Consider the following 55,000-nt stretch of genomic DNA (forward strand, 5'->3'; position numbering starts at 1 on the left):
GCCGCGTGCCGCGTGCCGCGTGCCGCGTGCCGCGTGCCGCGTGCCGCGTGCCGCGTGCCGCGTGCCGCGTGCCGCGTGCCGCGTACGACTGCGGCCGGCTCGCGCTCACTTGCCCACTGCCTCCGCTGCCCCCACTGCCTCTCCACCGCCCCCGGCGCTCACTTGCCCGCCGCCGATCCCCCTCCCGCACGGCCGGCCGCCCCCGGCCCTGCGCGCCCGCGAGGGGGACGGCGTCGAACAGCTCGGCGTGCTCGGGCTCGGCCCCGCGCGCGCCCGCGAGGTACGGGGGTGCCTGCGGGGAAGGCAATGAACGCCCTCGGCCCCCCGCGCGCCCGCGAGGGTGGGGTGCAGGCAGGCGAAGCCGGCGCCCATCGACCTCGGCCCCGCGCCCGCGAGGGCGTCGAGGAACGGGAGTCGCCTCTCGCCACGCCCCTCGCCGAGCCCCCCGGCTGCCCGCCCCCGCACTTCACCGCCGCGGGCGCGCACGCCCGTCCACCTGCCGCCCGCCTCCCGCCGCCTGCCCCCCCACCCGGGCCCTCCGCCTCGCCTCCCGCCGCCTGCCCCCACCCGGGCCCTCCGCCTCGCCCCGCGCCCCCAACACCCCACCCGCCCCACCCGCCCCACCCCTTTCACCCCTCGCGCACGTTTTCGATCCCCTTCCCCAAGCCGGGTGATACCTACGCCTCCTCGCGCCATTCACGCTCGGCAGCAGTGTGCTTACGCTGTGATGGGTGACAGGGTGGCCACGGCCGGCGCGAGCACGGGGGACAGATGGGATTCGGCTTCGGACAGCGGCGGGGCGGTCAACTGCCGGTGGAACTCACGAGCTTCGTCGGCAGGTCGGAGGAACTGGCGCTGCTGCGCGACGCGTTGAGCCGCGCCCGGCTGGTCACCCTGGTCGGCCCCGGCGGCGTCGGCAAGAGCCGTACGGCGCTGCGCGCGGCCGGCGCCGGTGCCGCGCGGTTCGCCGACGGCGTCCGCCTGGTCGAGCTGTCGGCCCTGCGTGACCCGGAGTTGGTGCCCGCCACCCTCGCGGGCGTCCTCGAACTGCCCGAGCAGCCCGGCATGAGCCCGCTGGACGCGGTGGTCGAACACCTCCGCGACCGGCGCGTCCTGCTCGTCCTCGACACGTGTGAACACCTCGTCGACGCCTGCGCGATGCTCTGCGACATCCTCCTGCGCGAGGCCCCCGGCCTCAGCGTGCTGGCGACCAGCCGTCAGCCTCTGGACGTACCCGGTGAGCACTGCGTCCCCATCACCCCGCTGAGCAGGCAGGACGCGGTCGACCTGTTCGTGCAGCGGGCGGCGGCCGTGACCGGCGGCGTGCTCCTCGACGAGGGCGACCGCGAGCGCACCCTCGCCCTCGTGGACCGCCTCGACGGCATGCCGCTGGCCCTCGAACTCGCCGCGGTACGCCTGCGCGCGGTCCCGCTCGCCGAGCTGGTCGCCCGCCTCGACCAGCGCTTCGAGGTGCTGACCGGCGGCCGCCGCACCTCTCTGACGCGCCATCAGACACTGCGTACGGCCATCGACTGGTCGTACGACCTGTGCACCCCGCACGAACGCCTGCTGTGGGCCCGACTCTCCGTGTTCGCCGGGTCATTCGAGCTGTCGTCGGCCGAACAGGTGTGCGGCGTCGGGGAGTTGCCGCCCGGCGAGGTCGTGGAGGCGCTGATCGGGCTGGTGGACAAGTCGGTCGTGCAGCGCATCGGCGAGGACGGCGGGCGCTACCGGCTCCTCGACACGATCCGCGAGTACGGTGCGGGACGCCTCGCGCTGTCCGACCAAGAGGCCGTGAAACAGCGGCACTTCGCGTACTACGAACGTCTGGTGGGCCGGTTCTGGGACGAGTTCCTCAGCCCCGCGCAGGTCGCCCTGCACCGTGCCGTCCGTGAGAACGTCGCCGACGTCCGGGCCGCCCTGGAGTACGGCTGCGCGACGGACGGCCGGGGCGCCCAGGTGCTGTGGCTGGCGGCTCGGCTCGGCCCGTACTGGCGGGCGGCCGGCACCCTCTCCGAGGGACACCACTGGATCGACAAGGGCCTCGGCCTCACCCCGCAGGACTGCCCCGAGCGGGCCTGGGGCCTGCTGATGACCGGCATCTTCGGTGTCTGGGCGGGCGATCTGGAGACCGCCCTCGACCGCTTCCCGCAGGCGTACGACGTCGCGCGCAGGTGCGGCGAGCAGCGCGTGGTCCTCTCGGCCGAGGGATACCTCGGAGCCATGACGGCGTTCGGCGGCGCCGTCGAGCAGGGGCTCGCCGAGGTCGAGGTCGCCCGGCGGCGCATCCTCGACTCCGGGGACGGCCTCGCGATCGGCGTCATCCACTACGAAGCCGCCCTGCTGCGGGCCGTGTTCGGGGACACGAAGGGCGCGCTGGAGCTGTGCGAGACGGGCATGTCGTACCTCGCCGGGCGCGGGGAACGGCAGTTGTACGCCTCGACCGTCGCGACGAAGGGGCTCATCCTCCACCTCACCGGGGAGCACGCCGAGGCCGTCGACTGCTTCCGGCTCGGCCTGGAGGCCGCCGCCGAGATAGGGGAGATCCTGGTCGCCGCGCTCGCCTGCCTCGGCCTGTCCTGGCACGCTGAACAGCATCAACGGCCCGTCCGCGCCTGCTGGTTGATGGGGTACGCCGAACACGCCCGACGGCTCGGCGGCGACCCCATCACCCTGCTGCCGCGCCTGCTTGAGGAGCAGGACGCCGTACAGAAGTCGGTGCGGGCCGCCCTCGGGGGAGAGGCGTTCGAGCGCTGGCGGGAGGTCGGCGCGAGGCTGTCGGGGCGCGAGGTGCTGGAGGCGGTCCGCGCGGACGCCGACGTCCCCGTCCCCACCGAGCCCCCCGCCGGCCGTCGTACCCCCCATACCCGTCATACCCTCGACGGCCACCGCTCCCTGGACGCCCTCACCCGCCGCGAGCGCGAGGTCGCCGTCCTGGTCGCCCAGGGCCTGTCCAACCGGGAGATCGCCGAACGCCTGGTCATCTCCAAACGGACCGTGGACGCGCACGTCGAACACATCCTGGCGAAGCTCGGCATCACGTCGAGGACGGAGATCCCGACGACCGTCGGACCCTGAGGACTACGGGTATGACAGGGCCCTCCCTCTTAGGGGTACGTACGCATACGGCAATCCGCCCGGCCCGGCGGCTAGGTGTACGGATCTTCCCGCGCCGGACTGCGCCCGCCCCCTCGGGTACGGGAGCCTGGTCGTGCCGCCCGGGGGACGGGAGGCGCCGGGTCGGACAGGCTGGACCCCCACGGCCACTGTCATGGCATGGCACCCGGCGCCCGCCTCCCCCCGGTGGCGGCAAGCGGGGCTGCCCCTGGTCGGCGGGGCAGCCCCACCTCGGCGCCGCTCGGCGGGAGCACACCGGCCTCCCGCTCAGCGGCGCCGCGCCAACTCGGCTACTTCCTGCGGAACTTCGCCTTCAGGGTGTGGTCGCGGCCGTCGGTGAAGCTGACGATCGCCTCGCCGCCCGGGCTGCCCGCGTACGGTTCGCCGTCGAGCAACCACCCTGCGAGGACATGCCCCTTGGCGGGTTTCGCGGTGACGACGGCGGTGTCGCCGGCGGCGTACTTGCCGGTGCGGGACGCGGTCAGGGTGCCGTGGCCGTGCGGGCACAGCTCCAGGGTGTACCGGCGTGGCGCGAACACCGCCTCCAGGCCCTGGTCCGTCTCGCCGACCTGGAGGCCGACGCTCGCCATGTCACCCGCGTAGGAGCCGCTCGCCAGCTTCCATCCGGCGAAGCTCCAGCCCGGCGCGGGGACCGCCTCGTAGAGCAACTCGGTGCCCACGGTGTGGGTTTCACCGGCGAGGGACTTCTTCGTCGTCTTCGCCTTGACCGTCCCGCTGCCGGACTTCTTCGTCGTCACCTTCGCGGCGGGCGTCGCGCCCTTCTTGAACACCGCTTGCAGGGTACGGTCCTTGGACGTCGTGACCGCGAACCGCGTTGCCTTCGACGCCTGTTGCTTGCCGTCGAGCATCCAGTGGTCGAACACGTACCCCTTGGCCGGGGTCGCCGTGAAGTAGACGGTCGCGTTGCTCGCGTACGGGCCCGGCGTCTCCGGGGTGACCGTGCCCGAGGAAGCGGGGGAGACGGACGCCGTGACCCCGCACAGCGAGTCGTCCGTGACGGCCGTGCGATAGGCCGCGACCGCCTTGCCGCTGGTGCCGAGGACCGCCGACGAGTCCGCCGAGTCGGTCTGCGTCAGCGGCTTGCCGAGCGGCAAACCCCGGTATTTCTGGCCCGAGTTGGAGAACCGGTTGACCCGTCCGCAGGCACCCTTCGTCGCCGTGCGGCAGCTCGATTCGTACGCCATCAGCGTCGAGAACTCGCCCTTCGCGGGGAAGTAGCCGCTCGCGCCGTTGTCCGGCTGGCCCGGGTCGGTCGTCCAGTCGTGGTTGGAGCCGAGGTTGTGGCCGATCTCGTGGCCGAAGGAGTAACCCGCGATCGCGGACTGCGCGACGACCGTGTACGTCCACTCCGCCCAGGACGGCCCCGGCGGCGAGGGGATGTACCCGATCCCGCCCGCCGCGGTGCCCCCGGCGATCACGCTGACCTGGTCCGCCCCGTACTTGTCGCGCAGCGCGGGCAGCGTGTCGGCGACGCCGTCGTTCTTCTTCGCGAACGCGGCGAGGGAGGTGCCGGACACCGTGTCGTACGCCGCGGGTACGTCGACCGGCGTCGTGTACACCAGCCGCAGCCGGACCTTGATGCCGCTCGCCGCGAACGCCTCGTTGGCGAGCGAGACACCCTTCACGGCCTGCGCGCGGATCTGCGCGTCGCCGCCCGCCTCGGCCTTGGCCTTCGGGGTGTACGCGACCAGCGTGTCGACGGTCGAGACGCCCGCGCCGCCCTTGCAGCCGGCCTTGGGCGCCTTGCGGGACCGCACGCCCGGACCGGGCGCGGGGTTCGCGACGCGCGGCGGGGTGACCTGGCGCTCGTGCTCGTCGACCAGCGGCGTCGACTCGGACACCAGCACTGTGCCGGGGCCGGTCGCGGTGATGTCGAACAGGGCGCCGCCCAGGGCGAATTGGGCGCCCAGGTAGGCGTTGCCCGGCTTGCCGTCGCAGCCGCCGGTCAGGGTGACCAGGACGGTCTGGTCGGTCGTGCCGGGGACCTCGCCGCGCCACACGAGATGGCCGTCGACCGTCTCACGGCCGGTCTCCACGGCCTTCACGAGGACATCGTCGAAGAGCGGGAAACGGACCTCGCGGCCCGACTGAGGCGGTTCGCAGATCGGCGCGAGCGCCTCGTCCCGGACGGTCCCGGCACGCTGGCGTACGGCGCCGCCGGGGCCGGCGGCGGCACGGGGTACGCCGGAGGTACTACGGGTATGACGGGCCTCCGGGGTGAGGACGTCCGCGGGATCGGGGACCGTCGTCGCCGTGGCTCCGAAGGGGGACGAGACCTCAGGGGTACCCCCCTGGGCGGAGGCCGGGGTGAGACCGGCCGCGCCGAGGGCCACGGCGCCCAGCGCCGCGCAGGCGGCCCAGCGGCGGGCCCGGACCCCGTGGTCCCCGGGTCTGAGTCGGATGTGACGGATGGTCATGAGCTGCCTTCCTGATCGCCCCCGGACGCTGTCCCGCACCCTCCCCCGGAGGTGTGACCGGTCCTACGGGTGCCCCGCTCGCGGGGCTCGCCGGAATCACCCGTGAGTGATCGTCGCGTTCACCCGTCAGGCCGGGGGGAATCGCGCACCCGTGCGGCTCAGCCTCCGGAGTGGCGGGGCGAGGGTGCGGGGACCGGACTTGATCATCGCCGTATGCGTACAAAACGACGGCTCGCCGTCCTCGGCTCGCTCTCCTGTTCGGCCCTGATGGTGACGGGGCCCGCCTTCGCCGAGGCCGCCGCGTGCACCGCACCCCAGGGCAACTGGACCGGCTTCCAGCTCGACGGCGCCCACACCAGCGTCAGCGCCCGGTGGAAGGTGCCGACCGCCGACTGCACCACCGCGACCGGCAACCCCGACGGGCTCACCGACCAGTGGATCGGCTTCGGCAGCGGCGACAGCTGGAAGGACCCGCTCAACCAGCTCGGCACCAGCGTGCAGTGCACCGGCGGGAAGGCGTCGTACTACGCCTGGTGGGAGCAGTTCCCGGCGAACTACGTCCCCGCCAAGCGCGCGGTCGGACCCGGCGACGTCATCCAGGCGAGCATCAAGACGGCCAAGAACTCGCAGGACTACGAGATGTACCTCAAGAACGTCACCCGCAACTGGTGGCAGACCGTCCACGTCACCGGGCCGCCCACCGGCACCCAGGTCGAGGTCGTCACCGAGATCCACGACTGGGGCGCGGCCGTCACCGACGGCGTCCGGTACGACAACGTCCTCGTCGACGGGAAGCCGTTCACGAACTTCTCCAAGGCGTACTACCTCTACTCCGCCCAGTTCGGCGGGGTCTGCGTCAACACGACCACCAGCGGTACGAGCACGCTGCTGACGCCGACGAAGAAGACCCAGCTGCGGGCCGTCGCCCGCGACGCGGTGATCCACCCGGGCTGACCCCTACCGGAGAGGTACCCGGGTAGACCTCCAGGAGTACGCCCCGCGCCGTCCTCACGCGGGGCGTACCTCCCGGGAGCTACCGCACCACCCGTACCGACTTGCGCTTCAGCCACGGCAACGGCGACACCGCCGACCCCAGGTACGGCGTGATCCGCACCTCGAAGTGCAGATGCGGCCCCGTCACGTTCCCCGACGCCCCCGACAGCCCGATGCGCTGCCCGGCGGCCACCCGCTGCCCCTTGCGGACGTCGATGCGGGACAGGTGGGCGTACTGCGTGAAATAGCCGTCCCGGTGCCGGATCAGGACCTGGTTGCCGAACCCGTCACCGCAGGTCGTGACCCGGACCTCGCCCGCACCGACCGCGTACACGGGCGTGCCCGTGCCGACCGCGAAGTCCTGCCCGGTGTGCCGGCTCTTCCAGCGGCCGCCCTGCGCGGCGTACCCGGCGGAGAGCCAGTAGCCACGGGTCGGCACCGTCCAGCGGGAGACCGAGCGCGGCGCGACGGTCGCCCGGCCCCGGGGACAACCGGCGCCCCGGCCCGAGGGGTTGACCGCGACCGGGTCGCCGAGGGCGCGCTCGTGGGCCCGCAGCATGCTCCACAGCCGGTCGCGGAGCGTCGTACGGCGGCGCTCGGCGGCCCGGATCCGCTGCGGCGCCGCGTCCGCCCGCCGGAGCGCGGCCACCTGGGCGCGCGCCCGTTCGTGCGCCTGGACGAGGCGCGCGGCCCGGTCGCGGACGGGCTCGCCGGCGTCGGCGGGCGCGGCGGTGAGGGAGACCAGGAGGACCGCTCCGAGCGTGGCGCCGAGGCGGTGGGTACGCATGCGCTGTTTTCGTAGCATTGTCGGATCATCTAGGCCGGATGGAGTCCCTGAGAGGTACGACAGACGGGTTGCCCGGCCGTTCCCCCGGATGGCGTCAACCCCGTGACCCAAGCGGGCGTGATCATCGGAATGTCGGGCCCGGCCCGCGTACCGCCCGTGCTGGCATGGCCCCGTGCCCGTACGGAAAGGACCCCCCCACCGTGACCTCTGGTCTGCGCCTGTCCCGGATCGCCCTCGTCCCGGCCGCCGTCTGCCTCGCCCTGCTCCAGCCGGTCACCGCGGCGGTCGCCGACGGCCCTGACGAGGAGGGCGCGGGCGCGAAGAAGGCGGCGCCCCCGATGTCCATCGAGATCTCGGACGGCGTCGACAAGGCGGCCGGCGGCGACAGGCTCGCCTACCGGATCATCGTCCACAACCAGGGCGGCGAGGCCCTCGACAACCTCCGCGTCGAGCAGCGCGTCCCCGCGACCGCGGGCCGCCCCGAGGCGTCCGAGGGCGGACAGGTCGGCAAGGACGGCGTCATCACCTGGACCGCGGACGTCAAGGCCGGGACGAAGGCCGAGTTCACGGCCCGCATCGAACTCGGGAAGACCGACAAGAAGGCCCTGCGCGCGGCCAGTACGGCCTGTGCCTTCCTCGACGGCGCCAAGGCACCCACGGTCTGCGCGAGCGACCTCGACACCCTCCCCGGCGGCGCGGCCGGCCCCGAGGGCGCGACCGCCGAGAAGAAGAACGAGGGCATCGGTACGGCCGGCCTCGCGATCGGGGGCGCGGCGGTGGCGGGCATCGCGGCCCTGTCCTTCGTCGCGGTACGGCGGCGGCGCGCGAACGCGAGCTGATCCGACGGTACTTGACGCGCCGTCATCTCACGCAGCCCCCTCCCGAGTTGCCCAAGCAGGCGTGCTCCGGAGGGGGTTCACTTCTTCTTGCCGGGCTTCTTCTTGCCCATCAACGCCTTGTACACGGCGGACGCCTTGGGATTCGACCGGCACCGCCACACCCCGTGCGGACAGTAGTCGCTGATCGTCTGGTACAGCGGCTTCTGCCGGGCGATCCAGTTCAACATCCCCCGCATGTAAGCCGAGTTGTCCCCGTTCTCGTACAGCCCCCACTCCGGGAACGCGATCGGCTTGCGGTGGGCACGGGCGAACCGGACGTGTTCCCTGAGGCCGTACGGCTCGTTCAGCTGAGCCGTGAACGACAGGCCGCGCGGGGCGTCGTAGGCGTCCATGCCGATGATGTCGACGTGCCGGTCACCGGGATAGCAGCGGGGCCAAGGGACCGCGTCCCGGCCCCTGTTGGGGGTGAACTCGAAGCGGAACCGCTGCCCGGGCACCGACCGCATCGCGTTCACGATCCGCACCCAGTACCGCTTCCACGACGCCGGGTCCGGGCCGCATCGGTGCGTGTACGTGATGCCGTTCATCTCCCAGCCCAGGACCAGCACGGTGTCGCGCAGGCCCAGCGAGACCAACCGCCCTGCCAGCGCCCGGAAATGGGCGTCGTACGCGCCCTTCGCCCCCTTGCGGAGTTCCGCGCGGACCGTCGCGTCGGGGAGATGGGCCTCGTTGCGTTCCAGGAGCGGGACGTTGAGGACGAACAGGCGGTCCTTGCGGGCCTTGCGCCACGTCGCCCAGTGCGCCAGATAGCCCGGTGCGCCCTCGATGTTGCTCCAGCGGTCGCCCGGCAGATAGGCGTGACCGACGGTCGGCGTCGAACGGCCGAGCCAGGTGCCCAGACCGGCGATCCGGCTGATGCCGTCCGCGCCGTAGCCGACGTACGCGCCGAACTTCACCGAGCGCGGGGACGGCGAGCCGGACAGCGCCGGGCGCGCGTCCGCGCCGTACGGCAGGGGTACGCAGGACTGGCTCGCGAGAGCCAGCAGGATGAGCAGCGGCAGGAACAGGGCACGCACACGGGACGACGACACAGCGGGCCATCCTCGCCGGACATGCCCCCGCGCGCCCCCGGACTCGCCCTCGGACCACTCGTACCGGGGATTTTCCGTCGTACGTTTCTCCGTTTCCGGGGCACTCTGCGGGCTGACCGGCTACGACCTCAGAGCTACGACCTGAGAGCTACGGCGCCGGCGCGCGCGTCAGGAACACGTCCACGGCGTCCTCGTGGTCCAGGACGAAGCCGTGCCGCTCGTAGAGACGGCGGGCCGGGCTGCCCTGGAGGACGTCGAGGTGGACCGTGCGGTCCGTGCGGGCCAGGGTCTCCCGCAGGACGGCGCCGCCTATGCCCCTGCCGTGCAGGCCGGGGGAGAGGTAGAAGTGCTCCAGCCAGTCGCCCTCCGGCGCCGGGCGCAGGGCCACGCAGCCGACCGTGACGCCGTCCACCTCGATGATCCGCGTGTGCGCCGGGTCGTACGCGTCCCGCATCCGCTGCCGTACCCGGTGCTCGTCGTACCGGCCCAGGCGCTCCAGGTCCGGGCGCATCGCGGCGGCCCTGATGTCGAGCAGGGGTTCGAGGTCGGCGGGGGTGGCGGGGCGCGTGGTCCACTTTTCGGTCATGTTCTCGGGCATGGCGGAAATCGTACGAGGGTGGCTCTTGCGGGGGAGGGGTATTACTGGGGCGCTGACGTGGGGGTTTCCCGGGTGTCCGGTACTTCCGGCGTCTCCGGAGGGGGGACCGGGGCGCCCGGGAGGGTCAGCCTCGCCATCGTGCCGCCGCCGTGGGCACGGGTCAGGGTCACCTCGCCGCCCGCCTGCTGGACCGTCCGGGCCACGATCGACAGCCCGAGGCCCGAGCCCGGCAGCGCACGGGCCGAGGGGGAGCGCCAGAAGCGGTCGAAGACGTGCGGGAGTTCGTCCTCCGCGATGCCCGGGCCGTGGTCCCGGACCGTCAACGTGCCGTTGGTCAGGGCGACTTCGACCGTGCCGCCCTCGGGGCTGAACTTCACGGCGTTGTCCAGGATGTTGACCACCGCGCGCTCCAGGGCCGCCGGTTCCGCCCTCGTGTACCAGGGTTCCAGGGTCGCCGTGATCGTCAGCTCCCGGCCCCTCAGGCGGGCCCTGCGCAGCGCGTGTTCCACCGTGTCCTCCAGCGACACCACCTGGACCCGCTCACCGCGCTGCCCCTCCGACCTCGACAGCTCCTGCAAGTCCCCGATCAGCGACGCCAGTTCCGTCATCTGCGCCTTCACCGACGCGAGCAGCGCCTTGCGGTCCGCCTCCGGGATCGGGCGGCCCGTCTCCTCGCTGCGGGTGAGCAGCTCGATGTTCGTCCGCAGCGAGGTGAGGGGGGTGCGCAGCTCGTGCCCGGCGTCCGCGATCAACTGCTGTTGCAGCTCGCGGGAGTTGGCGAGAGACGCGGTCATCGAGTTGAACGACCGCGACAGCCGGGCGACTTCGTCCTCCGCGTCCTCCTCGACGGGGATGCGGATGTTCAAGTCCTCGGTACGGGCGACGTGTTCGACGGCTTCGGTGAGCTTGTCCACGGGGCGCAGCCCTGCCCGGGCGACGGCGAGCCCGGCGGCACCGGCGCCGAGCACTCCGATGCCGGACACGAGCAGGAGGATGAGCATCAGCTCGTTGAGGGTCTTCTGGGTGTTCTTCAGAGGGAGGGCCACGAGGAGGGCGGCGCTGGAAGTCGTGTCGGTGGAGGGGTCGGTGACCGTGAAACCGGGGAGCGCGAGGACCCGAACGTCGTTGCCTTCGCTGTCGGTGCTGTTGTGGAAGACGCCGTCGCCGCCCTTCGCGATGACGTTCCGGTCGGTCTGAGTGACCTTGACGGCGCCGAGGGAGTACGGCAGTACACAGGTCTTGCCGTTGGCCACGACCACCTGGAAGTAGGTGTTCGGGAGGCCCAGGCGGAAGTCCTGCGAGACCTTGGTCGTGCAGTTGTTGACCGCGCTCTCGGCCTGGTCCTGCAGCCGTGGGCTGGTCAACGCCTTGCGCAAGTCGTTGTTGACCTGCTCGTAAAGCTTGCCCTGCACGATGAACCAGCACGTCACCGACACCGCCGCCACCGCGAACGCCACCGCCGCCGCGACCAGCATCGACAGCCTGGCCCGGATCGGAAGCGTCCGGAACCAGTGGGCGACCTTGCTCATTCCGCGCCGCCCTGGCGCAGGACGTACCCCACCCCGCGGACCGTGTGGACGAGCCGGGGCTCGCCGCCCGCCTCGGTCTTGCGGCGCAAGTACATGACGTACACGTCAAGGGAGTTGGACGACGGCTCGAAGTCGAAGCCCCACACCGCCTTCAGGATCTGCTCGCGGGTGAGGACCTGGCGCGGATGCGCCATGAACATCTCCAGGAGCGTGAACTCCGTGCGGGTCAGCTCGACTTGGCGCCCGGCACGGGTGACCTCCCGGGTCGCGAGGTCCATCCGCAGGTCCCCGAACGTGAGCGCCTCGTCCTCCTCGACGGGCCCGGCGGCCGGCGCGCGGTAGGAGCTGCGGCGCAGCAACGCCCGTACGCGGGCGAAGAGTTCGTCGAGTTCGAAGGGCTTGACCAGGTAGTCGTCCGCGCCCGCGTCGAGTCCGGTGACCCGGTCGCCGACGGTGTCGCGCGCGGTCAGCATGAGGATCGGCGTCGTGTCCCCGGCACCCCGGATACGGCGGGCGGCGGTGAGCCCGTCCATGCGGGGCATCTGGATGTCGAGGACGACGAGGTCGGGACGGTACGCCGCCGCCTTCTCCAGCGCGTCGGCGCCGTCCACGGCGACCTCGGTGTCGTACCCCTCGAAGGCCAGGCTCCGCTGGAGCGCTTCGCGCACGGCAGGCTCGTCGTCGACGATCAGGATGCGCTGGATGTCACGGTCGCCTTCGGCGGGGCTCATGGGCTCGGTTCCTCGGGTGCGGGGGGTTACGGCGGAGGTGGTACCTCGCCGGGGGCAGGGCTATCAGCCTCGCACGTTTCCCTGGGGGTGCGTATGGGCGTCTTCCTGCGGCGGGGCGCTTCGCGCGGCGGCGTACGGCGGCCGGTCGCTGATCACCGGCGGCGTCCGGCGGCCCGCGTCCCCGCGGGGGTCTACCCGGCTCAGGCCGCCGCGCGGCGCCGGTTGCGCAGGGCCCGGCGTGCGGCCGTCGTGCTCAGGAGGGCGACCTCGGGGGCGCGGCCCGGGCGGGCCGGCTCGTGGAGGGCGGCGGTGATCGCGAGCGCGAGGGCCGTGTCGGCGGCGCCCGTGCGCGTGGTGGTGTGGGTGACCTGCGTGATCATGTCGTGTCCCCTTACGGAAGTAGTCCTCAGCTGTCCGACCCGCCAGCCCGCAGCGTCGCCAGGTCCGCCTTCACCGTGTTGATCGGGATCGCGAAGCCCAGGCCGACGCTGCCGGCGTCCGAGGAGCTGGCCGAACTGGCCGAGTACATCGCGGAGTTGATGCCGATGATGTTGCCGTTCATGTCGATGAGGGCGCCGCCGGAGTTGCCGGGGTTGAGGGAGGCGTCCGTCTGGAGGGCCTTGTACGTGGTCGTCGAGTTCCCGGTGTCGCCGTTGAACTGCTGGCCGCCGAACTCGAACGGCCAACCGCCGCCCTGCTGTTGCTGCTGTTGGCCCTGGCTCTCGTCGGTCGAGACGGTGACGTCGCGGTTGAGCGCGGAGACGATGCCGCTGGTGACCGTACCCGTGAGACCTTCGGGGGAGCCGATCGCGATGACCGAGTCGCCGACGTCCACGGCGGCGGAGTCGCCGAGGGAGGCGGTCTTGAGGCCGGACGCGCCCTCCAGCTTGATCAGCGCGAGGTCCTTCTTGCTGTCGGTGCCGACGACCTTCGCGGTGTACGTCTTGCCGTCGCTCGTGGAGACCTTGATCTGGGTGGCGCCGGCGATGACGTGGTTGTTGGTGACGATCTCGCCGTCACTCGTGATGATGACACCGGAACCGGTCGAACTGCCGTTGCCCAGCGTCGCCTTGATCTCGACGATGCTCGGGCTGACGGCCGCCGCGATCGCCGCGATGTCACCCTTCTTGCTGGACGGTACGACGCTGGTCGTGGTGGTCGCGACCGTCTCGTCCTTGTGGGTGAGCTCCTGTATGCCGTACGCGGTACCGCCGCCGATCGCCGCCGCGACGATCGCGACCGCCGCGAGGAGGGCGAGCGGGCCCCGGGTGCGCTTCTTCTTCCCAGGAGCTTCCGTCTGCGTGGCGTACACCGGCTGGTGCGGCGGCGGGGGCGGCCACTCCGGGTTAACCGGCGAGGGGTTCACGGGGGCGGAACCGTACTGCTGCGCGCCCTGGTACGGGTTCTGCTGGTTCTCGTACTCGCCGTCGCGGCGGAAGCTCTCGGTCATGGGAAAAAGCTTCGTCCCCGACCATGAGAGCTTCCTGAGCGCCCGCTGAGAACGCTCCGAGAAGGTCGTTCGCGCTGCGTAAAGGAGTACGAGGGCGAATTGCCCGGCGTCTCAGGGAACTCTCAGAAACGGCCCGTGCTACCTCAGAGGTAGGTACCTACTACCGGCACCCGCACGCCCGCTACGGGCACCCGCAGGACCGCCGTACCACCAACCGTGACTCGAACACCTTGACCCGCTCCCGCCGCGACCCCGCCACCCGCAGCCCGTCGTCCAGCACGAGGTCCACGGCCGTGCGCGCCATCCCCGGCCGGTCGGAGGCGACCGTCGTCAGCGGCGGGTCCGCCAGCGCCGCTTCCTTGATGTCGTCGAACCCGACGACCGCCAGCTCCTCGGGTACGTCGATCCGCAGCTCACGCGCGGCGCGCAGGACGCCGATGGCCTGGTCGTCGGTGGAGCAGAAGACGGCCGGGGGGCGGTCGGGGCCGGCGAGGATGTCGAGGGCGACGCGATACGCGTCGTACCGGTTGTAGGGGGCCTCGAAGAGGCGGCCCTCGGTGGAGATCCCGGCCTCGGACATGGCCTGGCGCCAGCCCTCCACGTGGTCGGAGACCGGGTCGCCTACCGCTGGGGTATCAGCCGTACCACCGATACACGCGACGTACGGGTATCCGTGCCCGAGCAGGTGGCTCACGGCGGAGCGGGCTCCGCTGAGGTCGTCCAGTACCACGGCGACGTCGTCGATGGCCTCGGGCCGCTCGTGCAGGAGTACTACCCGGGCGTCCCACGCCTCGATCTCGGCGGCGGCGAGGTCGTTGAGGGCGTGGGAGACGAGGATGAGACCGGAGACCCGCATACCGAGGAAGGCCCGCAGGTAGTGGACCTCGCGCTCGGCGACGTAGTCCGAATTGCCTACGAGGACCATCTTCCCGCGGTCGGACGCGGCCTGTTCCACCGCGTGCGCCATCTCCGCGAAGAACGGCTGGCGCGCGTCGGGGACGATCAGACCTATGAGGTCGGTGCGGCGGGACGCCATCGCCTGGGCGACGCGGTCGGGCCGGTACCCCAGCTCCTTGATCGCGGCGAGGACACGCTCGCGCGTGGCCGGGGCGACCGGCCGGGGTCCGTTGTTGATCACGTAGCTGACCACGGCGGTGGAGGTACCCGCCAGGCGTGCTACGTCGTCCCTCGTCACCTTGGCCACGGCGCGGAGTCTACGCGGATCAACCCCTCCCGGGCAGGGCGTATCAAAGGTGACCGCGCGGTAACCGCACGGTGCCGCCGCCCCGTCCGAGCAGGGCCTATACCTCGGCGGACGCGATGGCGGCCGACTCGTCCGTCTCCTCCGCCTTTGCGGGGGCGGACTCGGCCTTCGGGGCCTCGGAGACGCGCTCCGCCTTCTCGGGCGTAACGAATCGATAACCCACGTTCCGGACGGTCCCGATCAGCGACTCGTGCTCCGGACCGAGCTTCGCGCGCAGGCGTCGTACGTGGACGTCAACCGTGCGTGTCCCTCCGAAGTAGTCGTACCCCCATACCTCCTGCAGCAGCTGCGCGCGCGTGAAGACGCGGCCCGGGTGCTGGGCGAGGTACTTCAGGAGCTCGAACTCCTTGAAGGTGAGGTCGAGGACGCGGCCCTTGAGCTTCGCGCTGTACGTCGCCTCGTCGACCGACAGGTCGCCGTTGCGGATCTCCATCGGGGAGTCGTCGTTGACGATCTGCTGGCGGCCCATCGCGAGCCGCAGCCGCGCCTCGACCTCCGCCGGCCCCGCCGTGTCGAGCAGGACGTCGTCGATGCCCCAGTCGGCGGTGACGGCGGCGAGGCCGCCCTCGGTGACGACCAGGACGAGCGGACAGCCGGGGCCGGTCGAGCGCAGCAGCTGGCACAGGCTGCGGACCTGGGGGAGGTCGCGGCGGCCGTCGACGAGGATGACGTCGGCGCCCGGGGTGTCGACGAGGGCGGGGCCCTCCGCCGGGGCCACCCGCACGTTGTGAAGGAGCAGGCCGAGAGCCGGGAGCACCTCCGTCGACGGCTGGAGGGCATTGGTCAGGAGCAGCAGAGAACTCATACGTCCGGTTCCTCCTCGGTCCCTGCGAGGACATGTGCGGCGCGGTGGATGAGCTGTACACCTGCGGTTTCCCACTTCGTATACAACTCTTCCGAAAGCACAAAAGGACCCGGGGGCTTCGCTGCCCGAGTCCTCTGCCCAGCAGAATAGCCGACATGAGCGACAGTCCGGCAGGTCATGTGGCACGTTCCACCGTACGTCCGAATGGCGAGACGGCCAGACGCGTACCTATGCGGACGTTTCTGCCTACCGCCGATGGAGTGGCGATCGATTCCGTATACGATCCTCCGCTCGCTGTATACGAAACGGGCGCCCTCAGGGGCGAAGAAAACGACACTTTCGATCAACCCCGTGATCACCTCGTGTTCGTGATCGCCCACGGGTTCACGGGGGCGGTGGACCGGCCGCACGTACGGCGGGTGGTGACGGCGTTGCGACGATACGGTGCCGTCGTCACGTTCTCGTTCCGTGGCCACGGCGCCTCCGGCGGGCGCTCCACCGTCGGCGACCGCGAGGTGCTCGACCTGGCCGCCGCCGTCGACTGGGCGCGCGGCCTCGGGCACGCGCGCGTGGTGACCGTCGGGTTCTCCATGGGCGGCTCCGTCGTCCTGCGGCACGCCGCGCTGCACCCCGGGGACACGGACGCCGTCGTCTCCGTCAGCGCGCCCGCGCGCTGGTACTACCGCGGCACCGCGCCCATGCGGCGCCTGCACTGGCTCGTGACCCGCCCCGAAGGGCGCCTCGTCGGCCGCTACGGCTTCGGCACGCGCATCCACCACCAGGAGTGGAGCCCCGTCCCGCTGTCCCCCGTCGAGGCCGCCGCGCGGATCGCGCCGACGCCGCTGCTCGTCGTCCACGGCGACGCGGACGGCTACTTCCCCCTCGACCACCCCCGCAGCCTCGCCGAGGCCGCCGCCGGCCACGCCGAACTCTGGCTGGAGCCCGGCATGGGGCACGCCGAGCACGCCGCCGGCGACGGCCTGCTCGTACGCATCGCGGACTGGAGTGTCAGACGGGCGGGCTAGCCTTTGACCTCCGGATGCCGATCGCCTACCGCTGCTTTGAGGAACGGATGCCAAAGGTCACAGTGCGCTACTGGGCCGCCGCGAAAGCCGCCGCCGGCGTCGCGGAGGAGCCGTACGACGCGGCGACCCTCGCCGACGCCCTCGCGGGCGTGCGCGAGCGACACCCCGGGGAACTCGTACGTGTCCTGGCGCGATGCTCCTTCCTCGTCGACGGTGACCCCGTCGGCACGCGCGCGCATGAGACGGTACGGCTGGCCGAGGGCGGCACGGTCGAGGTGCTCCCGCCGTTCGCAGGAGGATGAGTCACCGATGACCGACCAGCAGGGTCCCTACGACCCGTACGCCACCCCGTGGCCCCACCAGAGCGGCCCGGCCCCCGACGCGATGGACAACACCCAGCAGTGGCAGGGCGAGACCTGGGAGACCACGGTCCAACCGTCCCTCCAGATGCCGTCCCCGGCGGAGCAGACGGCGTACCTGCCCCCGCAGACCGCCCCCCAGCCGTCGTACGGCACCCAGGACACCCCGGCCGCCCAGGCTGCTCCGGCTGCTCCGTCTCCGTACGGCTGGCAGCAGCCGGCCCCGGGCGCCCCCGCGCAGGGCTTCGCGCCCGCCGCCGGACAGGCACAGGCCGGTCCGTACGCGGGCGCCGACCCGTCCGCCGGTCCGTACGCGCCCGCGGGGTACCCCGACCCGTCCACCGGAGGCTTCCCGTCGACCGGCGCGCACGCGCAGGGGCCGTACGCGCAGGGCGGGCCGTACGCGCCTGCCGGGGCCGCAGGGCAGAGCGCGCCGCCGGTCGACGGGTACGCGCCCGCCGGGCAGGGGGCACCCTCCTTCGCCGGGGCGGCCGACGGGTTTGCCCCGGGACAGGAGACGCCCTCCTTCGCCGAACCCGCGTCCGCTGGACAGGCCGCCCCCGGCCCCGGCTACGGCCCCGCCACCCTCGCCGGCAACGCGCGCATCACCGACGCGCAGCGCGCCCGCCTGGAGGGCCGTTCGCCGATCATCGAGCCCGGCATGCAGCCGGCGGCGCTGACGGCCCTGCTGGGCCTCCTGCTGGCCGGTACGGCGCCGCTGGGCGTGTACGGGCTCCTGCTGCCCCTCGTGGCCCTCCAGGGCGTCACCGCGGCGGGCTGGTTCCGGCTGAACGGCATGTGGCCCGCCCGGCAGGGCATCGCGCTGGCGTTCCTCGGCGCGCTGGTCTCCGACGCGGTCCTCCTGGGCGTGGGCCAGGACCACGCGCCCGCCGCGATCCTCGGCACCCTCGGCGTCTGGGTCCTGCTCTGCCTGATCCTCCAGCTCCGCTCGCACGCGGACCCCGACGAGCGCATGTACGGCCTGATGGCCACGGTCGCGAGCAGCGCGCTGGCGATCGTCGCGACGGGCTTCCTGGGCGCGGACTCGGACGCGGCGTCCGTGGGCGCGGCGGCGGTCGCCGTCGCGATCCTCGCGCGCGCGTTGCCGCTGCCGACCCCGGCGTCGGTCGTCGTCTCCCTGCTGGCCGCGGCCGGCGCGGGCATCGCCGTCGGCGGCGTGAACGGCGTGGGCGCGGCGGGTGCCCTCGTGGGCGCGGGCGCGGCGGCGTGCGCGCTCGTCGGCCACCGGGTGGCGAGCTACGACTATCCGTCGAGGTTCGTGCACTTCACAGCGGGTGTGGCCCTGCCGCTCGCGCTCGCGGCGCCGGCGGTGTACGTCCTGGGCCGGACCCTGGTCTAGCGCGTACGCGCGCGGGGCGTTCACTGTCACAACCCTTCGACAGTCTCCGGGACACCCTTCCCTAGGGCGTTACCTTGGGTGGCCGAAAGGACTAGGGGTCTCGTACGGCCCCGGTCAGCACTCACTGGGGGATCCACAGCAATGCGCGGCCTTCGCATACTTCTGATCGTTGTCGTCGTCCTGGGCGGGCTGTTCGTGCTCGCGGACCGGCTGGCGGTGAACTTCGCCGAGGGGGAGGCCGCCGACAAGCTGCGGACGTCGGAGGGGCTCGCGGCGACGCCCGACGTGTCCATCAAGGGGTTCCCGTTCCTGACGCAGGCGCTCGGCGGGAAGCTCGACGACGTCGAGGTCGGCATCAAGGAGTACGACGCGGCGACGGGGACGAGCAGCGGGACGATCCGCATCGACGGCCTGAAGGCCAGCATGAAGGGCGTCGACTTCGACTCCAGCTTCAGTTCGGCGACGGCGACCTCCGCGACGGGCAGCGCGAGCATCTCGTACGCGGAGCTGCTGAAGGCCGCGAAGTCGGAGCCGACGCCGGTGATGCAGGGCGTGCAGGCCGAGGTCGTGGGCCTGTCGGACGGCGGCAACGGGAAGATCAAGGTCGCGGTCGAGGCGACGGTCCTGGGCACGAAGCTGCCCCAGCCGGTGTACGTCCTCAGCTCGGTGACCGTCGACGGCGACACCGTCCGCGTGCACGCCGACGACCTGCCCAGCTTCGGCGGGGTGCAGGCCCCCGAGGATGAGGCCCGCAAGATCACCGACTTCGAGCAGAAGATCGAGAACCTGCCGGGCGGCATCCAGCTCGACAAGGTGATCCCGGCGAAGAGCGGCGTGGAGATCACGGTGAAGGGTTCGAACGTACGACTCGCGGGGTAGGGGTCGTACGAATCTCTGTCCGAAGGGCGAGACGGGGGTGTCCGCACCGTAGATGTGGTGCCCCCTGAGGCGTACACGGGTAGTACTCGGGTACCCCCTGGAGGGTGATCGGTCTCGGGATCCGGACGATCGCGTCTCGGCATACGACACACCGGTGACAGCATGCCCGATCCGTCCCTACGATCGAAGCATGAAGCGACAGGCGGATCTCACGAAGCGGCGGGCAGTCGACCTGTGCCGCGTCGCCGCCATGCTCTGTATCGCTTCCTGAATCTCGCCGGCCCTTTTTCTGGGCACCGCGCGCCGCACCCGTCCCCGTGACGTCAACTGGCGTGCCCGCATCCGCACTTCGCACACCCCCGCCGCAACTGCCCCGGAGGAGAACGAGCATGAGCCGCAGCGACGTCCTGGTCGACGCCGACTGGGTCGAGGCCAACCTCGACAACGCCGACATCGCGATCGTCGAGGTCGACGAGGACACGGCCGCGTACGAGAAGAACCACATCCGCAACGCGATCCGCATCGACTGGACCAAGGACCTCCAGGACCCGGTGCGCCGCGACTTCGTCGACCAGGAGGGCTTCGAGAAGCTCCTGTCCGCGAAGGGCATCGCCAACGACACGCTGGTGATCCTCTACGGCGGCAACAACAACTGGTTCGCGTCGTACGCCTACTGGTACTTCAAGCTGTACGGCCACGAGAACGTGAAGCTGCTCGACGGCGGCCGCAAGAAGTGGGAGCTCGACGCGCGCGAGCTGGTCGAGGAGGTCCCCGTCCGGGCCACCACCGACTACAAGGCCAAGCCGCAGAACACCGCGATCCGCGCCTTCCGTGACGACGTCGTCGCCGCGATCGGCTCGCAGAACCTCGTCGACGTGCGCTCGCCCGACGAGTTCTCCGGCAAGCTGCTCGCCCCCGCGCACCTGCCGCAGGAGCAGTCGCAGCGCCCCGGCCACGTGCCGTCCGCGCGCAACATCCCGTGGTCGAAGAACGCGAACGACGACGGCACCTTCAAGTCGGACGACGAGCTGAAGGAGCTGTACGCCGAGGAGCAGGTCGACCTCGCGAAGGACACGATCGCGTACTGCCGTATCGGTGAGCGTTCCGCGCTGACCTGGTTCGTGCTGCACGAGCTGCTCGGTGTCGAGAACGTCAAGAACTACGACGGCTCCTGGACCGAGTACGGCAGCCTCGTCGGCGTCCCGATCGAGCTCGGCGCCAACAAGTAGCTCTCAGGTAGTACCTCCCCCGCCCGACCGTTCAAGACCTCTGGAGTGACAGCATGTGTGGAGCGAAGGCCGGCGGCCCCGACGCCTCGACGATCAAGCCCGGTGAGACCACGATCCAGGGCCAGGTGACGCGTGACGGTGAGCCGGTGACCGGTTACGTCCGTCTCCTGGACTCGACCGGCGAGTTCACGGCGGAGGTCCCCACCTCGGCCACCGGCCAGTTCCGCTTCTACGCGGCCGAAGGCACCTGGACCGTCCGCGCCCTTGTCCCCGGCGCCACGGCCGACCGCACGGTCGTCGCCCAGCAGGGCGGTCTGGCGGAGGTCGCGATCGCGGTCTGAGCGACGTTCGACCCTCAGGGCCGTACCCGTAGTACTCGGGTACGGCCCTTCGTGCTGCTCAGGAGGATGTCCGTACCGGCTGTCATGATTCCGTAACAGGGAGTCGATGATTCCGAGGAACCGCGCGCATAACGTTGTTCTCGCAGGTCACAGGGGCCGCTTGACAACAGAAAACGTGCCGGGAGTTCTCATGCGTATCGCGCTTCGCGCAGCCGTCGCCGCCCTCGCCCTCACGGGGGTCGGGGTCGGCACCATCACCACCGCCCATGCCACCACCAGGACCGAAGCGGCCAACTGCGTCGGTACGGCCACCGTCGCGTCGGCGTACGGTGCCGCGTTCAAGGTGAAGCTCGTCAGCAGCGCCGACAACGGTGCGTCGGCGACGCTCGTCGACAACAAGGGCCGCTTCGTGGCCCGCGTCGACCAGAGCAAGTCGGCGAACCTCTCCGTCGGCATCAGGATCAACGGTGTGCTGAGCGCGAAGCCGATCTTCCAGCAGCGCAGCCAGGGTGGGTCGACGCCGTGGAAGTCGGTCGCGTTCCCGGCGCTGAGCGCGAGCTGCACGCAGAAGGGCAAGCTGGTGCGCACGCAGAAGCTCGACGCCCACCAGCGCGCGCAGATCTTCAAGGTCGCCGGCCAGCACTACCAGGCCCGCGTCTTCAAGGACAACAAGCTCGTGTCCTTCGTCGACGCGAACGTCCGCTCCGGCGCGGCGGTCGTCGGCAACCGCACGTTCGTCCTCATCTCCTCCGGGGAGACCCTCACCTGGACCGGCGTCGCCGGGCCGAAGGCCAAGCTGGGGCGGTACAAGCTGGTCAACGGCGTCAAGGTGAAGCTCGTCCACGACAAGAAGAAGGGGTACGGGGCCCAGGGCACCACCAGCCACGGCACCTTCCCCGTCGTCTACGTCCCCGCACGACCCGTAGTACTCCAGGACGACGCCACGATCGTCGTTCTGACCAGTAACGGGACCCTCAGCGGCTACGTCTACGGCCAGAAGCAGAAGGCCCCGGTCTACCTGGGCGCCTGATAGCTCCACGGACCTACCCTGGAGGTATGTACGCACGGCGGCGACACGTGTACTTCGCCATGATGGGCACCTGCATCGGCCTCTTCGTCCTCGCCTGGGGCGTGGTGCGGATCTGGTCGGTGCCGGTGGCCGTGGGGATGTGCGTGGTGGCCATGGTCATCCCGCCGCTCGCGGCGATCGTGGCGAACCGGCGGGGTCCCGAGGACCGGTGGTGGGACGACCCGTCGGGGGACCCCAAGTCCGACGAGTGGTGGGACGAACTGGACGGCAAGAAGCGACCCCGGTAGCTCTCAGGTCGTACGGGTCACCGTGACCAGGAGGGGCGCCCGGGCGCCGAGGCGTGCGGCGGTCTCGGCGAGGGTCTCACCGAGCCAGCCGACGGCGTCGTACGACCAGTCGGCGAGGTCGCCCCGCAGGGTCAGGGTGTGACGGGGTGGACCACTCCAGAAGGTGTCGTCGAAGGGTGGCTCCGGAGAGGTACCTCCCGGGGAGTACGACCGGAGAGTGAAGACGTCCTGCTCCAGCCCGGCGAGGTGACGGGGCAGCTCCCCGATCACCTCGTCCCGGCCGCTGCCGACGGTCACCTCCACCGGCGTCCGCACCGTCGGGTCGCCCGCCCGGAACCACTCCCTCGTGAGCATCGACGGCACCGGGGCGTACGCCGGCCGCGAGGCGACGTCGATCGCCCCGACCGGGAGGAGGAGCTGTACGGCGCGAACGTCCCCGGCCCCGATCCGCTCCACCACACTGCCCGCACACACCAGGAACGGCCGAACCGGCAACGACCGCTCCCCGCTCGCCACGGCCGCCTCGACCTGGAACCAGGCGACCAGCTCCGGGTCCCCGAGGGCACGCCGCGGGTGCTCGGAACCGGCGTCGTTCATCCCCCACAGCACGTCCAGCCATCCCATGGCCAGCGAGCGCTGGTGGAAGAGCTGGTAGGCATCGTTCTCGGGGTCGTGCCAAGGGTGTTGGGCCTGTGTGCCGTAGAGCGCGGCGAACAGGGTTCCCGTGGCGGGCGCTTCAGCGGACACGGCAGTTGACGGCAGCCTGGTTCATGGGCTGCTCGGCCGTGTCGATCTCGGCGTCCACATCCCAGCGGTGACCGGACACTGGACCTCGGCGAGGGCACCCCGAGAGGTCTTGCGCATCAGGCCAGCCACCTTTCAGCCTTCGGCTGATGAATCGGTCGTTGTCCTGAACGCAGGGGAGTGGAGCGGGGTGGACGTCCCGCTGAACGGGTGAACCTCTGTGGGGGTCAGTTCCAGGTGGGCATGTGGGACTCCGGGTAGCGGGAGCCCGCCGATCCGTGCGGGAGGATCTCGTCGATGCGGGTCAAGTCCTCGGGGGTGAGGGTGAGTTGGGCTGACGTCGCGTTTTCCGTCACGCGTTCGGGGGTGCGGGTGCCGGGGATGGGGACGATGTCGTCGCCCTGGGACAGGAGCCAGGCCAGGGCGAGTTGGGGAGCTGTGGCGCCCTTCGACGCCGCCAGGGTCGTCAACTCCCTTACGGCGGTGAGGTTCTGCTCGTAGTTGCCGGGCTGCCAGCGTTCGTCCCAGCGGCGCATGTCGTCCTCGGTGTACTCGGCGGCCGGCTTGACCGCACCGGTGAGGAAGCCGCGGCCCAGTGGGGAGTACGGGACGAAGCCGATCCCCAACTCCCTCAGGAGCGGCAGGATTTCGACCTCCACCGCGCGTTCGAAGACGGAGTACTCGGTCTGGAGCACCGACACGGGGTGGACGGCGTGGGCGCGGCGGATCGTCTCCGGGCCCGCCTCGCTGAGGCCCAGGAAGCGGACCTTGCCCTCGGCGATCAGTTCGCCGACCGTGCCGGCGACGTCCTCGATCGGGACGTCGGGGTCGACGCGGTGCTGGTAGAGGACGTCGATGCGGTCGGTGCCGAGGTGGCGGAGGCTCTCCTCGGTGACCTTGCGGATGTTCTCGGGGCGGCTGTCGAGGGGGCCGAGGTTCGCCGGGTCCGTGAGGTCGAAGCCGAACTTCGTCGCGAGGATGACGTCGTCGCGGAAACCGGCGACCGCGCGGCCGAGGAGCTGTTCGTTGCTCCCGGTGCCGCCGCCGTACACCTGGGCGGTGTCGAAGAGCGTAACTCCGAGGTCGTACGCCCGGTGGATGGTGGCGATGCTGCTCTGCTCGTCGCTGGGGCCGTAGGCGATGGTCATCCCCATCGTGCCGAGACCGATCGCGCCGGCGGTCAGACCCTGGGTGCCGAGGGTGCGGAGGGGGAGTTTCGGGGTGTTCTCTGCCATGCCCTCGACGCTACGGAGCGGGCGGCCGGGCGGCATGGGGCAGCAGTCTCATAAACTTGCCTGATCCTCTCAGGCCCCTCACCCAAGGGATCGCGTCGTGCTCGACCGTCTCACCGCCGCCATCAAACGTCACCTCGTCGTACCTGGGGGTGACACCGCCGTCCCCCACCTGATGCTCGTCGGGGTCGACGAGGCGTGGACGTCCGTCGAGCGCCTCTACGAGCCCATGATCTGCTTCGTCGTCGAGGGCGCCAAGCGGGTCACCGTCGGGGACGTGAGTGTGGTCGCCGGACCCGGCGAGCTGCTGCTCACGCCGCTGGACCTGCCGGCCGTCGTCGACCTGGCGAAGGTGCCGTACCGGGCCGCCGTCCTGCAACTCGACGCGGGGACGGTGACCGAGCTGCTCATGGAACTCAAGGGCTACGAGGGCTACGGGGAGTACGGGGAGTACGCCCGCCCCGCCCCGCAGGGACTGGTCAGCGCGGCGGTCACCCCCGAGCTCGCGGACGCCGTGGCCCGCTGGGTGGAGTTGCTCGATACTCCCGAGGACATCGGTCCCCTCGCCGCGCGCACGGAGAGCGAGATCCTGTACCGGTTGCTGCGCAGCGACCTCGGCCCCCTGCTGCGGGAGGCGTTCCTCACGGACTCGGCGACCTCGCGGGTCCGGGTCGCCGCGCGGTGGATCACGGAGCGGTACGACCAGCCGCTGAGCGTCGAGGAGATCGCGGCGGTCGCGCACATGAGCGCCGCCGGGCTGCACCGGCACTTCAAGGCGGTCACGGGTATGACGCCCCTGAAGTATCAGAAGCGGCTGCGGATGCAGGCGGCGCGGCGCAGGCTGGTGAGCGAGGGGGAGTCCGCCGCGCAGGTCGCGCATGCGGTGGGGTACTCCAGTGCCACCCAGTTCAACCGGGAGTACCGGGCCGAGTACGGCTTGCCTCCGGGACAGGACGCGGCACGGCTGAGGGCGGAGCCGGGGGTCTACTCCGCCCCCGGCCGCGTCACCCCCTGAGTCACCCCAGGGGAGTCACCGGGTAGGTCTCGGGTATCAGCTGCCCTGGCCGACGCTGCCGATCGGGCCGACCTTGACCGGGGTGCCGCCGCCCTCGGTGACGGGGAGGGAGGCGGCGCCCGGCCAGGCGAGGGAGACGGTGCGGGTGTCGTTCGGCGGGGTGACGAGGAGGCCGGTGATGCGGACGCCGGAGCCGCCGGAGTCGTTGGCCGGGTAGGTGATCGGGAAGTAGGTCTCCTGGCCGCTCTTGAGGGTCGCGGAGACGGTCTCCTGACCGGTGCGCTTCGCGGAGATCGTCCCGGAGTTGGTCTTCAGGTCGACGCCCGCGTAGCCGGAGATCGTGCAGGACTTGCCGCCGGTGTTCTTGAGGGTGACGACGACCGTGTTCACGCCGTCGCCGTCGATCGTGCGGTCCGCCGCCGTGATCTTCAGCGAACTGGTGCCGCAACGGCCGCTCTTCGCGGCGGCGTTGGTGCCGGAACCTCCGGTGGTCGAGCCGCCCGCGGTGGAGCCGCCGGTGGTCGAGCCGGCCGTACCCGAACCGCCCGTCGTGGCAGCGGAGTTGGAGGTGGAGGCGGACGGTTCGCTCTTGGCCGTGCTGTCGCCGGAGCCGCACGCCGTCAGGGACAGACCGGCGGCAACGGCAATGGCGGCGATGGTGAGCTTCTGAACGCGCATCGTTTTCTTCCCCAACTTCGGTAACGGGTAGGCCGTCTACGACTGTGATGAGCGGCCCCGCCAGACCCGCGTTCCGCTCAACTCACGCCTAAGACAGCCCCGTTACACGCTCAGTACACGAGCGCCTGAACCCCGTCCCCCAGCGCCTCCTGCACGAACACCTGCGCCCCGGCGATCCGGACCCCCTCGATCACGTCCTTCTCCGTGATGTCCCGGCGTGCCGCGCACTGCGTGCACAGCGTCACCTTGCCGGTGGACAGGATCGTGTCGAGGAGGTCCGGAAGGGGCGCCGCGTGCGGGAGTTCGAACTCCGCCGCCCGGCCCGGCAGCGCGAACCACGCGGACTCGCCGGTGAGCCACAAGGACACATCCACCCCGCTCGCGACCGCCACCGAGGCCACGGTGAAAGCCTGGGAGCAGCGTTCGGGGGCATCGGCACCCGCGGTCACCTTGATCACTAGCTTCTTGGACATGCCGTGCAGCGTAGTGCGGCCTACGCCGCCGTCGCCGCGATGACCGCCACCAGCGTGGCGACGCTCAGCGCGGTCAGCACACCGCTCCAGAACGCGTCCTCGCGCAGCAACCGCCGCGCTCTGCGCCGCACCCGGCGGCCCCTCGGCGCCGCTCTCTGCGGCAACTCCCTTTCTACGGTGGTGAGTCGGCTCGTCGGCGTCCACGGCAACGCGGGCGGGGGGACCGCGTACGCCGGGTACACCTCCTCGATCTGGTCCGGGTGCGGGTGCCGCGTCACGCGGGGTGCGCCTGCGTGTGGTGACGCCTCATCAGGACCCGCGCGTCGACCTCCGCGCTCAGGTCCTTCTCCGCGCTCGCCTTCTTCGCGAGCCGCACGAGGTCCGCGCAGCTCGCGCAGTTCGGGTGCGGCTCGGGGACCTTCGTGATGTCCACCGTCGGCTCCAACAGGGGGTACTTGCGGGCGGCCTGGACGTTCGCGGCCTTCACGCCGGCGCCGATGCGCTCGTTGTCGGTGGGGGGTCGGAGGGTGTCGGGGTCGGCCTGCCACTCGATGCCGCCGCCGATGGGGCGGAGCATCGCGTACTTGCCGGAGCGGGCCTGGAACTCCCCCACCTTGTCGGTCGTGGGGTCGTAGAGGAGGGTTCCGGGTTCCATGGGTTTTACATCCTTTCGCCCAACATCTATACGGAATGCGGTTGTTGTACTACTCTGCGCATTCCTGGGTAGTACGAGGATGGCCCGAGCGGGGACGCCTTCGCACCCCGGACAGGCGCAAAGGCAACGCGGGAAGTTCCAAGGGCAGTGGGAGGGTGGGAAGGCGATGCCAGCCAGGAGGACGGTCACGGGGCGGAGCGGGGGGCCGAGGGAGAGGTTCGCGCAGGAGCTGAAGAAGGAGCGGGTCCAAAAGGGCGTCTCGTTAAGGAAGTTGGCTGAGGATCTGGGCTGGAGCGAGTCGCTGCTCAGCAGGATGGAGAACGGCGTCCTGCTCGGCGGGCCGGACGTGGTCGAGGCGCTCGACGTCTACTACGGGACCGGGGACAAGCTGCTGACCCTGTGGGAGTTGGCGGTCGCGGACAAACAGCAGTTCAAGCTGAAGTACCGGCCGTACATGGAGTTGGAGGAGAAGGCTGTAGCTCTGTGGCACTACGGGCCGACCACGCCGCCGGGTGTGCTCCAGACCGCCGGGTACGCGCGGGCGGCGCTCATGGCCGGTGGGTATGAAGGGGAGGAGCTGGAGCGGCAGATCGAAGCGCGACTCGGGCGTCAGCGAGCGTTGTTCGACCCGGCGAACCCGGTGCCGTTCCGGTCGATCATGTCGGAGGCGGTGCTGCGCAATCCGCTGACGGATCTGGCGGAGTGGCGCAGGCAGTTGGAGTTCCTGCTGGAGGTGTCGGAACTGCCCGACGTCACCATTCAGGTGCTGCCGTTCGGCGCGGGGCTGCATCGTCTGGTCAACACCGACATGATGTTTCTGCAACTGCCGGACGGGAAGATCGTCGCCTACTCGGAGAACGACGTACAGAGCGAACTGTTCGAGGAAACCAGCAGGGTTGCGGACCTTAACCGCACTTATGATGCCCTACGTGACTTGGCATTGAGCCCCGCCGAGACACGAAGGTTCATCATGCGTCTGCTGGAGGAATTGCCGTGCGATCCGTCGACTTGAGCAGCGTCTCGTGGCGCAAGAGCAGTTACAGCAACACCGATGGCGGCAACTGCCTCGAAGTCTCCGACGACCTGCTGAGCACGGTTGAGTGGCGCAAGAGCAGCTACAGCAACACCGACGGCGGCCAGTGCCTCGAAGTCTCCGACAGCATCCCCTCCCTCGTCCCCGTCCGTGACAGCAAGGACCCCTCCGTCGGCTCCCTCCTCTTCACCTCCGACTCCTGGGCCGCCTTCCTCACCGGTATCAAGCTGTAACTCTTGGGTCGTACAACCACCTCTGATACCCATGAGTCTCCTGTGAAGCGTGCACGCCATGTGCGCGCTTCACTTCTTTGTCCGGGGGGACTTTTTGGAACGCCGGGGTCGTACGGCCCTTCTCATCTCCACCTCCGCCTGCCTCGGCATCCTCGCCGGGGTCTGCACGGGGTACCTCGTCCAGGCCGAGCGCACACCCACGCCGTTGCCGCCGCTGTCCCAGGGAACCGTCCCGCAGGCCAAGGGGGACGCGCCCGAGCCGCTCTCCGCTGCCCGCGACCGGCGGGTCAAGGTGGACGGGGATCTGCGGAAACTGCTGGTCACGCGGCCTAAGGGGGCCAAGGACTGGGAGGGGCCCTGGAAGGGCGACCCTCGCTGGGACAGCCTCTCCCTGTACGCCGAGACCTCCTCCAGTCCGGCCGACGTCTTCGACACCGCCACCGCGGACGGATTCCGCCGCGCCGTCAGGGTCGGCTGGGTCGAGAGCGAGCACCGGAGCGTCGAGGTGTCCCTCGTCCAGTACGACCAGAGCGGCACTACCGCAGGCGCCTTCGAGGCGGCCATGTCCGGACAGTACTGGGCCGGGGGAAAGAAAACCCGGAGCTGGCCCCTCGCCGGTACCGGCGACGGGAGCAGCGGGGTCTATATCCACGACAGCCCCGCGCGTAAGGCCGGGTACCTCCCGCTCTACTCCGCCGAGGCCCACGCCTGGCGCGGCGACCTCTACGCCGCGGTCTACATGTTCGACACGAAGCCGATCCCCAAGGCCGCGATCATGGGGCTGGCGCAGCGGCAGATGGGGAAGCTGTGAGCGAGGAGTACACCGGGGAGCCCGAAGAGGCACGTAGCTCTGAGGTAGTCCCTGGGGACGACCCAGGGTCCCCTGTCGAGAAACCGGCCCGCCGACGTCGTACCCGTCCAGTACTCGGGTCCATCCTCCTCGCAGCCGTAGTCCTCGCGGGGGGCGGGTACACCGTCGTCACGGTGCGGGACGCCGACCGGGATCCGGGTGCCGTGCGCTGGGAGATCCCGGAGCCGGTCGCATCGGCGTCCGGGAAGCCGGCCGAGGGGTCCTTGCGCGCGCTCTTCGTGCCGTACGGGACGGACGGGCTGCGTCCCGGTCCCGACATCGAGAACTACGGGAACGACACCGAGTTCAACGAGCGGCAGGCCACCGCTGTGCGTGCGGAGCAGCTCAAGGGCATGCCCCGGAAGTACCGGGACGTCGTCGAGAAGCGCCGGATCACCCGCCTGGCGATCCGCACCTACCTGAGCAGGGAGACCTCTCACGGCGCGGGCGAGCCCTCCTACCTGGTCGAGGTCGGGGTGACCCGGTTCGCCGACCGGGGTTCCGTACGGCTCACCGTCGACGCGTACCGCGGCATGGCCGCGTCGGACGTCTTCGACGAGGGACCGGTCATCAAGGGGCACAAGGACGCCGTCTGCGTCAGGGCGCGGGACGACGAGGACGACGATGAACTGGTCGCCTTGGAGTGCGTGGCCGGCATCGGTGACCTGTTGGTCTCCTTCAGCGCGACGGGGAGCGACCCGACGGACACCGAGGGGATCACCACGTTGGTCGCGAAGCAGCTCGGCCGGATCGGGGATGCGGGGCGTGCGGTATGAGTGAGCAGATGCAGGACGAGGTCGTCGAGGCCCTGGCGGAAGAGGTCGTCACGCCGTCCCCCGAAGCGCCCAGGACACGGCGTGCGCTGCGCGGCGTCCTGCGGTGGACCGCCGCCGTCGCCGTGTTCGGCGTGCTCGGCGCCGGGACCGCGTACGGGATCACCCGCATGGAGCGGACCGACGTACCGGGACTCGCCACCGCCTCCGACGGGCGGTGGGACTACCCCGGGATCCAGCGGCCCGTCGCCGGATCCGACCTGCGGGCCTCCGTGCTCCCTGCCCCTCGGGGTGCAGTCGAGGACGTAGCTCTCCAGGGGGACGACGGGTGGCTCCCCGTGAAGGACTTCCTCGCCGTGTACGAGTCCACCGAGGACCGGACCGAGGTGGGGGACCACCTCAAGGACTACGGGTTGCGGCACATCGCCGCACGTGGGTGGACCACCGGCGACGGGACTCGTACCTCCGTCTACCTCCTGCGCCTCGACGACCCCGCCGTCACCGAGCTGCTGCGCCGGGACCTCACCGAGTACGACGCCCCGGTCCACACCGTGCGCGGTGCCGAGGAGGCCGAGTTCGACGACGGGTTCCCCCCGGAGGCCGACGTCCGCGGCGTCGACCGGAACGTCTACGACGAGAAGAAGCCCTACGGGGCCGAGCAGCTCCGGCAGGCGTACCTGTTCAGCGGGGACGTCGTCGCCGTAGTACTCCAGTCCCGCAAGGGCGCCGCCGCGAGCGTGCCGTTCCAGCAGACCGTCGTACTCCAGAGCCAGCTGCTGGCCTCCACCCAGGGGCGATGAACCTGGCCCGATGAGTGGGCCGGACCCCGGCGGCGTAAGCTGGGGTCCGGCCTTGTGTACCTGAATCGCGCCTCTAGGAGCACCCCGTGCTTGAAGTCTTCTTCGAAGCTCTCCTCGTCCTGGTCTGCGTCGGCGTGCTCGCGTTCGCCGGGCTGACCGTGAAGAAGCTGTACCAGGGCCAGCGCTGACCCCGTCCGACCAGGAAGCCTGATGATCGAGATCCCGTCCGACCTGCACAAGGACCTCCTCCCTCTCACGTTCCTCCTCGGCCAGTGGGCCGGCGCGGGCGTGCATGACTTCCCCGGCTCGGAGAAGTGCAACTTCGGCCAGGAGGTGTCCTTCACCCAGGACGGCCGTGACTTCCTGGAGTACACCTCTCATACCTGGGTACTGGACAACGACGGCAACAAGGTCCGCCCCCTGGAGTCCGAGCACGGCTTCTGGCGCATCGACGCGGACCGCAAGGTCGAGGTCACGATGGTCCGCGACGACGGCGTCGTAGAGATCTGGTACGGCGAGCTGGCGGCCAAGCAGCCCCAGATCGACCTGGTCACGGACGCCGTAGCTCGTACGGGTGCCTCCCAGCCGTACACCGGAGGCAAGCGCCTCTACGGGTACGTCAAGAGCGACCTGATGTGGGTCGGCGAGAAGCAGACTCCCGACGTAGAACTCCGGCCGTACATGTCCGCGCACCTCAAGAAGGTCGTCACCCCGGAGGACGTGGCCCGCTGGGCCAAGGCCCTGCCGCAGGACATGCCCGATGACGGGATCGCTTTCTTCAAGTAGTCCTAGACTCTCCAGTGTGGTGAGCACCGACTGGAAGAGCGACCTCAGGCAGCGTGGCTACCGGCTGACGCCGCAGCGGCAGCTTGTGCTGGAAGCCGTGGACACGCTGGAGCATGCGACCCCCGACGACATCCTCGTGGAAGTGAGGAAGACGGCGTCGGGGGTCAACATTTCCACGGTCTATCGGACGCTGGAGCTGCTGGAAGAGTTGGGGCTGGTGAGTCATGCCCATCTGGGGCACGGGGCACCGACCTACCACCTCGCCGACCGGCACCATCATCTGCATCTCGTCTGCCGCGACTGCGACCGCGTGATCGAGGCCGACGTCGAGGTGGCGGCCGTGTTCACGGACGCGCTGCGCGAGCGGTTCGGGTTCGAGACCGATATGAAGCACTTCGCGATCTTCGGCCGCTGCAAGGAGTGCACCGCGAAGCTGTAGGCGTCAACTACCGCGACGTAGGGTTGAGGACATGAAGAGTCCCTTGCTGTCCTTGCCTGGTGCGGTCTCCGCGGAGGGTGCGGACGACGGTGTCGCCGCCCACTACGGGGAGCTGTTCCGGGAGCAACGGGCTCTCGCCGATGGGCGGGGGTTCGTCGATCTGTCACACCGGGGCGTCGTCGCCGTCAGCGGGGACGACCGGTTGACCTGGCTGCATCTGCTGCTCACCCAGCATGTGAGCGAGCTGGCCGCGGGCGTCGCCACCGAGGCGCTGATCCTCTCCGCGAACGGGCACATCGAACACGCGCTGTACCTCGTCGACGACGGGTCGACCGTCTGGGCGCACGTCGAGCCCGGTTCCCAGGAGGCGCTGATCGGCTACCTGGAGTCGATGAAGTTCTTCTACCGCGTCGAGGTCGCCGACCGGACCGACGACCTCGCCGTCGTCCACCTGCCGGCCGGGTCCGTCGTCGAGGTGCCGGAGTCCGTCGTGGTGCGGGAGACCCCGTACGGGCGTGATCTCTTCCTGCCCCGGGCGGAACTGGAAGAGTTCGCGGGGCGGGTGGGCGATGCCGCCGGGCTCCTCGCGTACGAGGCGCTGCGCGTCGAGCACCACCAGCCCCGGGTCGGGTTCGAGACCGACCACCGGACCATCCCGCACGAGCTGGGGTGGATCGGGACCGCCGTCCACCTCCAGAAGGGGTGCTACCGGGGGCAGGAGACGGTCGCCCGTGTGCAGAACCTCGGGAAGCCGCCCCGGCGGCTCGTCTTCCTCCATCTCGACGGCAGCGAGGTGCAGTTGCCGGGGCACGGGGACGAGGTCCGGGTCGCCGCAGAGGGGGCTGACGGGCGGAAGATCGGGTTCGTGACGACCGCCGCGCGGCACCATGAACTCGGGCCCATCGCACTGGCGTTGGTGAAGCGGAACGTGCCGGTGGATGCGGAGCTGGTGGTGGGGGAGAAGACGGCTGCGGCTCAAGAGGTCGTCGTGGAGCCCTAGTTGTCCTCGTACCCCTAGTTGTCCTCGGGCGGGGACTCCACTCCGATCTTTCCCGGCGTTGCTCCGAAGAAGGTGTTGCCGCGGATGTCGATGTGACCGCCGTGCACGACGGAGTTCACCTCTCCCTGGACGACGATGTTCGTGGGGCGTTGCGGCGCCGTGGGCAGCTCGCGGATCACGGCCGCCGCCACCCTCGCCGCGCGGGCCGCTGCGAGCGACTGGGCGCGTCGGGGGTCCCCGGGTCCCTTGGCGGTGTCCGCCACATCGCTGATGCCGCGGACCGTGAGCGTCTCGACCCTGCCGGTCAGATGCGCCGCGTGCGCCACGCCCGCGCCCTCCATCTCGACGGCGAGCGCGTCGTTGTAGGAGCGCTTCAACTGGGCGAGCAGCGAGGTGTGTTCGTCGTTCAGGACGATCTCGCCGGCTGCCACCACGCCGAAGTGGACGCCGGGCTCGCCGATCAGGGCGGACCGCGCGATCTGCTCCAGCCGGTGGGAGGAATGCCATGACTGCGGGCGGGCGTAGAAGCCCTCGGGCGTTTCCGTTCCCCCTTGGAAGGCGTAGATCCGGGTGCCGATCACGACGTCGCCGACCTCCACCGTGTTCTTGAGGCCGCCCGCGATGCCGACGAACAGGAGCGCTCGGGGCTGGAACCGCTGCACGAGATTCTTGACGACGATCGCGGCGGGGGTGTGCGAGGAACTGACGTCCGCCAGCGCCACCTGCCAGGCGCTGTCCGGCAGTTCACCCAGCTCGGCGCCGCCCGACACGGTGCTGGTCCGTCGGTCTCCCAGACCGGTGAGGAGTGACCGCACCGCCTCATACTCCAGAGGTAGTCCGGTGATGATCGCCACCAGGGGCTGCCTGTCCGGCACTTGACCACCTCGCCCGTATGCCGCCGTACGCGTCCGCACGACGGGGTTCGTCCCTCACCACTCTAGTGTCGGCCCATCGGGAGAGCCCCCGTATCCGCCGACGGAATCCGGCGGACGGGATGCGGCGCCGGGCGGCGTAGTACTACCGTGGTGCGGAATCCGCGGTACGGGGGACAGCATGGAGTCGGCCCTTCAGGCGCTGCTGAGTGCGCTGACCGACGGGGCGGCGGGCCCGGTCGGCCAGGACCTGGCCCGGACGCTGGCCGAGTTCCTCAAGCTGGGCGAGCGCGGGGGCGTACCGCAGTCCCTGCGCGACCAGTTGGGGCAGCTGCTGGGCAACAGCCCCGACACCGCACGCGCGTTGGGCGCGGCCATGGAGAAACTCCGGCCCGGAAGCGCCGCGTTGGTGGGCGGGGACCACATCGACTTCGACGGGCTCTTCCTCGGCGACGTGACCGGCGCCGTACTGCACCAGCACTTCCACCCCGCGCCGGCGGCCGCCGAACCCGACCCGATCGCCTTCGGCTCCCTGCCGCCCGCGACGCCGAGTTTCACCGGGCGCAAGAGGCTGCTCCAGCGACTGGACGACTTCCTGCGCCCGGCCCCGCCGGAGCCCGGCACGGCCACGGCGGCGGTGCTGGCCGGCATGGCGGGCGTCGGGAAGACCGCGCTCGCCACCGAAGCGGCGCACGCGGCCAAGGACAAGGGGTGGTTCCCCGGTGGCTCCCTCTTCATCGACCTGCACGGCCACGACCACACCACCGTCACCGCCGAACAAGCGCTCGGCACCCTGCTCGAAGACCTCGGCACACCGGCCGAGCGCCTCACCACCGAGGAGGAGCGGGTCAAGCACTACCGCAGCCAACTCGACCGATGGCCCGACCGGGTGCTGATCTTCGCGGACAACGCGGCCTCCGCCGCACAGGTCCGGCCGCTGCTCCCGCCCGACTCCCGCCACCGCATCCTCATCACCTCGCGCACCGCGATCCCCCAACTCGGCGCCCAGCAGCTGTTGTTGGGGCAGCTCTCGCCGAAGGTCGCGGTCGCCCTGCTGGACCAGGCGCTGCGGCTCGCCAACGGGGCGGACCTGCGGATCACCACCGAGGCGGAGGCCGCCACCGAACTCGCCCGTCTCTGCGGGTACTTGCCGCTCGCTCTCCAGATCGCCGCCGCGCAACTCGTCTGGGACCCGAACAAGCCCGTGGCCGAAGCGGTGGGCGAACTGCGCGACCAGAGAACGCTGTTGGCGTTCCTCGACGACGGGGAGCGCAGCGTACGGACCGCCTTCGACCTGTCGTACCAGCGGCTGACCGCCGAACAGGCCTGCCTCCTACGGCTGTTGGCCGAGGCGCCGGGACCGGAGACGGGCGCCGACATCCTCGCGGTGCTGCTCGGGGGCGCACCGCGGCCGGGCGTGCTCGCCGCGCTGGAGCGGGCGTATCTCGTCGACCGCAGCAGCAGCCGTACCGAGTGGCGACTGCACGATCTGGTACGGGTGTTCGCCACGCAGGTCTCCGGCGACGACCCCGTCTGCGCGGCGGAGCGGGGGGACGCGCGGGAGCGGGTCCTCAGGCACTACCTGGGGCGGGCCGACGAGGCAGACAACCAGCTTCGGGGGATCGACGCCGCGCCCGGCCGTTTCGCGGATCCCGACGAGGCTCTGGGCTGGTTCGACAAGGAGCGGCTCGGGCTGCTGGCCGCCGTCGAGTGGGGCGCGGCGGACCGGTACACCGCCCGTGCGCTCGACCTCGCGCTCTGCCTCACCGAATACCTGCGCCGGCGGGGGCTGTCGGAGGAGGTCCTGACCGTCAACCGGCTGGCCCGGGAGTTCGCCGTACGCCTCGGGGACCGGCTGCGGGAGGCGACCGCCTGGCAGAACGCCGGTGACACGCTGGCGAGTTCACAGCCGGACGAGGCCATCGAGGCGTTCGGGCGGGCCGGTGAACTCCACCGGGCCCGGGGGGACGAGGTGGGCGAGGCCGTGCAGTGGAACAACCGGGCGATCGTCGAGGCGCTGCGGGGTGAACTCGACGCGGCCATCGAGGCGTTCGGGCGGGCGCGGGCTCTGCGCAGGACGGCGGGGGACCGGCACGGCGAGGCGATAGCGTGGAACAACCTGGCCGTCGTACTGCGGGAGTCGGGGCGGGAGGCGGAGGCGTTCGGCGCCTTCACCGAGGCGGGGCGGCTGCTGGAGGACCTCGGGGACCTGGAGCGGGCCTCGGAGACGTACCAGAACCTCGGCAAGGCCCTGGCGGCGGTGGGGCGGGACGAGGAGGCGGCCGAGGCGTTCGCCCGGGGGCGGGCGGTCGTAGGGGGGTAGGGGGTCGTACGGGGTGGACGGTCGTCCGTCGTGCGGGGTAGGTACCTACATCTCCAGTAGCACCGTGAACGGGCCGTCGTTCGTCAGGGAGACGCGCATCTGGGCTCCGAAGCGGCCCGTCTCCACTCTTGCCCCCAGCGCACGCAGTTCCGATACGACGGTCTCGACGAGGGGCTCGGCGACGTCGCCGGGGGCCGCCGCGTTCCAGGTGGGGCGGCGGCCCTTGCGGGCGTCGCCGTACAGGGTGAACTGGCTGATCACCAGCAGCGGGGCGGCGGTGTCGCTGCACGACTTCTCGTCCGCCAGCATGCGGATCGACCAGAGTTTCCTGGCCAGTTGGGCCGCCTTCTCCTTCGTGTCGTCGTGCGTCACGCCGACCAGGACACACAGGCCCTCGCCCTCGAAACCGCCGACCGTCTCGCCCTCGACGACCACACTCGCGCCGTCCGCTCTCTGCACCACTGCTCGCATGGATCCATCATGCCGGGTGGTGCGGAGTGGTTGAGCCGGGTGGCTAAAGCCCCCCATCTGGGGCCGTTCGGGGGCACTCGGTCACATAGCGGCCACTTGGGGTGGCACCATGCTTCCCACACGCCCGGTCGAGGGGACGGTCGAGGGGACGGTAAGAGGCGGATGAGCACACTCAGTACATCGGGCACGCGGTACGAGGAGTACGACCTGTCGCGGCTCAGCCTGGCCGAGTTGCGTGATCTGCGGCGGGACGCGCTGCGGGACGAGGCGGACCTCAGTTACGTACGGCGGCTGCTGCAGGGGCGGATCGACATCCTGCGGGCCGAGTTGGCCTGCCGGGGGACCGCGGTGGTGGGGGGTGTGGTGGAGCGGCTCTCCGAGATCCTCGCGGACGGGCCCGCCCGGTACCGGTCTTCCGCCCGGCATGTCACCCTCAGCACTCCTCAGGGGGAGGAGTACCGGAAGCTGGCCGCCGAGATGCTGGGCGAGGTGGAGCTGTCGGACCTGTCCGCCCGTACGGACGGGGAGCTGAGCGAGGCGATGGGGAGACTGGAGAGGTACGAGCAGGAGGTCTCCCGGCGCAGGCAGGGGCTACAGAAGTCGGCGGACGAGTGCGGGGGAGAGATCACCCGGAGGTATCGGGTGGGGGAGGCACAGGTGGAGGACCTGTTGGGGTGAGGGGCGGGGTAGCTCTGAGGTAGGGGGTGGGGAAACGGTTGGCTGCCTGGTGCCCGTCGTGCTTAGCGTGGGGGTATGACCAACGAACCCAGCGAACTCAGCGAATCCAGCGCGCCCGACGTACCCACGGACATCCGGCTGATCGGCGACGACGAGCTGCCCGCCTGGTCGCAGGCCCTGAACGTGGGGTTCCTGCGGCCCTCCGCGGTCTCGGAGGTCCAGCTCGAAGGGCGCCGGGTCGCGGACGCGGGCTCGCGGGTCTACGGCGCGTTCGAGGGGGAGCGGGTCGTCGCCACGTACCGGTCCTTCGACCAGGAGCTGACCGTCCCCGGCGGCGCGAGGGTGCCGGTCAACGCGATCTCCAACGTGACGGTGACGCCGACGCACCGGCGGCGGGGACTGCTGACCCGGACCATCCGGGAGGACCTGCGCGCCGCGAAGGAACGCGGGGACGTCGCGGCCACCCTGATCGCCGCCGAGTACCCGATCTACGGGCGGTACGGCTTCGGCCCCGCCACCTCCATGGCCGAGTGGAGCATCGACGTACCGCGCACGGGGCTCGACCCCCGGTGGGCCGCGCCCGGGTGCGGGGGCCGGGTCGAGCTGCTGGAGCCGGAGGAGGTGCGCAAGGCGGGGCCCGAGCTGCACGAGCGGTTCCGGCGCGGGCGACCGGGCGCGGTGAGCCGTACCCAACCCTGGTGGGACATCGTGACGGGGGCACTTCGGACGTACGACGGTGAGCGGCCGGTGCCGACGTTCGTGGCGTACCGCTCGCCCGAGGGGGAGATCGACGGGCTGGCCGCGTACGAGGTCGACGACGCGTGGACCGGCGGTGGGCAGGCCGCCAACACGCTGACCGTGAAGTGGCTGATCGGCGTAACACCACAGGCGGAGCGCGCGCTGTGGTACTTCCTGTGCTCCATCGACTGGGTGACCACCGTGAAGTCCGGGTGGCGGAGCCCCGGCGACCTGCTGCCCCGGCTCCTCCCGGACCCCCGCGCCGCGCGGATCACCCAGCTCTCGGACTGGCTGTGGGTGCGGATCCTGGACGTCGTACGGGCTCTGGAGGCACGGACGTACGACACGACCGGAGAGGTAGTACTGGAGGTGGACGACCCGGCCGGGCTCGCCGGCGGGCGGTTCCTGCTCGCGGCGTCGCCCGAGGGCGCGTCCTGCGTCAGGAGCACCCGGGGCGCCGACCTCGCGCTGGACGTGACCGACCTGGCGTCGCTGTGGCTCGGCGACGAGTCGGTGGCGCGGCTGGTGGCGCTGGGCCGGGTGCGGGAGGTACGAGCGGGCGCCGTGCGCGAGGCCGACGCCCTGCTGCGTACGTCCGGGCGGCCATGGTGCCCGGACATGTTCTGAGTCGAGCCCCCCTCAGGGGGGTGTGTCTCTCCCTCCTTTCCGGTCACTGGTCGTACTTCGGTCGTCCTTCTGACGGTGTAACTCTGACGGTGTAACTCATCCGTAGCTGTGGCTTATGAAGTTGTGACTGTGCTCGCGATGTTCGGTTGTGGCTGTGCGGTGCTGCCTCGTATGCGGTTGTGGCTGTGCCTCTGCGGCCAGGGCCGCCGTCTCTGCGGGCTCCCGGCTCCCCTCCGGAAGGGAGCCCGACCAACCATCTGAAAGTTTGACCACGTTGACCATGTCAGGTGAAGTTGGCTGCCAACTTCACTGTACTTATGTCCGCTTGGAAGCGTCTCATAACCATCTCCCGGGGAACTGCCCAAAGATGGCGGGAAGTTGTACTGTTTCGACGTGGAGCCGGAACCCGCCTCCGTCAATGGACGGAAAAGGCCGCATCGGCCACAGAAGTCACACCACGAGGTGGCCGACGAACTGCGCACCCGGATCAGGTCCGGAGTGCTGCGGCCCGGTGAACGCATGCCCACACAAGCCCGGTTGGCCGACGAGTTCGGGGTCGAGCGAGGAGCCGTACGGCAGGCCCTGCGCATCCTCCAGGCGGAGCGGCTGCTCACCAACATGACCAAGGGCGCACCGGCAACTGTCGCCCTGGACCAGGGAGTTGGGCTCCAGATACGCGGTCCGGCGGCCCCGCCGCAACCGACGACGGTCGCCCTCGCGCCGCGTATCGCAGAGGCGTTCGAGGCCGACCACGTCCGGATCGACGCGCTCTGCCTGACCGCCGTATCCCTCACACTTGCCATGGGCGAACCCCTCCGGCACATCCACGCGGGGCGAATGAATCCGGCCAAGGTCGACGTGCGGGTGCTGCTGCCGTCGCGCAACATCCCGCTCGCCTTCCCCGCCCCGCTGGACAGTTCGGCGTCCGGGCGACTGCGCGAACACTGGCTGCTGCACCGCAACGCGCAGGGCCAGGTCCTCAAGCACAACCTCCTCGCGCTGCGCCAGACGCACGGCATCGACGTCCAAGTCGACTTCCGCGCACTGCCGTTCACGCCTCCGGTGAAGCTGTATCTGCTCAACGGCGACGAAGCCCTGTTCGCCTACTACACGTTGCGCCGACGCGAGCAGCTCATCAACGACGAGCGCGTGGAGACGTACGACGCCGAGGGCACCCAGTCGATGCTGTTCGCGTTCGGGCAGGGGGCCGGCGCGCGCGACACGATGTTCGTCGAGCAGTCCCGGCTCTGGTTCGACGCGCTGTGGGGGACGATCAGTTCGGACCTTCAGCTCACGAGCTGACCGCCGGCGGCGTGACCAGCACGGCCAGCATCACGGCTCCTATCGACGTCAGCGTGGGGATCCCGGCCTTGATCCCGACGCTGATCAGCAGCATGGCGACGGCGCCTGCCGTGCCGTACCTCCACTGGACGGCCTGTTCGAGGGCGGCGGTGACGAGGGCGATGGGCATGGGGCTCACCCCTTTCTTGACGTGATGCGGGTTTCTTGACGCGGCGCGGGCCGGATGGGATATGCCAGCGGCCTGCCAACTTGACCAAGTTGGCAACCAACTTCACTGATGTTGTCCCCACTTGGCGCCAACCCTCAAACAAGTTGTCGGCAACTGCCTTAAGATGGATCAGAGTTGTACCGTTCGACCGTGACGACCCAGGGGAAGGTGGCAGTGGACGCCGGCAGAAGGCTCTCGCCCCAGGAGATCGCCGACAATCTGCGGGAGCGGATCCGGGTCGGAGACCTCAAAGCGGGTGATCGGCTGCCTACCCAGGCCGAGTTGGCCGACGAGTTCGGGGTCGAGCGGGGGGCCGTGCGGCAGGCGCTGCGGGCTCTGCAGGAGGACGGGCTGCTGACCAACGTCAGCAAGGGCAGCCCGCCGCGGATCGCCGAGTTCGCCGAGGGCGAGGGTGACGAACCTCGGCCCACCATGGTGGCGCTCGCGCCCCGGCTCGTCGAGGCGTTCCAGGAGACGCGGGTACGGATCGACGCCGTGTGCCTCACCGCGGAGAGCCTGATTCCGGCGCTGGGGGAGCCGCTGCGGCTGATCCATGCGGGGGCCGTCCGGCCGGAGCGGATCGACGTACGCATCATGCTGCCGTCGCGGAAGATCAACCTGGCGTTTCCGGTGCAGGTGGGTGGGGTCGAGGGGGAAGACCCGGTGCACGAGCGGTGGTTGGGGATGCGGAATGCGCAGGGGCAGGTGTTGCGGTACAACCTGCATGCTTTGCGGTCGCATGGGGTTGAGGTCCAAGTCACCTTTCGGGCACTGCCGTTCACGCCGCCGGTGAAGCTGTATCTGCTCAACGAGGTCGAAGCGCTGATGGGTTACTACACGGTCGCGCGCTATGAGGAGCCCTCCGACGACGGGGTGCTCCTCGACATGTACGACGTCCGGGGGACCGAGTCCCTCCTCTTCTCCTTCGAGAAGCGCACCGGGCAGCGCGACGTCGCGTTCGTCGAGGAGTCGCAGAGGTGGTTCGACGCCCTCTGGGAAACCATCACGACAGACCTGACACTCTCCTAGTGACTTCTGATACGAAACAGACGGATCGGACGGCCTTTGACAGCGACAAGTCGACCGAAAAAGTGGAGGAGTTGATCGGTCGCGCCCGGGTCGTGCTCTGGGACTTCGACGGGCCTGTCTGCCGGCTCTTCGCCGGGCACCCGGCGGAGCAGGTCGCGGCGGGGATGGTGGAGCGACTGGAACTGCTGGGACTCCGGGGGCTGTTGAGCGAGGCGGAGCGTAAGAGCCTCGATCCGCACGTCGTTCTGCGGGCCGTGGACAGCAGGCATCCCGGCAGCGACCTTGTCGTCGACCTGGAAGGGCGGCTCACCGAGGAGGAGTTGACGGCCGCGACCACGGCGCAGCCCACTCCGTACGCCGACCCGCTGATCCGTACGTGGGTGGCGGTCGGCGCCCGGATGGCGATCACCACCAACAACTCACCCAAGGTGGTGGTGAGTTACCTGGCGAGCCGTGGCCTGAGTGCCTGTTTCGCTCCGCACATCTACGGCCGCACCGCCGACATCCAGCTCCTCAAGCCCGACCCGTACTGCCTCAACAGGGCGCTGCGGGCGATGGGTTCGGCGCCCGTGGACGCCCTGATGATCGGTGACACGCCGACCGACCTGGTGGCCGCGCGGCGGGCCGGGGTGCCGTTCCTCGGGTATGCGCGCAACGAGGACAAGGGGAAGCTGTTGCGCAAGGAGGGGGCGGAGGCGGTCGTCTCCTCGCTGGAGTCGGTGTTGGTGGCGGTCAGGAAACGGGCGTAAGCGGTTGAGGAAGCCTTTCTCATGCCTGGATCATGAGGGCCGTCAGCAGTATGGCGGAGGTGACTGCGAGTCCGCTGTGCCGGGCTCGCAGTCCGACTGCCAGGAGGAACAACAGGAAGACGCCGAGGTGGCCCAGTCGTGCCCGAACCAAAAGGCCCAGGGTGAGGCTGAGGGATTCCGCCAGGGTGGACAACAGGAGCATGCTCTTTCACCTCCCGACAACTCTCGGTGAAGCCTGCAACTTGCAGTCCAATTGGACTGGTTGACTTGAGGTGGTCTTTCCCTGGCCGATAGATCCCTTAACGGGCAGCCCAGTTGGCCGGTGGATTTGACTGAAAGTGGTTTGTCGGCGGGATGGCGGCGGTACGGTCGAAGAGTGGGCGAGCAGCAGATCGGCGACGGCGGCGGCAGGGAGTTCCAGCGGATCGCCGCGATCCTGCGCGCCCGGATCACTGAAGGGGCCTATCCCGTAGGGGGGTTCCTGCCGTCGCAGCGAGAACTCGCCGATGAGTTCACGGTCTCCCGGGACACCGTCCAACGGGTGTTGAGAGAGCTGGTCAGCGAGGGGTGGATCCAGTCCCGGCAGGGGAGCGGGTCACGGGTGGTGCTGAAGACTCAGCGCATATCCTCCGGGGACCCGCAGCGCAAAGGCCGGGCCCTGTCCCTGGGCCCGCTGCTCGCCGAGGCGTTCCAGGAGCCCGAAGTCACCCTGGACGTCTTCACGTTGACGTCCGAGACGCTGAGCGGACACATGCTGTCCCAGGTGGAGCGCATCTACACGGGACAGATCAGCCCCAGGCGGATCGCGGTACGGATCCTGCTGCCCGGCGGTGAACTCCCGTACCCGCACGTCATAGATGTCCCGGAGGACCGGCGGTTGCAGGAGCGGATGCAGGGCATCACCCGGCAGCACCTCGCCATCCTCACCCGCGCGTTCAGGGGCCTCCAGACGCAGAGCGCGGTGGAGGACATCTCCCTGGAGGTCAGGCACGTACCCCTGACACCGACGTTCAAGCTCTACCTGCTGAACCACCGCACCGCGCTGTTCGGCCCCTACGAGGTGGTCCAGCGCCCCATTGTCCTGGACACGGGGGAGGAGGTCGCCGCGCTCGACGTACTCGGCCTCGGCGCCACCCTCACCCACCAAGTCGAAGACTCCGACCCGGACTCGGCCGCCTCCGTCTTCGTGGAGAGCATGCGCACATGGTTCGAGTCGGTGTGGAGAACTCTTGCCAAATGACCCAGGCGTAACGGGAGTTGACTAACATGACAGAACGACTCCCCGCCCGCGCTGTCGAACAGGCAGACACCCAGGAGTGGTGACTACACCCACGTCCCCACTGGGTCGTTACTCAGGTCGCATGCCTGTCATACCAGTGTGAGCCCCAACGGAGCGGTCAGTGATCAAGCCCAGCGCCGCCTTGTCGTCGTTCGTCGAGGACGCCAGGAACAAGGCACCGGTCGCCAGCGGCCATCACAACGACAACTACGTGTGCGCGCTACCGGAGTTCCTGGCGGACCGGTTGGGCCAGGAGGCCGGTACGACCGTGCTGGTGCGGGTCAGACGGCGCGAGGCGCTGCCGGTGGTGATCCGGACCTGGCAGGACGAGGGCGCGGTCCTGAAGGCCGTACGGCCGCATCTGCCGCACGCGCCGACCTGTCTGCTGCGCGCCCGCGGCTTCAGCATCCACAGCTATGTGCAGGGTGTGCCGCTGTCGACGGTCTGCGGCGACGGCAAACCCGTGGACGGCCGGCTCATGTCGGCCCTGACCGAACTGCTGGCCCAGATGACCCGGGTACGGCGCACGGTGCTGCCGCCGCTCCCCTCGGGCTGGCCGGCTCATGGCGCCGACAGTCAGGCGTTCCTCAAAACCCTTGCCATGGAGGCGGACCGGCAGATCCGGCTGCCCAACTGGCGCGGTTTCGGGGGCCTGTTCAGTTCCCTCGGTATCCCGGAGGACGCGCTGACGCGGTTCGCCGAGCGGGTGCCGACGATGACCCAACGGCCCTACAGCCTGCTGCACACCGACCTGCACCGCGACAACCTGATCCTGCCGTACGCCCCGGAGGGGGCGGAGGTGGTCACCGTGGACTGGGAACTCGCCACGTTCGGGGACCCGTTGCAGGACCTGGCCACCCATCTGGTGCGTATGCGCTACCCCGAACACCAGTGGAGCGAGGTGATCAGATCCTGGGAGTCCGCGATGCGCGGGGTGCGCCCGGCGGCGGTCACCGGGTTCGACTCCGACCTGCGGCACTACCTCGACTTCGAACGCGCCCAGTCCCTCTACCCCGACGTCATGCGGGCCGCGCAGTCCCTGGACTCCTCTTTCACCCAACGGGACTTGGACCGGGCGACCCGCGAGGTCGAGCGGGCGCTGCGGGTCGCGGAACGGCCGCTCAGGCTGCGCTCCGTACCGGGACGGTCCCAGATCGAGTCGGCGCTGTTCCGCTGGCTGGCGGCCCGGCGCGGCGGTGAGGTCAACGGCCGGGACTGGCTGGGCAAGGCGTTCGACTGGCGGCTCGACACCGAACGGGTGCCGCTCGACGAGGAGTTCGGGGCGGAGCAGGTGAAGGCCGTCCTCCTGGCGGAGGGCGCGGCCGGGGCGGACCAGGTGTTCAAGGGAGCCTCGCACCTCAACACCGTCGTCGAGATCCCGGGGATCGGCTTCCCGGTCGTCGTACGGCGCGAACTCCCCGACGTACGACGGCGGGAGCGGCGTCCGCTGTACGAACACGCGGTGCTGCGGGCCATCCATGAGTCGCAGGTGCCGGTGCGGGCGCCCAGGACCCTTGCACTCGGGGTGAGTTACCACGACGACCCGTTCGCGATCCACACGTACGCCGGCCCGGACCCCGAGCGGGTGCCCCGGCACCCGGTGGACGGGCTGCGGCCGTGCGAGGCGGACGCGCTGGTGGACCAGTTGTGCGCGTTGACGCGGGTGAACTGGGAGTCGCTGGACCCCGAGGCCGTGAGCCGTGATTTCTACGGGCAGTTGGCCGGGTCACTGGTCGATCTGGTCTGGGAACTCCCTGAGGAGACCGCCCAGTTGGCGAAAGAGGCGGGGCTGCCCGACGCCGACCTGCTGGACAAGCTGCTGCGCCGCCACCGCATCACGCGCCGTGCGCCCTCGCTGCTGCACGGCGATCTCAACCCCTGGAACCTCGTGCGGCACGACTCCGCCGAATTCACCATCATCGACTGGGAGTTGGCACTCGTCGGAGACCCCCTCTACGACCTGGTCCGGCACATGCACCTCACACCGACCAAACAGGCCATCAGGGAGCGGATGTTCGAGCGCTGGGTGAAGCGGCTGGGTGAGGAGCGGGTCGCCGGCTGGGAGAACGACTGGCTCGTGTACCGCTGGCTGGAGATCGTCCGCTCCGCCTACATCGACCTCGACCGCCTCGTCAGCCGCGAGGCGCTCGAAGCCCCGAACGTCCGCCGTGCGGTCGACTCGTACGGCCAGACCCTGAAGGCCGCTCTGGACGTCCTGGGCCTGCCCGTGCCCCGCGCCGCCAACCCCTACCTGGGGCTCGCGCTCACCGGATGAGACCCCGCGGGGGCGGTGCTGCGTACGCTCGTGGCATGAGTGAGAGCGGGTTGCGGGAGCGCAAGAAGCAGCGGATGTACCGGGATGTGTCGGACATCGCCGTGCGGATGTTCATCGAGCGGGGTTTCGACGAGGTGTCCGTCGCCGAGATCGCCGCCGCCGCGGAGATCTCGAAGCCGACGCTGTTCCGGTACTTCCCCGCGAAGGAGGACCTGGTCCTGCACCGCCTCGCGGACCACGAGCGGGAGCCGGCCGAGGTGGTGAGCGCCGGGCGCGAGCGGGGGCTTACGCCGGTCGTGGCGCTGCGGCGGCACTTCCTGGCGGGGCTGGCGGCGAACGACCCGGTCACCGGCCTGAACGATCACCCTCAGGTACGGGAGTACTACGCCCTGCTCTACGGCACGCCCTCGCTGGTCGCGCGGCTGTACGGCTTCCTGGAGCGCTCCGAGGAGGCCCTCGGCGAGGCCCTCGGCGGAGACCTCCCGGCCCGCCTCGCGGCCGGGCAGATCATCGCCGTCCGCAGGATCCTCGCGCTGGACAACTGGCGCCGGATCGCGGAGGGGGAGTCGGTGGAGGAGGTCCGGGGGGACGCGGTGGCGGCGGCGGAACGGGCGTTCGGGGTGCTGGCGCGTGCGGTGGGGGAGCCGGGGGAGGGGGCTTCGGGGTGAGGGGGGTACGTCGAACTGGCCGCGTACGTCTGCCGGTTGCTGGTGCCGGACGTCTCCGTACGCCTCCGTACGCGGAACGGGCGGCGCACGTCGGCCTGTTGCCGAGGTGCGCCGCCCGGGTGTGAACAGCCTTGCCATGACGCCTACTTGGGGTCCTGCTCGAACTTCGCGGTCGACCAGAAGTAGCCGAGGACCGTGAGGCCGACGCACCAACCGATCGCGAGCCAGCCGTTGTTGCCGATCTCCGTGCCGAGGAGAAGGCCGCGCAGGGTCTCGATCGCCGGGGTGAAGGGCTGGTACTCGGCGATGGGCCGGAACCAGCCGGGCATCGTGTCGACCGGCACGAACGCGCTGGACAGCAGCGGCAGCAGGATCATCGGCATCGCGTTGTTGCTCGCGGCCTCGACGTTCGGGCTGACCAGGCCCATTCCGACGGCGATCCAGGTGAGGGCGGTCGCGAACAGGACGAGCAGGCCGAACGCGGCGAGCCACTCCAGGACGGTCGCGTCGGTCGAGCGGAAGCCGATGGCCACGCCGACGGCCCCGACGAGGACGACGCTCGCGACTGACTGCAAGACGCTGCCGATGACGTGCCCGACGATCACCGAGCCGCGGTGGATCGCCATGGTGCGGAAGCGGGCGATGATGCCCTCGGTCATGTCGCTGGAGACGGAGACCGCGGTGCCGATCGTGGTGGAGCCGATGGTCATCAGGAGCAGGCCGGGGACGATGTAGGCGATGTAGTCGGAGCGGCCCCCGCCGCCGATGCCCGCGCTCATCGTGTCGCCGAAGATGTAGACGAACAGCAGCAACAGCATGATCGGGGTGAGGAGGAGGTTGAGGGTGAGGGAGGGGTAGCGGCGGGCGTGCAGCAGGTTGCGGCGGAGCATGGTGGAGCAGTCGCGGGCGGCGAGGGCGAGGGTGCTCATCTGACGTTCTCCTGCGGGGAGTTGGCGTGCTGGTGGGCGTGGTGGCGGTGCTGGTGGCGCGGACGCCGGCGGGCTCGCCGCCGGCGGTCCGGGTGCGGGTCTCGGTGCCGGTCCGGGCGTCGGCTGTCGGGGCGACGGGGACCGTGAGGAGGCGGTCTAGGCGCCGGCAGTCACGACGCCGGTCGTGCCGGTCGCCTCGGCCGCACCGCTCGCGCTCTCGGTCAGCGCGAAGAACACGTCGTCCAAGTCCGGTGTGTGCACGGTGAGTTCGTCGGCCTCGACCCCGGCCGCGTCCAACCGGTCGAGTACGGCCCGCAGTTCGCGCTGGCTGCCGTCGCTCGGGATCTGGAGGGTGAGCGAGTCGTCGTCCCGGCTCGCCTCGGTGAACGCGGCGACCGCGTCCTGGTACGGCGCCGGGTGGGCGAACCGGAGTCTGACGTGGCCCCCCGGGGCGAGCCGCTTCAACTCCTCGGCGGTGCCCTCCGCGACGATCCGCCCGCCGTTCAACACCGCTATCTTGTCGGCGAGTTCGTCGGCCTCCTCCAGGTACTGCGTGGTGAGGAAGACGGTGACGCCGTCGGTCACCAGCTCCCGGATGATCTGCCACATGTTGTGCCGGGAGCGCGGGTCGAGCCCGGTCGTCGGTTCGTCGAGGAAGATGACACGGGGGCCGCCGACGAGGGTCATCGCGATGTCGAGACGCCGTTTCATACCGCCGGAGTACGTGGACGCCGGCTTCTTCGCGGCGTCGGTGAGGTCGAACCGGGCCAGCAACTCGGCCGTGACGCGCCGCCCTTCGCTCCTGGAGAGGTGGTGGAGGTCCGCCATGAGGAGCATGTTCTCCTCGCCGGTGATCAGTCCGTCGACCGCGGAGAACTGGCCGGTGACACCGATCGTGGACCGTACCGCCTGGGCCTGCGTGGCGAGTTCGTGCCCGGCGATCCGCGCCTGTCCGCCGTCCGGGGTGATCAGCGTGGAGAGGATCTTCACGGCGGTGGTCTTGCCCGCGCCGTTCGGCCCGAGCAGCGAGAAGACGGTGCCTTCCGGTACGGCGATGTCGATGCCGTCGAGGACGTTCTTGTCGCCGTAGGACTTGCGCAATCCGCTTGCGGCGATGGCCAGTTCGGTCATGAGAGGGACCCCCTTGTCGGTGCTGCGGTTCAGAGGCTGCGGGCGGTGATGTCGCCCTGGGCGACGGTGGCGGTGATGGAGAGCGTGGAAGTGCCGTCGTTCTTCAGGGAGTTGGAGACCCGGCCGAAGGAGGTCCCGGCGTCCAGGGAGGCGGAGACGCCCTGCGCGGCGACGACCTCGATGTCGCCCTGCTGGGTGCTGAGGGCGAGGGTGCCGCGCATCGCCTCGTTGACGCGGACGGTGCCGCGCTGGGTGCTGATCTCGCCCGGCCCGGTGAGGCGGCCGACGGTGATGTCCCCGTCGTGGGCGGCGAGTTGGGCGCTCGCGGCCTCGTCGAGCTTGACCTCGCGGTAGCCACCCTTGAAGGTGACGTCGCCGAGGCGGCCGACGCCGCGCAGTTCGGCGGCGTCCGAGGTGGCCTCGACATGGGAGCCGGCGGGGAGCTGGACGGTGACCTCCACCGAGCCCAGGCCGCCGAGGAGTTGGTTCTTCGGCGCCGGGGTGTCGATGCGCAGGACGCCCACGGCGGCGTCGTAGGAGACCGTCGTCTGCTCGGCGGTCTTCACGTCGCGGGACTTGGTGGAGTCGGCCGGGCGGATCTCGACGGTGGTGTCGGTGCGGTCGGCGGCGATGAGCTGGATGCGGCCGGCGGAGACGGTGAGGGCGGCGGTGATGGCGGCGGGGGTCTCGAACTTCTGCATGGTCTCTGTCCTTCGGTCCGTTGTGTGTCCGGCTGCGCGTTCGCCGTTTCTGACATTGGAAAAGCTACGTTGCGTTGCCGGATCTGGCAATGAGTTCGTTGCGATGGAGGTTCGTCACTGCAGGTCAGAGTCTAGAAATCGTTGCAACGGTGATGCTTTCAACGCAACGTGCGCCTGAGTGTGCGTTGCAATGGACGTGGGGTGAAAGCTATGCTGGGCGAGTACGTGGAAGTCCGTGGAGGAGGTTGTGATGCCGGGAGGCAGGCTCACTCAGCAGGAGCGTCAGCAGATCGCGGTGGGGTTGGGGGACGGGCTCGCCTACGCGGAGATCGCGCGGCGGCTCGACCGGCCGACATCGACGGTCACGCGTGAAGTCATGCGCAACGGTGGGCCGGTTGGGTATCGCGCGGACCTCGCGCACCGGGCCACCGAGACGCGGGCCCACCGGCGCAAGAAGGCCGCACCCCGGGAGGCCGGCACGGTGGCGGCGGTCGAGGGGCGGGACATGGAGGCCGTGCGGGAGTATGAGGAGGCGTTCGCGACGCTCTTCACCCAGCAGGGGTTGCCGAACATGACGTCCCGGGTGCTGGCCGCGCTGTACGTCACCGACAGCGGGAGCCTGACCGCCGGGGAACTGGCCGGGCGGCTGGGGATCAGCGCGGCGTCCGTGTCCAAGGCGATCGCGTTCCTGGAGAACCAGGGGCTGGTGCGGCGGGAGCGGGAGGAGGGGGGCAGGCGACGCGAGAGGTACGTCGTCGACGACGACGTCATGTACCAGTCGACGATCGCCAGCGCGAAGGCGACCGCCTACCTGGGGGGCGTCGCCCGTCAGGGGGTGGGGGTACTGGGGGTGGGGTCGCCGGCCGCCGTGCGGCTGGAGAACATGGCCCGGTTCATGGACCACGTCTCCGAAAGTATTAGACGGGCGGCGGACCAGGCGCGCGAAGTACTCCACGATAAGTCCAGTTAAAAATGTGACTCGGTTAAGTTTTGGGGTTAGCCTCGTTCTATGACTGGCGAGGTTGACCTGGAGACGTCCCTACGGGACGAACGAGCCCACCACGACCGCTGCCGGACCGCCTTCGAGGCGATGGTGAGCGGCGCCGACGAACAGGTCGTGATCGGTGAGAACGCGTCCGCGTCCGGCGCCGACGCGGAGGTTCTGGGCTACCAACTGCGCAGCCATGCAAAGGAGTTGAAGGAGCTGCCGGAGGGGCCGCTGTTCTTCGGGCGGCTGGACTTCGGCGACGGGCGGGCGCACCACGTGGGGCGGGTGCGGGTGAGCGAGCAGCCCGCGGATCCGCCCCTGGTGGTGGACTGGCGGGCCCCGGTCTCCCGGGCCTTCTACCAGGCGTCGGCCCGTGATCCACAGGGTGTGGACGTCCGGCGGCGGTTCGGCTGGGCGGCGGGCAGCCGGGGCGACTCACGGGACCTGACAGGGCTGGAGGACGAGTGGCTGCGGCCGGGCGGGGGCGCGGCCAGGAGTCGTACGGGTACTACATCCGGGGAGCTGCACGGGGGAGTGGCTCCGAAGGGGTACGCCGATGACGGTGCCGGCGTCACCGGGCTGCTCGCCCGCGAGCTGGAGCGTCCCCGGGTAGGACCCATGAGGGACATCGCCGCGACCATCCAGCCCGAGCAGGACGACCTCGTCCGCGCCGGACTCGGCGACTCGATCTGTGTCCAGGGCGCACCCGGGACCGGCAAGACCGCCGTCGGCCTGCACCGTGCGGCCTACCTCCTCTACACGCACCCCCGCCGCATCCAGCGCGCGGGCCTGCTGATCCTCGGCCCGAACCGCACCTTCCTCTCGTACATCTCCGAGGTGCTCCCCGCCCTCGGCGAGACCGGCGTCCGGCAGTCGACCCTCCTCGAAGAGATCGCCCTCCACCCGGTCACCGGCACGGACACCCGTGCCGCCGCCGTCGTCAAGCACGATCCCCGTACCGCTGAGGTACTACGCCGGGCCCTGTACGGCCGGGTCCGCGCGGACGACGCGCAGGGCGCCGTGGTCCAGGAGGGGTCGTACCGCTGGCGCGTCCCGGCCGGGGAGGTCGCCGGGATCGTCCGGGACGTGCTCGCCGAGGAGCCGCCGTACGAGGTCGGCCGCGAGCGGGTGCGGACCCGGATCGTCGTCCGGATGCGGGCGGAGGCGGAGCGCCGCAGCGGGACCCGGAACGGTACCTGGGTACGACGGGTGGAGCGGGCGGTCGGCGGCTGCGTCGACGCGGTGTGGCCGAAGGCCCGGCCGGAGGAAGTGGTGTACGAACTCCTGCGCGGAACCGAGGAGTTGGAGCGGTACGGGGGTGACCTGCTGTCGGCCGAGGAGCGCGCGGTGCTGGTCTGGGCGCGGCCCGCCCGGTCCTGGAAGTCGGTCCGCTGGTCCGCCGCCGATCTGGTCCTTCTGGACGAGGTCTCAGGTCTCATCGCCCACCCCGACGGGTACGGTCACATCGTCGTCGACGAGGCCCAGGACCTCTCCCCGATGGAGTGCCGCGCCGTCGCCCGCCGCGTCGAGTTCGGCTCCCTGACCGTCCTCGGCGACCTCGCCCAGGGCACCACGGCGTGGGCGGCCCGGTCGTGGCGCGACCAGATGCGGCACCTCGGGAAACCGGACGCCGTCGTGGTGCCGCTCACCGTCGGCTTCCGCGTGCCCGGCGTCGTCCTGGACCTGGCGAACCAGGTGCTGGAACGGCTGGACGTCGAGGTCCCCGCCGCCCGTTCCCTGCGTGGCGGCGGGGAGTTGCGCGTCACCCGGGCCGAAGGGCAGCTGTACGACGCGGTCGCGGCCGCGGTGCGGCGGGCGCTGGCCTCGGAGGGGTCGGTGGGAGTGGTGGCCGCCGACGGTGAAGTCGACCGGTTCCAGAGCCTGTCGGGCGAGCGCGTCGAGGTCGTCGCCGCCGGGGTGGTGAAGGGGCTGGAGTACGACCATGTGGTGGTCGTCGAGCCGCTGGCGATCGTGGCGGGGGAGGAGCGGGGGTGGCATCGGCTGTACGTGGTGCTGACCAGGGCGGTGTCGCGGATGGAGGTGGTGCATGGGGAGGGGGTGCCGTGGTGAGACGAGGAAGTAATTCGATGGCGGTCGGAAGAAGGGGCGAGGCGTAAGTCCCGGTCAGTCGCCGGGTGTTGGCGGCGCTCGGGCTCAAGGTGACGCGGCTGGCGGGGGATCGGACGGCCGGGGCACACCCGTACCTCGTCACCCCGGAGCACACGCGTCGTACCCGGGAGATCCTCGGCGAGGGGCCGCTGCTGGCGACCGAGCAGAAGGTCGCCCTGGACGAGGACCCGGTACGGGCCCGGGAGTTGGCCGTCGAGCGGGTGGCGCCCTGCCTCGGCCTCGCCAACTGCACCGCGAACCTGCGGACGTCGGGCTACGGCGACGAGGATCTGACCCCGCCCGGCAGTGACCGGCTGCTCGCCGACCTGGCGTTGCGGGGCGGGCCGAAGTCGCCGCGTGCGGGCCCGCCTTGGGAAGAGGCGGGCCCGCACGCCGTACGGGTCGTTCAGCGGGTCACAGTGTCACGACCGCCCCGCCCAGCGTCACCACCAGCTTGCCGTCCGAGGCGAACGACCACTTCAGCGCGCCGGACCAACTCGACGAGCAGCGTGAGCCGTTGGTGCCGGTCCAGAACTGGTTCGTGCTGTCGGCGTCCCCGATGGTCTTGTCGTTGGAGCCGCTGACGGCGTACCGGCAGGACGTGTTGGTGCGGAAGACCGAAGTCCCGGCGTCCCACGAGTAGTTGCGGGTCGCGTTGTCGATGCTGAGGTTGTTGGAGACGGCCATCGAGCCCGGGTTGCTGTTGTACGTGAACCCGTGCTTCCCGTTGCGGTAGGCGATGCTGCGGCGTACGACGTGGTTGACGGCGATGTCGTCGCCGCCGAGCTTGTAACCGTTGCGGTCGCCATTGGAGTTGACCGTGCCGTCGGACAGCGTGCCGTTGTTGTAGGAGAGGGAGTCCTCGATGGTGACCGGCCCGATCGGACCCGTGTCGGGCTTGGTGTAGAGGTCCCAGCCGTCGTCGATGTTGTTGTGCGCGACGGCGTACCGGAACACGTTCCCGGTCCCGGTCGTCAGCTTCGCCGCGAACCCGTCCGCGTCCTCCCCGTCGGAGTCGGCGTTGTCGTGCGACTCGGCGCTGAGGACCAGGTTGTCCGAGGGCCACTGGCTGCTCGGTGTGGAGGAGGCGATCCGCCCCAACTGGAGCCCGGTGTCACGGTTGTAGCGGGTGATGGTCCGCTCGATGACGTTGTGGCTGCCGCCGACGTAGATCCCGTTGTCGCCCGCCCGCTCGACGACGACCCCGTAGACCTTCCAGTACGACCCGAAGAGCTGGAGCCCCCGGTTCGACGAACTCTCGGTCTGCGCCGAGAAGTTGAGCACCGGGGTCTCGCCCGGATACGCGGTGAGGGTGGTCCGCGCCGCCGAAGTCCCGTTGCTGGTCGCCGGGATGGTCACGGTGGCGGACTGGTTGTACGTCCCGCCCCGGAGGTAGATCGTGCCGCCCGCGGTGACGCGGCTGATCGCCGAGGTGAGCGTGGTGGGCGCGGACTGCGTGCCGGCGGCGCTGTCGGTGCCGGCCGGGGAGACGTAGATCGCGCCGGTCGCGGGGGGCGTCGTCGAGTCGGTCGTCGTCGCCTCCGCGTAGTCGACGTTGGGCAGCCCCTCGGCGGTCGTCGGCGTCAACCGGATCGTATTGCTGCCCGCGTTGAGGCTGACGGTCAGCGTCTTGGTGACCCAGGTCGTCCACGCGCCGGTCGCCTCGAAGGACGGGGTCTGTACGGTCGTCCCGTTGACGGCGAGGGAGGCCGGGCGGGCGGCCGAAGTCCCGTTCGCGAAGCGGATGTTGAGGGTCGCGGTCCCGGCGACCGCCGCATTGACGGCGAACTGGGCATATCCGCTCGTGGAGTTGGTCCCGTTGCAGAATCCGCTTCCGGAGAAACCGGCCCAGTCGGAGTCGATGGTGCCGGTGCAGACCGCCGGGGAGGTCTCGGCCTCGTGGCGGACGGTCGCGGCGTTCGCCGGGGCGGTGCCGGTGAAGGCGACGAGGGTGCCGGCCAGGAGGGCGGAGGAGGCGAGGGCGGCTGTTCTCACTGATCGCTGGTGCATCGTGCGGCTCCGTTCGAGTACATGACTGCGGGGTGTGTACGTGAACAGGTAGGACTTCTGGATCTGGGGTATCCAGGCGATAGCAAGCGCTTTCTCTGGAAAGTAGGCTCACGGTGTGGACACGTCAAGAGTCATGTACTTGATCATTGTCTATGAATGTGAACTCTTTGTGGAGCGGCTTCGGCCTGTGCGGTGAACGGGCAGGCATCCCGAAGGCAAAGAGTGAAAGTGCTCGGGAATACTCGGACCTTGCAGTACGTCCGAAGCACTCAAGAAGGACCGACCAGAAAGAGACCGGACAGCACCGTGAAGAAAGTCCCGTTCCCCCACACCGGGGCAAGAATCGCCTCCCTGGCCCTCCTCGCGGCCCTCGCGGGCGGCCTGGCCACGGCAACTCCCGCCCTCGCGGCACCCGCCGCCCCGGCGGCCACCCCCATCACCGCGGCCGCCGAACCGGCCCCCGTACCCGTCGACTTCGTGGACCAGGCGGGCAGCGCGCTGCCCACCGACGGCAAGAGCCACGAGTTCACGGTCACTTACGCGAACACCACCGCGTCCGACTTGATAGTCGCCCCCCAACTCCTGCTCGTCTCACCGGACTCGGGCCCCTTCCTGAAGCCGGTCGACGTCAAGCTGGAGCTGCGCAAGGCCGACGGCTGCTGGAGCGCGGTGACCCCGGGCACGCAGACCGGCACGCTGTACACGGACCTCGTGACGGCGCAACGCACGCTTGCGCCGGGCGAGACGCTGACGCAGGTGTACCGGCTGACGGTCACGTCTCCCGGGGCTGTGGGGACGGTGCAGCCGCGGGTGGTTGTCTACGGCTGAGGGGCGGGTGCGCCTCGCGTCTGAGCCCTGAGGCTTGGGACTTCGGGCTTGGGGCTTGGGGCTGAATGAGCCGGAGCCGCCGTGAGGGGGATCCGGCTCGCGGCGTCCGGGGGCGGCCCGCCGAAGTGGGCGCCGGGTGTGTCGGCTCCCGGCCGGGGTGGCCCGCTCTGCGTCGGCTCCCTGCGGGGCGGCGCGTTCGCGGCGCGACTTCTCGTGGCGCGG

General features: G+C 70.4%; 56 protein-coding genes. 32 read left to right on the forward strand and 24 right to left on the reverse strand.

What is annotated here, in order from left to right; all coding sequences use genetic code 11:
• Positions 1–771 precede the first annotated feature (771 nt).
• Positions 772–3,078 (forward strand): LuxR C-terminal-related transcriptional regulator, encoded by a 2,307-nt coding sequence (locus ACLZOT_RS46760; protein WP_416975386.1) that lies wholly within the window; start codon positions 772–774, stop codon positions 3,076–3,078.
• 329 nt (positions 3,079–3,407) lie between these two features.
• On the opposite strand, the gene ACLZOT_RS46765 is transcribed toward ACLZOT_RS46760, so the two are convergent.
• Positions 3,408–5,555, reverse strand: a complete 2,148-nt coding sequence (locus ACLZOT_RS46765; protein ID WP_416975387.1) for an InlB B-repeat-containing protein — start codon at positions 5,553–5,555, stop codon at positions 3,408–3,410.
• A 213-nt stretch (positions 5,556–5,768) separates the two neighbouring features.
• On the opposite strand from ACLZOT_RS46765, the gene ACLZOT_RS46770 reads away from it, so the two are divergent.
• Positions 5,769–6,509 (forward strand): G1 family glutamic endopeptidase, encoded by a 741-nt coding sequence (locus tag ACLZOT_RS46770; protein ID WP_416975388.1) that lies wholly within the window; start codon positions 5,769–5,771, stop codon positions 6,507–6,509.
• Positions 6,510–6,588: 79 nt separating this feature from the next.
• Here the strand turns inward: ACLZOT_RS46770 and ACLZOT_RS46775 are convergent, their stop codons facing one another.
• On the reverse strand, positions 6,589–7,335 hold the full coding sequence (locus tag ACLZOT_RS46775) for a M23 family metallopeptidase (protein ID WP_416975389.1): 747 nt from the start codon (positions 7,333–7,335) through the stop codon (positions 6,589–6,591).
• Positions 7,336–7,535: 200 nt separating this feature from the next.
• On the opposite strand from ACLZOT_RS46775, the gene ACLZOT_RS46780 reads away from it, so the two are divergent.
• The gene (locus tag ACLZOT_RS46780; protein WP_416975390.1) at positions 7,536–8,174 is read left to right on the forward strand and encodes a hypothetical protein; all 639 of its coding nucleotides are present in this window, start codon (positions 7,536–7,538) and stop codon (positions 8,172–8,174) included.
• A 77-nt stretch (positions 8,175–8,251) separates the two neighbouring features.
• Here the strand turns inward: ACLZOT_RS46780 and ACLZOT_RS46785 are convergent, their stop codons facing one another.
• The 8 genes from ACLZOT_RS46785 to ACLZOT_RS46820 form a co-directional block, all read right to left on the reverse strand.
• On the reverse strand, positions 8,252–9,265 hold the full coding sequence (locus ACLZOT_RS46785; RefSeq protein WP_416975391.1) for a glycoside hydrolase family 26 protein: 1,014 nt from the start codon (positions 9,263–9,265) through the stop codon (positions 8,252–8,254).
• 148 nt (positions 9,266–9,413) lie between these two features.
• Positions 9,414–9,863 (reverse strand): GNAT family N-acetyltransferase, encoded by a 450-nt coding sequence (locus tag ACLZOT_RS46790; protein ID WP_416975392.1) that lies wholly within the window; start codon positions 9,861–9,863, stop codon positions 9,414–9,416.
• Between the two features lie 41 nt (positions 9,864–9,904).
• Positions 9,905–11,392 (reverse strand): HAMP domain-containing sensor histidine kinase, encoded by a 1,488-nt coding sequence (locus ACLZOT_RS46795; protein ID WP_416975393.1) that lies wholly within the window; start codon positions 11,390–11,392, stop codon positions 9,905–9,907.
• Positions 11,389–12,123 carry a response regulator transcription factor gene (locus tag ACLZOT_RS46800; protein WP_416975394.1) on the reverse strand — a complete coding sequence of 245 codons (735 nt, stop codon included), beginning with the start codon at positions 12,121–12,123 and terminating at the stop codon, positions 11,389–11,391. Before ACLZOT_RS46800 ends, ACLZOT_RS46795 begins: the two co-directional genes overlap by 4 nt.
• Before the next feature lie 200 nt (positions 12,124–12,323).
• Entirely contained in the window at positions 12,324–12,503 is a 180-nt protein-coding gene (locus ACLZOT_RS46805) for a hypothetical protein (RefSeq protein WP_416975395.1), read from the reverse strand.
• 26 nt (positions 12,504–12,529) lie between these two features.
• On the reverse strand, positions 12,530–13,573 hold the full coding sequence (locus ACLZOT_RS46810) for a S1C family serine protease (protein WP_416975396.1): 1,044 nt from the start codon (positions 13,571–13,573) through the stop codon (positions 12,530–12,532).
• A 181-nt stretch (positions 13,574–13,754) separates the two neighbouring features.
• The gene (locus ACLZOT_RS46815; protein ID WP_416975397.1) at positions 13,755–14,777 is read right to left on the reverse strand and encodes a LacI family DNA-binding transcriptional regulator; all 1,023 of its coding nucleotides are present in this window, start codon (positions 14,775–14,777) and stop codon (positions 13,755–13,757) included.
• A gap of 97 nt (positions 14,778–14,874) precedes the next feature.
• Entirely contained in the window at positions 14,875–15,642 is a 768-nt protein-coding gene (locus tag ACLZOT_RS46820; RefSeq protein WP_416975398.1) for a winged helix-turn-helix transcriptional regulator, read from the reverse strand.
• A 155-nt stretch (positions 15,643–15,797) separates the two neighbouring features.
• Here ACLZOT_RS46820 and ACLZOT_RS46825 point away from each other — a divergent pair, with 155 nt between their 5' ends.
• The 8 genes from ACLZOT_RS46825 (at position 15,798) to ACLZOT_RS46860 (ending at position 22,152) form a co-directional block, all read left to right on the forward strand.
• Positions 15,798–16,667, forward strand: a complete 870-nt coding sequence (locus ACLZOT_RS46825; protein WP_416975399.1) for an alpha/beta hydrolase — start codon at positions 15,798–15,800, stop codon at positions 16,665–16,667.
• 47 nt (positions 16,668–16,714) lie between these two features.
• On the forward strand, positions 16,715–16,969 hold the full coding sequence (locus ACLZOT_RS46830; RefSeq protein WP_416975400.1) for a MoaD/ThiS family protein: 255 nt from the start codon (positions 16,715–16,717) through the stop codon (positions 16,967–16,969).
• A 7-nt stretch (positions 16,970–16,976) separates the two neighbouring features.
• Positions 16,977–18,386: a hypothetical protein gene (locus ACLZOT_RS46835; protein WP_416975401.1), complete on the forward strand. Its 1,410-nt coding sequence runs from the start codon at positions 16,977–16,979 to the stop codon at positions 18,384–18,386.
• 141 nt (positions 18,387–18,527) lie between these two features.
• Positions 18,528–19,265, forward strand: a complete 738-nt coding sequence (locus ACLZOT_RS46840) for a DUF2993 domain-containing protein (RefSeq protein ID WP_416975402.1) — start codon at positions 18,528–18,530, stop codon at positions 19,263–19,265.
• 389 nt (positions 19,266–19,654) lie between these two features.
• Positions 19,655–20,494 carry a sulfurtransferase gene (locus ACLZOT_RS46845; protein WP_416975403.1) on the forward strand — a complete coding sequence of 280 codons (840 nt, stop codon included), beginning with the start codon at positions 19,655–19,657 and terminating at the stop codon, positions 20,492–20,494.
• 53 nt (positions 20,495–20,547) lie between these two features.
• Positions 20,548–20,835, forward strand: a complete 288-nt coding sequence (locus tag ACLZOT_RS46850) for a DUF1416 domain-containing protein (RefSeq protein ID WP_010351646.1) — start codon at positions 20,548–20,550, stop codon at positions 20,833–20,835.
• A 190-nt stretch (positions 20,836–21,025) separates the two neighbouring features.
• Positions 21,026–21,865: a hypothetical protein gene (locus ACLZOT_RS46855; RefSeq protein WP_416975404.1), complete on the forward strand. Its 840-nt coding sequence runs from the start codon at positions 21,026–21,028 to the stop codon at positions 21,863–21,865.
• 26 nt (positions 21,866–21,891) lie between these two features.
• A complete protein-coding gene (locus ACLZOT_RS46860) occupies positions 21,892–22,152 on the forward strand; it encodes a DUF3099 domain-containing protein (RefSeq protein WP_416975405.1) in 261 nt (86 codons plus the stop codon).
• Between the two features lie 3 nt (positions 22,153–22,155).
• Here the strand turns inward: ACLZOT_RS46860 and ACLZOT_RS46865 are convergent, their stop codons facing one another.
• Positions 22,156–22,899: a hypothetical protein gene (locus tag ACLZOT_RS46865; RefSeq protein ID WP_416975406.1), complete on the reverse strand. Its 744-nt coding sequence runs from the start codon at positions 22,897–22,899 to the stop codon at positions 22,156–22,158.
• 224 nt (positions 22,900–23,123) lie between these two features.
• Complete coding sequence (locus ACLZOT_RS46870) at positions 23,124–24,131, reverse strand: aldo/keto reductase (RefSeq protein ID WP_416975407.1); 1,008 nt, start codon at positions 24,129–24,131, stop codon at positions 23,124–23,126.
• Positions 24,132–24,228: 97 nt separating this feature from the next.
• Here ACLZOT_RS46870 and ACLZOT_RS46875 point away from each other — a divergent pair, with 97 nt between their 5' ends.
• Complete coding sequence (locus ACLZOT_RS46875) at positions 24,229–25,143, forward strand: AraC family transcriptional regulator N-terminal domain-containing protein (protein ID WP_416975408.1); 915 nt, start codon at positions 24,229–24,231, stop codon at positions 25,141–25,143.
• A 36-nt stretch (positions 25,144–25,179) separates the two neighbouring features.
• Here the strand turns inward: ACLZOT_RS46875 and ACLZOT_RS46880 are convergent, their stop codons facing one another.
• The 4 genes from ACLZOT_RS46880 to ACLZOT_RS46895 form a co-directional block, all read right to left on the reverse strand.
• A complete protein-coding gene (locus ACLZOT_RS46880) occupies positions 25,180–25,821 on the reverse strand; it encodes a DUF4232 domain-containing protein (RefSeq protein ID WP_416975409.1) in 642 nt (213 codons plus the stop codon).
• Between the two features lie 110 nt (positions 25,822–25,931).
• Positions 25,932–26,294 carry a DsrE family protein gene (locus ACLZOT_RS46885; protein ID WP_355879210.1) on the reverse strand — a complete coding sequence of 121 codons (363 nt, stop codon included), beginning with the start codon at positions 26,292–26,294 and terminating at the stop codon, positions 25,932–25,934.
• A 20-nt stretch (positions 26,295–26,314) separates the two neighbouring features.
• The gene (locus ACLZOT_RS46890; protein WP_416975410.1) at positions 26,315–26,572 is read right to left on the reverse strand and encodes a hypothetical protein; all 258 of its coding nucleotides are present in this window, start codon (positions 26,570–26,572) and stop codon (positions 26,315–26,317) included.
• Positions 26,569–26,949 (reverse strand): hypothetical protein, encoded by a 381-nt coding sequence (locus tag ACLZOT_RS46895; RefSeq protein ID WP_416975411.1) that lies wholly within the window; start codon positions 26,947–26,949, stop codon positions 26,569–26,571. Before ACLZOT_RS46895 ends, ACLZOT_RS46890 begins: the two co-directional genes overlap by 4 nt.
• Before the next feature lie 166 nt (positions 26,950–27,115).
• Here ACLZOT_RS46895 and ACLZOT_RS46900 point away from each other — a divergent pair, with 166 nt between their 5' ends.
• The 8 genes from ACLZOT_RS46900 to ACLZOT_RS46935 all read left to right on the forward strand — a co-directional run bounded on the left by ACLZOT_RS46900 (position 27,116) and on the right by ACLZOT_RS46935 (position 32,863).
• Positions 27,116–27,961, forward strand: coding sequence for a helix-turn-helix domain-containing protein (locus ACLZOT_RS46900; protein WP_416975412.1), 846 nt, complete (start codon positions 27,116–27,118; stop codon positions 27,959–27,961).
• Complete coding sequence (locus ACLZOT_RS46905; RefSeq protein ID WP_416975413.1) at positions 27,943–28,215, forward strand: DUF397 domain-containing protein; 273 nt, start codon at positions 27,943–27,945, stop codon at positions 28,213–28,215. The genes ACLZOT_RS46900 and ACLZOT_RS46905 overlap by 19 nt, the downstream gene beginning before the upstream one ends.
• A 94-nt stretch (positions 28,216–28,309) precedes the next feature.
• Positions 28,310–29,026, forward strand: a complete 717-nt coding sequence (locus ACLZOT_RS46910; protein WP_416975414.1) for a hypothetical protein — start codon at positions 28,310–28,312, stop codon at positions 29,024–29,026.
• A gap of 173 nt (positions 29,027–29,199) precedes the next feature.
• Positions 29,200–29,841: a hypothetical protein gene (locus ACLZOT_RS46915; protein WP_416975415.1), complete on the forward strand. Its 642-nt coding sequence runs from the start codon at positions 29,200–29,202 to the stop codon at positions 29,839–29,841.
• Entirely contained in the window at positions 29,838–30,638 is an 801-nt protein-coding gene (locus ACLZOT_RS46920) for a hypothetical protein (protein ID WP_416975416.1), read from the forward strand. Before ACLZOT_RS46915 ends, ACLZOT_RS46920 begins: the two co-directional genes overlap by 4 nt.
• 210 nt (positions 30,639–30,848) lie before the next feature.
• A complete protein-coding gene (locus tag ACLZOT_RS46925; RefSeq protein ID WP_416975417.1) occupies positions 30,849–31,424 on the forward strand; it encodes an FABP family protein in 576 nt (191 codons plus the stop codon).
• Between the two features lie 16 nt (positions 31,425–31,440).
• Entirely contained in the window at positions 31,441–31,863 is a 423-nt protein-coding gene (locus ACLZOT_RS46930) for a Fur family transcriptional regulator (RefSeq protein WP_416975418.1), read from the forward strand.
• A 31-nt stretch (positions 31,864–31,894) separates the two neighbouring features.
• A complete protein-coding gene (locus ACLZOT_RS46935; protein ID WP_416975419.1) occupies positions 31,895–32,863 on the forward strand; it encodes a YgfZ/GcvT domain-containing protein in 969 nt (322 codons plus the stop codon).
• Between the two features lie 14 nt (positions 32,864–32,877).
• On the opposite strand, the gene ACLZOT_RS46940 is transcribed toward ACLZOT_RS46935, so the two are convergent.
• Positions 32,878–33,738: a nucleosidase gene (locus tag ACLZOT_RS46940; protein WP_416975420.1), complete on the reverse strand. Its 861-nt coding sequence runs from the start codon at positions 33,736–33,738 to the stop codon at positions 32,878–32,880.
• A gap of 178 nt (positions 33,739–33,916) precedes the next feature.
• Here ACLZOT_RS46940 and ACLZOT_RS46945 point away from each other — a divergent pair, with 178 nt between their 5' ends.
• Positions 33,917–36,058 (forward strand): tetratricopeptide repeat protein, encoded by a 2,142-nt coding sequence (locus ACLZOT_RS46945; RefSeq protein WP_416975421.1) that lies wholly within the window; start codon positions 33,917–33,919, stop codon positions 36,056–36,058.
• A 45-nt stretch (positions 36,059–36,103) separates the two neighbouring features.
• On the opposite strand, the gene dtd is transcribed toward ACLZOT_RS46945, so the two are convergent.
• Positions 36,104–36,529, reverse strand: coding sequence for a D-aminoacyl-tRNA deacylase (dtd, locus tag ACLZOT_RS46950; RefSeq protein WP_416975422.1), 426 nt, complete (start codon positions 36,527–36,529; stop codon positions 36,104–36,106).
• A gap of 162 nt (positions 36,530–36,691) precedes the next feature.
• On the opposite strand from dtd, the gene ACLZOT_RS46955 reads away from it, so the two are divergent.
• The 3 genes from ACLZOT_RS46955 (at position 36,692) to ACLZOT_RS46965 (ending at position 39,874) form a co-directional block, all read left to right on the forward strand.
• Positions 36,692–37,207, forward strand: coding sequence for an ABC transporter substrate-binding protein (locus ACLZOT_RS46955; RefSeq protein WP_416975423.1), 516 nt, complete (start codon positions 36,692–36,694; stop codon positions 37,205–37,207).
• A 75-nt stretch (positions 37,208–37,282) separates the two neighbouring features.
• Positions 37,283–38,572: a GNAT family N-acetyltransferase gene (locus ACLZOT_RS46960; RefSeq protein WP_416975424.1), complete on the forward strand. Its 1,290-nt coding sequence runs from the start codon at positions 37,283–37,285 to the stop codon at positions 38,570–38,572.
• A 378-nt stretch (positions 38,573–38,950) separates the two neighbouring features.
• A complete protein-coding gene (locus tag ACLZOT_RS46965) occupies positions 38,951–39,874 on the forward strand; it encodes a winged helix-turn-helix domain-containing protein (protein WP_416975425.1) in 924 nt (307 codons plus the stop codon).
• On the opposite strand, the gene ACLZOT_RS46970 is transcribed toward ACLZOT_RS46965, so the two are convergent.
• Positions 39,864–40,043 (reverse strand): hypothetical protein, encoded by a 180-nt coding sequence (locus ACLZOT_RS46970; RefSeq protein WP_416975426.1) that lies wholly within the window; start codon positions 40,041–40,043, stop codon positions 39,864–39,866. The genes ACLZOT_RS46965 and ACLZOT_RS46970 overlap by 11 nt on opposite strands.
• A gap of 189 nt (positions 40,044–40,232) precedes the next feature.
• Here ACLZOT_RS46970 and ACLZOT_RS46975 point away from each other — a divergent pair, with 189 nt between their 5' ends.
• The gene (locus tag ACLZOT_RS46975; RefSeq protein WP_416975427.1) at positions 40,233–41,111 is read left to right on the forward strand and encodes a FadR/GntR family transcriptional regulator; all 879 of its coding nucleotides are present in this window, start codon (positions 40,233–40,235) and stop codon (positions 41,109–41,111) included.
• A gap of 71 nt (positions 41,112–41,182) precedes the next feature.
• Positions 41,183–41,860: an HAD family hydrolase gene (locus tag ACLZOT_RS46980; RefSeq protein WP_416975428.1), complete on the forward strand. Its 678-nt coding sequence runs from the start codon at positions 41,183–41,185 to the stop codon at positions 41,858–41,860.
• A gap of 19 nt (positions 41,861–41,879) precedes the next feature.
• Here ACLZOT_RS46980 and ACLZOT_RS46985 read toward each other — a convergent pair whose 3' ends face one another.
• Positions 41,880–42,062: a hypothetical protein gene (locus ACLZOT_RS46985; protein ID WP_416975429.1), complete on the reverse strand. Its 183-nt coding sequence runs from the start codon at positions 42,060–42,062 to the stop codon at positions 41,880–41,882.
• 174 nt (positions 42,063–42,236) lie between these two features.
• Between ACLZOT_RS46985 and ACLZOT_RS46990 the strand changes: the two genes are divergently transcribed.
• The 3 genes from ACLZOT_RS46990 (at position 42,237) to ACLZOT_RS47000 (ending at position 46,082) form a co-directional block, all read left to right on the forward strand.
• Positions 42,237–43,100, forward strand: a complete 864-nt coding sequence (locus ACLZOT_RS46990) for a GntR family transcriptional regulator (RefSeq protein WP_416975430.1) — start codon at positions 42,237–42,239, stop codon at positions 43,098–43,100.
• Positions 43,101–43,260: 160 nt separating this feature from the next.
• Positions 43,261–45,414, forward strand: a complete 2,154-nt coding sequence (locus ACLZOT_RS46995; protein WP_416975431.1) for a phosphotransferase family protein — start codon at positions 43,261–43,263, stop codon at positions 45,412–45,414.
• A 35-nt stretch (positions 45,415–45,449) separates the two neighbouring features.
• Positions 45,450–46,082 (forward strand): TetR family transcriptional regulator, encoded by a 633-nt coding sequence (locus ACLZOT_RS47000; RefSeq protein WP_416975432.1) that lies wholly within the window; start codon positions 45,450–45,452, stop codon positions 46,080–46,082.
• Positions 46,083–46,225: 143 nt separating this feature from the next.
• Here ACLZOT_RS47000 and ACLZOT_RS47005 read toward each other — a convergent pair whose 3' ends face one another.
• The 3 genes from ACLZOT_RS47005 to ACLZOT_RS47015 all read right to left on the reverse strand — a co-directional run bounded on the left by ACLZOT_RS47005 (position 46,226) and on the right by ACLZOT_RS47015 (position 48,843).
• Positions 46,226–47,011 (reverse strand): ABC transporter permease, encoded by a 786-nt coding sequence (locus ACLZOT_RS47005; RefSeq protein ID WP_416975433.1) that lies wholly within the window; start codon positions 47,009–47,011, stop codon positions 46,226–46,228.
• Positions 47,012–47,167: 156 nt separating this feature from the next.
• Positions 47,168–48,142 carry an ATP-binding cassette domain-containing protein gene (locus ACLZOT_RS47010; protein ID WP_416975434.1) on the reverse strand — a complete coding sequence of 325 codons (975 nt, stop codon included), beginning with the start codon at positions 48,140–48,142 and terminating at the stop codon, positions 47,168–47,170.
• A gap of 29 nt (positions 48,143–48,171) precedes the next feature.
• The gene (locus ACLZOT_RS47015; RefSeq protein WP_416975435.1) at positions 48,172–48,843 is read right to left on the reverse strand and encodes a DUF4097 family beta strand repeat-containing protein; all 672 of its coding nucleotides are present in this window, start codon (positions 48,841–48,843) and stop codon (positions 48,172–48,174) included.
• Positions 48,844–49,093: 250 nt separating this feature from the next.
• On the opposite strand from ACLZOT_RS47015, the gene ACLZOT_RS47020 reads away from it, so the two are divergent.
• Positions 49,094–49,813, forward strand: coding sequence for a MarR family transcriptional regulator (locus ACLZOT_RS47020; protein ID WP_416975436.1), 720 nt, complete (start codon positions 49,094–49,096; stop codon positions 49,811–49,813).
• A 39-nt stretch (positions 49,814–49,852) separates the two neighbouring features.
• Complete coding sequence (locus ACLZOT_RS47025) at positions 49,853–51,901, forward strand: HelD family protein (RefSeq protein ID WP_416975437.1); 2,049 nt, start codon at positions 49,853–49,855, stop codon at positions 51,899–51,901.
• 453 nt (positions 51,902–52,354) lie between these two features.
• Here the strand turns inward: ACLZOT_RS47025 and ACLZOT_RS47030 are convergent, their stop codons facing one another.
• Positions 52,355–53,950, reverse strand: coding sequence for a carbohydrate-binding protein (locus ACLZOT_RS47030; RefSeq protein WP_416975438.1), 1,596 nt, complete (start codon positions 53,948–53,950; stop codon positions 52,355–52,357).
• A gap of 306 nt (positions 53,951–54,256) precedes the next feature.
• On the opposite strand from ACLZOT_RS47030, the gene ACLZOT_RS47035 reads away from it, so the two are divergent.
• A complete protein-coding gene (locus ACLZOT_RS47035) occupies positions 54,257–54,778 on the forward strand; it encodes a signal peptide protein (protein WP_416975439.1) in 522 nt (173 codons plus the stop codon).
• Positions 54,779–55,000: the final 222 nt, after the last annotated feature.

Origin of the sequence: Streptomyces sp. 4F14, from assembly GCF_048159485.1 — a bacterium.
In the GTDB taxonomy this organism is placed as follows: Bacteria; Actinomycetota; Actinomycetes; order Streptomycetales; family Streptomycetaceae; genus Streptomyces.

Coding starts and splice junctions, on each gene's coding strand:
- ACLZOT_RS46760 (WP_416975386.1), top strand. CDS start 772: ATGGGATTCGGCTTCGGACAGCGGCGGGGCGGTCAACTGCCGGTGGAA.
- ACLZOT_RS46765 (WP_416975387.1), bottom strand. CDS start 5,555: ATGACCATCCGTCACATCCGACTCAGACCCGGGGACCACGGGGTCCGG.
- ACLZOT_RS46770 (WP_416975388.1), top strand. CDS start 5,769: ATGCGTACAAAACGACGGCTCGCCGTCCTCGGCTCGCTCTCCTGTTCG.
- ACLZOT_RS46775 (WP_416975389.1), bottom strand. CDS start 7,335: ATGCGTACCCACCGCCTCGGCGCCACGCTCGGAGCGGTCCTCCTGGTC.
- ACLZOT_RS46790 (WP_416975392.1), bottom strand. CDS start 9,863: ATGCCCGAGAACATGACCGAAAAGTGGACCACGCGCCCCGCCACCCCC.
- ACLZOT_RS46795 (WP_416975393.1), bottom strand. CDS start 11,392: ATGAGCAAGGTCGCCCACTGGTTCCGGACGCTTCCGATCCGGGCCAGG.
- ACLZOT_RS46800 (WP_416975394.1), bottom strand. CDS start 12,123: ATGAGCCCCGCCGAAGGCGACCGTGACATCCAGCGCATCCTGATCGTC.
- ACLZOT_RS46805 (WP_416975395.1), bottom strand. CDS start 12,503: ATGATCACGCAGGTCACCCACACCACCACGCGCACGGGCGCCGCCGAC.
- ACLZOT_RS46810 (WP_416975396.1), bottom strand. CDS start 13,573: ATGACCGAGAGCTTCCGCCGCGACGGCGAGTACGAGAACCAGCAGAAC.
- ACLZOT_RS46820 (WP_416975398.1), bottom strand. CDS start 15,642: ATGAGTTCTCTGCTGCTCCTGACCAATGCCCTCCAGCCGTCGACGGAG.
- ACLZOT_RS46825 (WP_416975399.1), top strand. CDS start 15,798: ATGAGCGACAGTCCGGCAGGTCATGTGGCACGTTCCACCGTACGTCCG.
- ACLZOT_RS46830 (WP_416975400.1), top strand. CDS start 16,715: ATGCCAAAGGTCACAGTGCGCTACTGGGCCGCCGCGAAAGCCGCCGCC.
- ACLZOT_RS46835 (WP_416975401.1), top strand. CDS start 16,977: ATGACCGACCAGCAGGGTCCCTACGACCCGTACGCCACCCCGTGGCCC.
- ACLZOT_RS46840 (WP_416975402.1), top strand. CDS start 18,528: ATGCGCGGCCTTCGCATACTTCTGATCGTTGTCGTCGTCCTGGGCGGG.
- ACLZOT_RS46845 (WP_416975403.1), top strand. CDS start 19,655: ATGAGCCGCAGCGACGTCCTGGTCGACGCCGACTGGGTCGAGGCCAAC.
- ACLZOT_RS46850 (WP_010351646.1), top strand. CDS start 20,548: ATGTGTGGAGCGAAGGCCGGCGGCCCCGACGCCTCGACGATCAAGCCC.
- ACLZOT_RS46855 (WP_416975404.1), top strand. CDS start 21,026: ATGCGTATCGCGCTTCGCGCAGCCGTCGCCGCCCTCGCCCTCACGGGG.
- ACLZOT_RS46860 (WP_416975405.1), top strand. CDS start 21,892: ATGTACGCACGGCGGCGACACGTGTACTTCGCCATGATGGGCACCTGC.
- ACLZOT_RS46870 (WP_416975407.1), bottom strand. CDS start 24,131: ATGGCAGAGAACACCCCGAAACTCCCCCTCCGCACCCTCGGCACCCAG.
- ACLZOT_RS46880 (WP_416975409.1), bottom strand. CDS start 25,821: ATGCGCGTTCAGAAGCTCACCATCGCCGCCATTGCCGTTGCCGCCGGT.
- ACLZOT_RS46885 (WP_355879210.1), bottom strand. CDS start 26,294: ATGTCCAAGAAGCTAGTGATCAAGGTGACCGCGGGTGCCGATGCCCCC.
- ACLZOT_RS46895 (WP_416975411.1), bottom strand. CDS start 26,949: ATGGAACCCGGAACCCTCCTCTACGACCCCACGACCGACAAGGTGGGG.
- ACLZOT_RS46900 (WP_416975412.1), top strand. CDS start 27,116: ATGCCAGCCAGGAGGACGGTCACGGGGCGGAGCGGGGGGCCGAGGGAG.
- ACLZOT_RS46920 (WP_416975416.1), top strand. CDS start 29,838: ATGAGTGAGCAGATGCAGGACGAGGTCGTCGAGGCCCTGGCGGAAGAG.
- ACLZOT_RS46925 (WP_416975417.1), top strand. CDS start 30,849: ATGATCGAGATCCCGTCCGACCTGCACAAGGACCTCCTCCCTCTCACG.
- ACLZOT_RS46935 (WP_416975419.1), top strand. CDS start 31,895: ATGAAGAGTCCCTTGCTGTCCTTGCCTGGTGCGGTCTCCGCGGAGGGT.
- ACLZOT_RS46945 (WP_416975421.1), top strand. CDS start 33,917: ATGGAGTCGGCCCTTCAGGCGCTGCTGAGTGCGCTGACCGACGGGGCG.
- dtd (WP_416975422.1), bottom strand. CDS start 36,529: ATGCGAGCAGTGGTGCAGAGAGCGGACGGCGCGAGTGTGGTCGTCGAG.
- ACLZOT_RS46955 (WP_416975423.1), top strand. CDS start 36,692: ATGAGCACACTCAGTACATCGGGCACGCGGTACGAGGAGTACGACCTG.
- ACLZOT_RS46960 (WP_416975424.1), top strand. CDS start 37,283: ATGACCAACGAACCCAGCGAACTCAGCGAATCCAGCGCGCCCGACGTA.
- ACLZOT_RS46970 (WP_416975426.1), bottom strand. CDS start 40,043: ATGCCCATCGCCCTCGTCACCGCCGCCCTCGAACAGGCCGTCCAGTGG.
- ACLZOT_RS46985 (WP_416975429.1), bottom strand. CDS start 42,062: ATGCTCCTGTTGTCCACCCTGGCGGAATCCCTCAGCCTCACCCTGGGC.
- ACLZOT_RS47000 (WP_416975432.1), top strand. CDS start 45,450: ATGAGTGAGAGCGGGTTGCGGGAGCGCAAGAAGCAGCGGATGTACCGG.
- ACLZOT_RS47005 (WP_416975433.1), bottom strand. CDS start 47,011: ATGAGCACCCTCGCCCTCGCCGCCCGCGACTGCTCCACCATGCTCCGC.
- ACLZOT_RS47010 (WP_416975434.1), bottom strand. CDS start 48,142: ATGACCGAACTGGCCATCGCCGCAAGCGGATTGCGCAAGTCCTACGGC.
- ACLZOT_RS47015 (WP_416975435.1), bottom strand. CDS start 48,843: ATGCAGAAGTTCGAGACCCCCGCCGCCATCACCGCCGCCCTCACCGTC.
- ACLZOT_RS47020 (WP_416975436.1), top strand. CDS start 49,094: ATGCCGGGAGGCAGGCTCACTCAGCAGGAGCGTCAGCAGATCGCGGTG.
- ACLZOT_RS47025 (WP_416975437.1), top strand. CDS start 49,853: ATGACTGGCGAGGTTGACCTGGAGACGTCCCTACGGGACGAACGAGCC.
- ACLZOT_RS47030 (WP_416975438.1), bottom strand. CDS start 53,950: ATGCACCAGCGATCAGTGAGAACAGCCGCCCTCGCCTCCTCCGCCCTC.